Annotated in this window: 46 protein-coding genes, 4 tRNA genes, 2 pseudogenes and 1 riboswitch (2 of these 53 only partly in view); of the genes and pseudogenes, 26 read left to right on the top strand and 26 right to left on the bottom strand. The window is 64.4% G+C overall.

Going from position 1 to position 57,671, the window contains the following annotated elements; genetic code table 11:
- On the bottom strand, nt 1-1,006 hold the 5' portion of the coding sequence (locus NX773_RS22155) for an EAL domain-containing protein (RefSeq protein ID WP_258858405.1). Its footprint begins 2,237 nt before the window's first position; 1,006 of the gene's 3,243 nt are visible here — the first part of the coding sequence; its start codon is at nt 1,004-1,006; the stop codon falls past the left edge of the window.
- Between the two features lie 208 nt (nt 1,007-1,214).
- Here NX773_RS22155 and NX773_RS22150 point away from each other — a divergent pair.
- The 13 genes from NX773_RS22150 (at nt 1,215) to rpoC (ending at nt 15,419) form a co-directional block, all read left to right on the top strand.
- Nucleotides 1,215-1,300 (top strand) — tRNA-Tyr (locus NX773_RS22150).
- A gap of 44 nt (nt 1,301-1,344) precedes the next feature.
- A tRNA-Gly gene (locus tag NX773_RS22145) sits at nt 1,345-1,418 on the top strand.
- 27 nt (nt 1,419-1,445) lie between these two features.
- Nucleotides 1,446-1,520 (top strand) — tRNA-Thr (locus NX773_RS22140).
- Nucleotides 1,521-1,598: 78 nt separating this feature from the next.
- A complete protein-coding gene (gene tuf / locus NX773_RS22135) occupies nt 1,599-2,789 on the top strand; it encodes an elongation factor Tu (protein ID WP_258858404.1) in 1,191 nt (396 codons plus the stop codon).
- 113 nt (nt 2,790-2,902) lie between these two features.
- Nucleotides 2,903-2,978 (top strand) — tRNA-Trp (locus tag NX773_RS22130).
- Nucleotides 2,979-3,013: 35 nt separating this feature from the next.
- Nucleotides 3,014-3,403, top strand: coding sequence for a preprotein translocase subunit SecE (gene secE / locus NX773_RS22125; protein ID WP_258858403.1), 390 nt, complete (start codon nt 3,014-3,016; stop codon nt 3,401-3,403).
- Complete coding sequence (gene nusG, locus NX773_RS22120; protein ID WP_258858402.1) at nt 3,403-4,044, top strand: transcription termination/antitermination protein NusG; 642 nt, start codon at nt 3,403-3,405, stop codon at nt 4,042-4,044. The genes secE and nusG overlap by 1 nt, the downstream gene beginning before the upstream one ends.
- 161 nt (nt 4,045-4,205) lie before the next feature.
- Nucleotides 4,206-4,637 (top strand): 50S ribosomal protein L11, encoded by a 432-nt coding sequence (gene rplK / locus NX773_RS22115; protein WP_258858401.1) that lies wholly within the window; start codon nt 4,206-4,208, stop codon nt 4,635-4,637.
- Complete coding sequence (gene rplA, locus NX773_RS22110; protein ID WP_258858400.1) at nt 4,637-5,344, top strand: 50S ribosomal protein L1; 708 nt, start codon at nt 4,637-4,639, stop codon at nt 5,342-5,344. The genes rplK and rplA overlap by 1 nt, the downstream gene beginning before the upstream one ends.
- A 263-nt stretch (nt 5,345-5,607) precedes the next feature.
- Entirely contained in the window at nt 5,608-6,108 is a 501-nt protein-coding gene (gene rplJ / locus NX773_RS22105) for a 50S ribosomal protein L10 (protein WP_258823089.1), read from the top strand.
- A 61-nt stretch (nt 6,109-6,169) separates the two neighbouring features.
- A complete protein-coding gene (gene rplL / locus NX773_RS22100; RefSeq protein ID WP_258823090.1) occupies nt 6,170-6,550 on the top strand; it encodes a 50S ribosomal protein L7/L12 in 381 nt (126 codons plus the stop codon).
- A gap of 346 nt (nt 6,551-6,896) precedes the next feature.
- Entirely contained in the window at nt 6,897-11,006 is a 4,110-nt protein-coding gene (gene rpoB / locus NX773_RS22095; protein WP_258858399.1) for a DNA-directed RNA polymerase subunit beta, read from the top strand.
- 162 nt (nt 11,007-11,168) lie between these two features.
- On the top strand, nt 11,169-15,419 hold the full coding sequence (gene rpoC, locus NX773_RS22090; protein WP_258858398.1) for a DNA-directed RNA polymerase subunit beta': 4,251 nt from the start codon (nt 11,169-11,171) through the stop codon (nt 15,417-15,419).
- 115 nt (nt 15,420-15,534) lie between these two features.
- Here rpoC and NX773_RS22085 read toward each other — a convergent pair whose 3' ends face one another.
- Entirely contained in the window at nt 15,535-17,415 is a 1,881-nt protein-coding gene (locus NX773_RS22085; protein ID WP_258858397.1) for a hypothetical protein, read from the bottom strand.
- A gap of 162 nt (nt 17,416-17,577) precedes the next feature.
- Between NX773_RS22085 and NX773_RS23665 the strand changes: the two are divergent.
- Nucleotides 17,578-17,768, top strand: a pseudogene (locus NX773_RS23665) (hypothetical protein); the annotation flags it as partial.
- Nucleotides 17,769-18,329: 561 nt separating this feature from the next.
- Here the strand turns inward: NX773_RS23665 and NX773_RS22080 are convergent.
- The 15 genes from NX773_RS22080 to NX773_RS22010 form a co-directional block, all read right to left on the bottom strand.
- The gene (locus tag NX773_RS22080) at nt 18,330-18,698 is read right to left on the bottom strand and encodes a hypothetical protein (protein ID WP_258858396.1); all 369 of its coding nucleotides are present in this window, start codon (nt 18,696-18,698) and stop codon (nt 18,330-18,332) included.
- Nucleotides 18,695-19,177 carry a penicillin-insensitive murein endopeptidase gene (locus tag NX773_RS22075; protein ID WP_258858395.1) on the bottom strand — a complete coding sequence of 161 codons (483 nt, stop codon included), beginning with the start codon at nt 19,175-19,177 and terminating at the stop codon, nt 18,695-18,697. The genes NX773_RS22080 and NX773_RS22075 overlap by 4 nt, the downstream gene beginning before the upstream one ends.
- Before the next feature lie 9 nt (nt 19,178-19,186).
- Nucleotides 19,187-19,678, bottom strand: coding sequence for an Hcp family type VI secretion system effector (locus tag NX773_RS22070; protein ID WP_258858394.1), 492 nt, complete (start codon nt 19,676-19,678; stop codon nt 19,187-19,189).
- Nucleotides 19,679-19,742: 64 nt separating this feature from the next.
- The gene (locus tag NX773_RS23660; protein ID WP_370662277.1) at nt 19,743-19,877 is read right to left on the bottom strand and encodes a DUF433 domain-containing protein; all 135 of its coding nucleotides are present in this window, start codon (nt 19,875-19,877) and stop codon (nt 19,743-19,745) included.
- A gap of 18 nt (nt 19,878-19,895) precedes the next feature.
- On the bottom strand, nt 19,896-20,387 hold the full coding sequence (locus NX773_RS22065) for a chemotaxis protein CheD (protein WP_258858393.1): 492 nt from the start codon (nt 20,385-20,387) through the stop codon (nt 19,896-19,898).
- 2 nt (nt 20,388-20,389) lie between these two features.
- Nucleotides 20,390-21,217 (bottom strand): CheR family methyltransferase, encoded by an 828-nt coding sequence (locus NX773_RS22060; protein WP_258858392.1) that lies wholly within the window; start codon nt 21,215-21,217, stop codon nt 20,390-20,392.
- Nucleotides 21,210-22,709 (bottom strand): chemotaxis protein CheW, encoded by a 1,500-nt coding sequence (locus tag NX773_RS22055; protein ID WP_258858391.1) that lies wholly within the window; start codon nt 22,707-22,709, stop codon nt 21,210-21,212. The genes NX773_RS22060 and NX773_RS22055 overlap by 8 nt, the downstream gene beginning before the upstream one ends.
- 24 nt (nt 22,710-22,733) lie before the next feature.
- The gene (locus tag NX773_RS23585; protein WP_307728757.1) at nt 22,734-24,395 is read right to left on the bottom strand and encodes a methyl-accepting chemotaxis protein; all 1,662 of its coding nucleotides are present in this window, start codon (nt 24,393-24,395) and stop codon (nt 22,734-22,736) included.
- 242 nt (nt 24,396-24,637) lie between these two features.
- On the bottom strand, nt 24,638-25,987 hold the full coding sequence (locus NX773_RS22040; RefSeq protein ID WP_258858390.1) for an ATP-binding protein: 1,350 nt from the start codon (nt 25,985-25,987) through the stop codon (nt 24,638-24,640).
- Nucleotides 25,984-26,652, bottom strand: coding sequence for a response regulator transcription factor (locus tag NX773_RS22035; RefSeq protein WP_258858389.1), 669 nt, complete (start codon nt 26,650-26,652; stop codon nt 25,984-25,986). Before NX773_RS22035 ends, NX773_RS22040 begins: the two co-directional genes overlap by 4 nt.
- A gap of 26 nt (nt 26,653-26,678) precedes the next feature.
- Nucleotides 26,679-27,407, bottom strand: coding sequence for a cytochrome b/b6 domain-containing protein (locus tag NX773_RS22030; protein ID WP_258858388.1), 729 nt, complete (start codon nt 27,405-27,407; stop codon nt 26,679-26,681).
- A 103-nt stretch (nt 27,408-27,510) separates the two neighbouring features.
- Nucleotides 27,511-28,023 (bottom strand): GNAT family N-acetyltransferase, encoded by a 513-nt coding sequence (locus NX773_RS22025; RefSeq protein ID WP_258858387.1) that lies wholly within the window; start codon nt 28,021-28,023, stop codon nt 27,511-27,513.
- Entirely contained in the window at nt 28,020-28,523 is a 504-nt protein-coding gene (gene rnk, locus NX773_RS22020; protein WP_307728756.1) for a nucleoside diphosphate kinase regulator, read from the bottom strand. Before rnk ends, NX773_RS22025 begins: the two co-directional genes overlap by 4 nt.
- A 308-nt stretch (nt 28,524-28,831) precedes the next feature.
- Entirely contained in the window at nt 28,832-29,989 is a 1,158-nt protein-coding gene (locus NX773_RS22015) for a catalase family peroxidase (protein WP_258858386.1), read from the bottom strand.
- The gene (locus NX773_RS22010) at nt 29,926-30,852 is read right to left on the bottom strand and encodes a hypothetical protein (RefSeq protein WP_258858385.1); all 927 of its coding nucleotides are present in this window, start codon (nt 30,850-30,852) and stop codon (nt 29,926-29,928) included. The genes NX773_RS22015 and NX773_RS22010 overlap by 64 nt, the downstream gene beginning before the upstream one ends.
- 366 nt (nt 30,853-31,218) lie before the next feature.
- Between NX773_RS22010 and NX773_RS22005 the strand changes: the two genes are divergently transcribed.
- Together NX773_RS22005 and sodC are read left to right on the top strand one after the other, a co-directional pair.
- The gene (locus tag NX773_RS22005; RefSeq protein WP_258858384.1) at nt 31,219-32,160 is read left to right on the top strand and encodes a hypothetical protein; all 942 of its coding nucleotides are present in this window, start codon (nt 31,219-31,221) and stop codon (nt 32,158-32,160) included.
- 99 nt (nt 32,161-32,259) lie between these two features.
- Complete coding sequence (sodC, locus tag NX773_RS22000) at nt 32,260-32,784, top strand: superoxide dismutase [Cu-Zn] SodC (protein ID WP_258858383.1); 525 nt, start codon at nt 32,260-32,262, stop codon at nt 32,782-32,784.
- 81 nt (nt 32,785-32,865) lie between these two features.
- Here sodC and NX773_RS21995 read toward each other — a convergent pair whose 3' ends face one another.
- The 4 genes from NX773_RS21995 to NX773_RS21980 all read right to left on the bottom strand — a co-directional run bounded on the left by NX773_RS21995 (nt 32,866) and on the right by NX773_RS21980 (nt 38,136).
- The gene (locus tag NX773_RS21995; protein ID WP_258858382.1) at nt 32,866-33,189 is read right to left on the bottom strand and encodes a hypothetical protein; all 324 of its coding nucleotides are present in this window, start codon (nt 33,187-33,189) and stop codon (nt 32,866-32,868) included.
- Nucleotides 33,190-33,298: 109 nt separating this feature from the next.
- The gene (locus tag NX773_RS21990) at nt 33,299-34,921 is read right to left on the bottom strand and encodes a M28 family peptidase (RefSeq protein ID WP_258858417.1); all 1,623 of its coding nucleotides are present in this window, start codon (nt 34,919-34,921) and stop codon (nt 33,299-33,301) included.
- A 70-nt stretch (nt 34,922-34,991) separates the two neighbouring features.
- A complete protein-coding gene (locus NX773_RS21985; protein WP_258858381.1) occupies nt 34,992-37,277 on the bottom strand; it encodes a M28 family peptidase in 2,286 nt (761 codons plus the stop codon).
- 202 nt (nt 37,278-37,479) lie between these two features.
- Nucleotides 37,480-38,136 (bottom strand): energy transducer TonB, encoded by a 657-nt coding sequence (locus NX773_RS21980; RefSeq protein ID WP_258858380.1) that lies wholly within the window; start codon nt 38,134-38,136, stop codon nt 37,480-37,482.
- 333 nt (nt 38,137-38,469) lie between these two features.
- Between NX773_RS21980 and NX773_RS21975 the strand changes: the two genes are divergently transcribed.
- The 6 genes and pseudogenes from NX773_RS21975 to NX773_RS21950 all read left to right on the top strand — a co-directional run bounded on the left by NX773_RS21975 (nt 38,470) and on the right by NX773_RS21950 (nt 46,347).
- Nucleotides 38,470-39,120: a response regulator transcription factor gene (locus NX773_RS21975; protein ID WP_258858379.1), complete on the top strand. Its 651-nt coding sequence runs from the start codon at nt 38,470-38,472 to the stop codon at nt 39,118-39,120.
- Between the two features lie 6 nt (nt 39,121-39,126).
- A complete protein-coding gene (locus tag NX773_RS21970; protein WP_258858378.1) occupies nt 39,127-40,029 on the top strand; it encodes a hypothetical protein in 903 nt (300 codons plus the stop codon).
- Nucleotides 40,026-41,522: a sensor histidine kinase gene (locus NX773_RS21965; RefSeq protein ID WP_258858377.1), complete on the top strand. Its 1,497-nt coding sequence runs from the start codon at nt 40,026-40,028 to the stop codon at nt 41,520-41,522. The genes NX773_RS21970 and NX773_RS21965 overlap by 4 nt, the downstream gene beginning before the upstream one ends.
- A gap of 31 nt (nt 41,523-41,553) precedes the next feature.
- Nucleotides 41,554-43,242, top strand: coding sequence for a M14 family zinc carboxypeptidase (locus tag NX773_RS21960; RefSeq protein WP_258858376.1), 1,689 nt, complete (start codon nt 41,554-41,556; stop codon nt 43,240-43,242).
- 111 nt (nt 43,243-43,353) lie between these two features.
- Nucleotides 43,354-43,555: riboswitch (cobalamin riboswitch) on the top strand.
- A 109-nt stretch (nt 43,556-43,664) separates the two neighbouring features.
- Nucleotides 43,665-45,671: pseudogene (locus tag NX773_RS21955) on the top strand (ribonucleoside triphosphate reductase).
- Nucleotides 45,664-46,347 (top strand): anaerobic ribonucleoside-triphosphate reductase activating protein, encoded by a 684-nt coding sequence (locus NX773_RS21950; protein ID WP_258858375.1) that lies wholly within the window; start codon nt 45,664-45,666, stop codon nt 46,345-46,347. The pseudogene NX773_RS21955 and the gene NX773_RS21950 overlap by 8 nt, the downstream one beginning before the upstream one ends.
- A gap of 68 nt (nt 46,348-46,415) precedes the next feature.
- Here the strand turns inward: NX773_RS21950 and NX773_RS21945 are convergent, their stop codons facing one another.
- The 3 genes from NX773_RS21945 to NX773_RS21935 all read right to left on the bottom strand — a co-directional run bounded on the left by NX773_RS21945 (nt 46,416) and on the right by NX773_RS21935 (nt 49,999).
- Nucleotides 46,416-48,230: a DUF885 domain-containing protein gene (locus NX773_RS21945; RefSeq protein ID WP_258858374.1), complete on the bottom strand. Its 1,815-nt coding sequence runs from the start codon at nt 48,228-48,230 to the stop codon at nt 46,416-46,418.
- An 82-nt stretch (nt 48,231-48,312) separates the two neighbouring features.
- Complete coding sequence (locus tag NX773_RS21940) at nt 48,313-49,446, bottom strand: branched-chain amino acid ABC transporter substrate-binding protein (protein WP_258858373.1); 1,134 nt, start codon at nt 49,444-49,446, stop codon at nt 48,313-48,315.
- A gap of 67 nt (nt 49,447-49,513) precedes the next feature.
- Nucleotides 49,514-49,999, bottom strand: a complete 486-nt coding sequence (locus NX773_RS21935; protein ID WP_258823114.1) for an Lrp/AsnC family transcriptional regulator — start codon at nt 49,997-49,999, stop codon at nt 49,514-49,516.
- A 149-nt stretch (nt 50,000-50,148) separates the two neighbouring features.
- Between NX773_RS21935 and NX773_RS21930 the strand changes: the two genes are divergently transcribed.
- From NX773_RS21930 to NX773_RS21920, 3 genes are all read left to right on the top strand, one after another.
- Entirely contained in the window at nt 50,149-52,311 is a 2,163-nt protein-coding gene (locus tag NX773_RS21930; protein WP_258858372.1) for an aminotransferase class V-fold PLP-dependent enzyme, read from the top strand.
- Between the two features lie 185 nt (nt 52,312-52,496).
- Complete coding sequence (locus NX773_RS21925; RefSeq protein ID WP_258858371.1) at nt 52,497-53,348, top strand: outer envelope protein; 852 nt, start codon at nt 52,497-52,499, stop codon at nt 53,346-53,348.
- A gap of 137 nt (nt 53,349-53,485) precedes the next feature.
- On the top strand, nt 53,486-55,144 hold the full coding sequence (locus NX773_RS21920) for a CehA/McbA family metallohydrolase (protein WP_258858370.1): 1,659 nt from the start codon (nt 53,486-53,488) through the stop codon (nt 55,142-55,144).
- On the opposite strand, the gene NX773_RS21915 is transcribed toward NX773_RS21920, so the two are convergent.
- Nucleotides 55,141-55,695, bottom strand: a complete 555-nt coding sequence (locus NX773_RS21915; RefSeq protein WP_258858369.1) for a hypothetical protein — start codon at nt 55,693-55,695, stop codon at nt 55,141-55,143. The two genes, NX773_RS21920 and NX773_RS21915, sit on opposite strands and share 4 nt — an antisense overlap.
- 17 nt (nt 55,696-55,712) lie before the next feature.
- The gene (locus NX773_RS21910) at nt 55,713-56,288 is read right to left on the bottom strand and encodes a TMEM165/GDT1 family protein (protein WP_258858368.1); all 576 of its coding nucleotides are present in this window, start codon (nt 56,286-56,288) and stop codon (nt 55,713-55,715) included.
- 167 nt (nt 56,289-56,455) lie between these two features.
- Here NX773_RS21910 and NX773_RS21905 point away from each other — a divergent pair, with 167 nt between their 5' ends.
- Nucleotides 56,456-57,671, top strand: partial view of a serine hydrolase gene (locus NX773_RS21905; protein ID WP_258858367.1) — the 5' portion only. It continues 389 nt past the right edge of the window; only the first 1,216 of its 1,605 coding nucleotides appear in the window; the start codon lies at nt 56,456-56,458; its stop codon lies beyond the right edge, outside the window.

Genomic DNA, 57,671 nt, shown 5'->3' with positions numbered 1-57,671 from the left:
GGAAATACACGGGCCGGATGCCGGCCGGCCGGGTCGCGGTGCCGGGCCCGAGGTCGAGGATCGAGAAGCGCGGATCGGCATTGTTGCGGGCCCAGTCCTCGAACACGGCGCGCTCGGACAGCGGCACCCGCACCGCCCAGTCGATCGCCTGCAGCTCGGGGCGGCCGTCCACGTAGTTGCGGGCGATCACCAGGAACTTGTCGCGTGACAGCATGCGGCGCACGTCGCCGAGCGCCAGCGCGAAGGTCTGCACGAAGCGCACGTGCTCGTTGAACTCGGCCTGCAACAGGTCGGCCGTCTGCTGCGCGCGCAGGCGGAACGCGTGCTGGGCCTGGTCGTGCTCCCAGCGCACCGCCTGCTCGTAGGTGACCAGCACGGCGCAAGCGGCAACCACCAGCGGGAGCGCCACCACGCCCGCGCGGCGCCGCCACAGCGGACGCGGCAACGCACAGACGATCCACGTCAGCGGCGCGGCCAGCAGCACGCCCAGCGTGTCGCCGGCCCACCAGTTGACCCAGGTGGCCAGCCGGTCGTGCGAACCGAGCAGGCCGATGGCGGCCAGCACGCCGACATTGACGGTGGCGCTGACGACGCACGAGACCGGCGCCAGCAGCAGGAAGCGCAGCACGTCGCGCCCGGAATCGATCGCCGGATCGACCCAGTGCCGGAACGCGCGCGCCCCGGCCCACGCCTGCAGCGTGGCCCCGGCCATGGTGCCGCCCACCGCCAGCGCGGCGCCGGCCCCGGCGGTGGCGCTGCCGGGCCAGCCGTCGGCCAGGTAGTAGGCCAGCAGCGGCCCCAGCGCCACCCCGGGCAGCACCCGCCAGCCGGCCAGCACCGTCAGCGCCAGGCTGACCCCGGCCGGCGGGAATACCGGGCTCGGATAGCTCGGCGCCAGCGCGATCAGCCCGCCGAGCAGGGCCGTGGCAAGGTAGATCGCCGCCGCCGCGGCATTGGCCAGCAGCAGCTGCGGCCAGCGCCACTGCGGGTATTGCGCAGGGGTCATCCACGCCCTCCGATTGTTGCTAAATCGTTACACCCCGCGGTGGCCGTGAAAAAGCGTGAAAAATTCGCGGGCAAACAGCCCTTGCACTCTTGCAGGACGAGCGGTTACAATCACGCCCCGAAGCGCAGCAGCTGTTTGAGTTGGATCAGCACCGGCGAAAATAGTTGACAGCATTTTGTGCTTGCTTCATACTCTGCGGTTCTTCGCGGGTGGGGTGGCCGAGTGGTTAAAGGCAGCAGACTGTAAATCTGCCCTCTTACGAGTACGCTGGTTCGAATCCAGCCCCCACCACCAAGTTGATTGCGGAATTTGCAGTTGCGGTTGCAGGAGTTGGCCTCGCGGGTGTAGCTCAATGGTAGAGCAGAAGCCTTCCAAGCTTACGACGAGGGTTCGATTCCCTTCACCCGCTCCAGTTGATTCAGGCAATGCAAGAATAAAAGCCCTTGTAGCTCAGTGGTAGAGCACTCCCTTGGTAAGGGAGAGGCCACGTGTTCAATCCACGTCAAGGGCACCAGAATTTTAGTAGTAACAAAAAACCGACGGCAGGGCGCGTGCCCGGCTTCTTCAAAATCGTTAGGATCAGGAGTCTAAAATGGCAAAGGAAAAATTCGAACGGACCAAGCCGCACGTGAACGTCGGCACCATCGGCCACGTTGACCACGGCAAGACCACCCTGACGGCGGCGATTGCAACCGTTCTGTCGAAGAAGTTCGGCGGCGAAGCAAAAGCGTACGACCAGATCGACGCTGCTCCGGAAGAGAAGGCCCGCGGCATCACCATCAACACCGCGCACGTCGAGTACGAAACCGCAAACCGTCACTACGCCCACGTTGACTGCCCGGGCCACGCTGACTACATCAAGAACATGATCACCGGTGCCGCCCAGATGGACGGCGCGATCCTGGTCTGCTCCGCTGCTGACGGCCCGATGCCGCAGACCCGCGAGCACATCCTGTTGGCTCGCCAGGTGGGTGTTCCGTACATCATCGTGTTCCTGAACAAGTGCGACCTGGTCGACGACGCAGAACTGCTGGAACTGGTCGAAATGGAAGTGCGCGAGCTGCTGTCGAAGTACGAGTTCCCGGGCGACGACCTGCCGATCATCAAGGGTTCGGCACGTATGGCGCTGGAAGGCGACACCGGCGAGCTGGGCGAGCAGGCCATCATGAAGCTGGCCGATGCACTGGACAGCTACATCCCGACCCCGGAACGTGCTGTTGACGGCACCTTCCTGATGCCGGTGGAAGACGTGTTCTCGATCTCGGGCCGCGGTACCGTGGTGACCGGTCGTGTCGAGCGCGGCATCATCAAAGTCGGCGAAGAGATCGAAATCGTCGGTATCAAGGACACCGTGAAGACCACCGTGACCGGCGTCGAAATGTTCCGCAAGCTGCTGGACCAGGGTCAAGCTGGCGACAACGTCGGCCTGCTGCTGCGCGGCACCAAGCGTGAAGAAGTCGAGCGTGGCCAAGTGCTGGCCAAGCCGGGTTCGATCAAGCCGCACACCAACTTCACCGGCGAAGTATACGTGCTGTCGAAGGAAGAGGGCGGCCGTCACACCCCGTTCTTCAACAACTACCGTCCGCAGTTCTACTTCCGTACCACTGACGTGACCGGCTCGATCGAGCTGCCGGCCGACAAGGAAATGGTCATGCCGGGCGACAACGTGTCGATCACCGTCAAGCTGATCGCTCCGATCGCGATGGAAGAAGGCCTGCGCTTCGCAATCCGCGAAGGTGGCCGCACCGTCGGCGCCGGCGTGGTTGCCAAGATCCTCGCCTAAGACGGTCTGCAATACCGAGGCAGGACTCCAACCGGTCCTGCCTCGTCAACAAAGGCTTGCCACGAAGCGCGCGCTTGGTGGTAGAATTGCCGGTTCAACTGAGAAGTTTTCGTAGGGGCGTAGCTCAATTGGCAGAGCGTCGGTCTCCAAAACCGAAGGTTGGGGGTTCGATGCCCTCCGCCCCTGCCACCGAATCTGGTGCGGGGCACCGAAAGTAAACTAGTATGTCTAATCAATCCGTGCAAACCGTCGGCAACCCGGGCGACAAGCTGAAGGTTGTGCTGGCGGTGGTTGCTACGATTGCAGGGCTCGTCGGGTTCTTTTACCTGAAAGGCCAAAACAAACCAGCCCTGGTCGCCGCAGGCGCCCTCGTGGCTGGTTTGGCTTTTGCCGTCCTGCTTTTGTGGACCTCCACCTCCGGCCGCGACTTCCTGGGCTTTGCCAAGGAAGCGGTCCGCGAGACCAAGAAGGTTGTTTGGCCGACCCGCAAGGAAGCCACCCAGATCACTGGCATCGTGTTTGCCTTCGTGCTGGTGATGGCGATTTTCCTGTGGGGCACGGATAAGATTCTCGAATTCACGCTGTACGACGTCATACTGGGCTGGAAACAATAATGAGCGAAAACGTGCAAGATAGCGTGCCGGGCGAAGTCCCGGCGGCCGGCGCTCCGGCATCTGACGCTGGCGCCACGCCGGCGGGCGCTCCTGTGAGTGTCCCGGTCAGCAACAAGCGCTGGTACGTCGTTCACGTCTATTCCGGCATGGAAAAGAGCGTGATGCGCGCGCTGAACGAGCGCATCGCCCGCGCCGGCATGACCGAACAGTTCGGCCAGATCCTGGTCCCGACCGAAGAAGTGGTCGAAGTCAAGAACGGCCAAAAATCCGTGTCCGAGCGCCGCTTCTTCCCTGGCTACGTGCTGGTCGAGATGGACATGACCGACGAGACCTGGCACCTGGTGAAGAACACCCCCAAGGTCACCGGCTTCATCGGCGGCAAGAGCAACAAGCCGACCCCGATCCCGGCGCGCGAAATCGACAAGATCATGCAGCAGGTGCAGGAGGGCGTCGAGAAGCCCCGGCCCAAGGTGCTGTACGAAGTGGGCGAGCAGGTCCGCATCAAGGATGGCCCGTTCACCGACTTCAACGGCAACGTCGAGGAAGTCAACTACGAGAAATCGAAAGTGCGCGTCTCGGTCACCATCTTCGGTCGCGCCACCCCTGTCGAGCTCGAGTTCGGGCAGGTCGAAAAAGTGTAATCGGCATTGCCGATGACATCCCCGCGAAGGCGGGGATCCAGGTTGTTACTATCGCCAATCGGAGCGTCGCAGCAGGCAGGCGGAATCCGACAAGAGGAGCCCCGCCTGAGAGGCAGTAGCACGGCGGGGCGCTACTACTCAAATCCAACATAGGAGCCATCATGGCCAAGAAAATCGTTGGTTTTATCAAGCTGCAAGTGCCGGCTGGTAAAGCAAACCCGTCCCCCCCGATCGGCCCGGCGCTGGGTCAGCGCGGTCTGAACATCATGGAATTCTGCAAGGCGTTCAACGCCAAGACCCAGGGCATGGAACCTGGCATGCCGATTCCGGTGGTGATCACCGCCTTCGCGGACAAGTCGTTCACCTTCGAGATGAAGACCCCGCCGGCGACCTACCTGATCAAGAAATACGCTGGCATCACCAAGGGCTCGGCCAAGCCGCACACCGACAAGGTGGGCTCGCTGACCCGCGCGCAAGCGGAAGAAATCGCCAAGCTCAAACAGCCTGACCTGACCGCCGCCGACATGGACGCTGCTGTGCGCGTCGTGGCTGGCTCGGCTCGTTCGATGGGCATCACGGTGGAGGGTATCTAATGGCTAAGCTGTCCAAACGCGTCAAGGCCATGAAGGCCGCTGTTGACCGCAACAAAGTGCACGGCTTCGAAGAAGCAGTTGCCCTGATCAAGAAGTTTGCCACCGCCAAGTTCAACGAGTCGATCGACGTCGCCGTGCAACTGGGCGTGGATCCGAAGAAATCGGACCAGGTGGTGCGTGGTTCCGTGGTGCTGCCGGCTGGTACCGGCAAGACCGTGCGCGTGGCTGTGTTCGCCCAGGGCGAAAAAGCCGAGCAGGCGAAAGCCGCCGGCGCCGACATCGTCGGCATGGAAGACCTGGCAGAGCGCGTGAAGGCCGGCGACATGCCGTTCGACATCGTGATCGCTTCGCCGGACACCATGCGTATCGTCGGTACCCTGGGCCAGATCCTGGGCCCGCGCGGCCTGATGCCGAACCCGAAGGTTGGCACCGTGACCCCGGACGTGGCTGGCGCCGTCAAGAACGCCAAGGCCGGTCAGGTCCAGTACCGCACCGACAAGGCAGGTATCGTGCACGCGACCATCGGCCGCAAGTCGTTCAGCGACGAAGATCTGAAGAGCAACCTGGTTGCCCTGATCGACGCCCTGAACCGCGCCAAGCCGGCAACGTCGAAAGGCGTGTACCTGCGCAAAGTGGCAATCTCGTCGACCATGGGCGCTGGCGTGCGCGTTGACCACGCCACCCTGTCGACCGGCGCCGCTGCCTGAGTAAGGAATTAAGTCCCCGTCCGTAAGGCCGGGGCGCATCTTTGGGCTGGCGGGATTTCCCGCCAGGTTATCAAAGACCGTTGGGCCGAATGCAGCAGGCAGGCAGGAGGTTAATAGACCACCCAACGCAGATGGCGAACCCGAACAAGTTTTGTAGTTCATGCCGCGTGAGTTCATCCGCGTCGGTTTGACTTCTTAACTTCGGACGCCGTGTTCGAACCGATGGAAGGCGCCAAGCCATCCATCATTTAAGGAGGTTGACCGTGGGTCTTAATCTGAATGACAAAAAGGCCGTCGTCGCCGAAGTTTCCGCAAAAGTAGCAACTGCGCAAACGATCGTCGTGGCCGAGTACCGTGGCATTCAGGTGTCTCACTTGACGCAACTCCGTGCAAAAGCGCGTGCCCAAGGCGTGTACCTGCGTGTTCTGAAGAACACCCTGGCGCGCCGTGCTGTCGAAGGTACGCAGTTTGCCCCGCTGGCTGACGCCATGACCGGCCCGCTGATCTACTCGATCTCGGACGACGCCGTTGCAGCAGCAAAAGTCATCAGTGACTTTGCTAAAACCAACGACAAGCTGGTCCTGAAAGCCGGTAACTACGCAGGCAAGCAACTTGACGTTGCTGGCGTGACTGCGTTGGCAAGCATCCCGAGCCGTGAAGTCCTCATCGCCCAGCTGCTGGGCGTCATGCAGGCACCGGTGTCGGGCTTTGCACGTGTTCTGGCTGCGGTTGCAGCGAAAAAAGGCGAAACCGAAGCCGCTTAAGGCTCGCGTCTTTTTCTCAAGTACACATCTGAACTACATTCAATAAAATCTGGAGTTACAAATGGCAATTAGCAAAGAAGAGTTCCTGGACGCAGTTGGCGCAATGTCGGTCATGGAACTGAACGACCTGGTCAAGGCATTCGAAGAGAAATTCGGCGTGTCGGCCGCTGCAATGGCAGCTCCGGCAGCTGGCGGCGCCGCTGCTGGTGGCGCAGCTGCTGCTGAAGAGCAGACCGAGTTCAACGTCGTGCTGGCTGAAGTCGGCGCGAACAAGGTCGGCGTCATCAAGGCCGTCCGCGAAATCACCGGCCTGGGCCTGAAAGAAGCCAAAGACCTGGTCGATGGCGCACCGAAGACCGTCAAGGAAGCCCTGCCGAAAGCCGACGCTGAAGCCGCTAAGAAGAAGCTGGAAGAAGCTGGCGCGAAAGCCGAGCTCAAGTAATAAAAATAAGCAATGGGTGCCAACCGGCACCCTGCGCCGGAGTCAAAGCCCGAAACCCCGCCGTGAAGGTGGGGTATGCGGCTTTGGCTCTTTTGTCGTCTCTGCTACCGCAACAAGGGCAGGGCCGGCAGCAGCAGGCGTAGCGTGGGCAGATTCTGCCCATGCGTTCAGCCAGCCGCCGAGCAGTAGCAGAAGTACCAAAAGTACCAGAGTCACCGGCAGTACGTAGCACGGTTGTCTAATTTACCTGGCGGGCAGTTCGAGACTTGAGGACTTGGTTGTGGGCCGCAAGGCCAGCACTGGCAAATCCTGAATTCTCATCCTTTCTGTCACTCACGGAGTGTCCATGCACTACTCATTCACTGAGAAGAAACGCATTCGCAAGTCGTTCGCGAAGCGCGCCAACGTTCACAACGTTCCCTATCTTCTGGCAACCCAGCTCGAGTCCTACGAGCAGTTCTTGCAAGCCGATACTCCTGTCACCGATCGCAAGAACGAAGGCCTGCAGTCGGCTTTTTCGTCGATTTTCCCGATCGTGTCGCACAACGGTTTCGCGCGCCTCGAGTTCCTGTCCTACGTGCTGGGCGACCCCGCCTTCGACGTCAAGGAATGCCAGCAGCGCGGCCTGACCTTTGCCTCGCCGCTGCGCGCCAAGGTGCGCCTGGTGATCCTGGACAAGGAATCGCCGACCAAGCCGGTCGTGAAAGAGATGAAAGAACAGGAAGTGTACATGGGCGAACTGCCGCTCATGACCGCCAACGGCTCGTTCGTCATCAACGGCACCGAGCGCGTGATCGTCTCGCAGCTGCACCGTTCGCCGGGCGTGTTCTTCGAGCACGACCGCGGCAAGACCCACTCGTCGGGCAAGCTGCTGTTCTCGGCACGCATCATTCCGTATCGCGGCTCGTGGCTGGACTTCGAGTTCGATCCGAAGGACATCCTGTTCTTCCGCGTCGACCGCCGCCGCAAGATGCCGGTGACGATCCTGCTGAAGGCGATCGGCATGACGCCGGAGCAGATTCTGGCGAACTTCTTTGTGTTCGACAACTTCATCCTGCGCCAGGAAGGCGGCGAGATGGAATTCGTGCCGGAGCGCCTGCGCGGTGAAGTCGCGCGCTTCGACATCGTCGATCCGAAGTCGGGCAAGACCATCGTGACGAAGGACAAGCGCATCAATGCCAAGCATGTGCGCGACATCGAAAACGCCGGCATCAAGCACATCTCGGTCCCCGAGGACTACCTGGTGGGCCGCGTGCTGGCCAAGAACATCGTTGACCAGGAAACCGGCGAGATCATCGCCAACGCCAACGACGAGCTGACCGACGAGCTGCTGGGCAAGCTGCGCGACGCCAACGTCAGCGAAATCCAGACCCTGTACACCAACGACCTGGACCAGGGCGCCTACATCTCGCAGACCCTGCGCACCGACGACACCGCCGACCAGATGGCCGCGCGCATCGCGATCTACCGCATGATGCGTCCGGGCGAACCGCCGACCGAAGAGTCGGTGGAAGCGCTGTTCAACGGCCTGTTCTACAGCCCCGAGCGCTACGACCTGTCGGCCGTGGGCCGCATGAAGTTCAACCGCCGCATTGGCCGCGACGAGCTGACCGGCGCGATGACGCTGTCGAACGAAGACATCCTGGCCGTGATCAAGATCCTGGTCGAACTGCGTAACGGCCGTGGCGAAGTGGACGACATCGACCACCTCGGCAACCGCCGCGTGCGCTGCGTGGGCGAGCTGGCCGAAAACCAGTTCCGCGCCGGCCTCGTGCGCGTCGAGCGCGCCGTCAAGGAACGCCTCGGCCAGGCCGAAGCGGACAACCTGATGCCGCATGACCTGATCAACAGCAAGCCGATCTCGGCCGCGATCCGTGAATTCTTCGGTTCGTCGCAGCTGTCGCAGTTCATGGACCAGACCAACCCGCTGTCGGAAATCACCCACAAGCGCCGCGTCTCGGCCCTTGGCCCGGGCGGCCTGACCCGCGAACGCGCCGGCTTCGAGGTGCGCGACGTGCACCCGACCCACTACGGCCGCGTGTGCCCGATCGAAACGCCTGAAGGCCCGAACATCGGCCTGATCAACTCGCTGGCACTGCACGCCCGCCTGAACGAGTACGGCTTCCTCGAGACTCCGTACCGCCGCGTGGAAGACGGCATTGCGACCGACAAGATCGACTACCTGTCGGCCATCGAAGAAGGCCGCTACATCATCGCCCAGGCGAACGCGACCCTGGACGAGAACGGCAAGCTGATCGACGAGCTGGTGTCGGCCCGCGAAGCCGGCGACCCGATCCTGGTCTCGCCGGAACGCATCCAGTACATGGACGTGGCCCCGGGCCAGATCGTGTCGGTGGCGGCATCGCTGATTCCGTTCCTCGAGCACGACGACGCGAACCGCGCGCTGATGGGCGCCAACATGCAGCGCCAGGCCGTGCCTTGCCTGCGTCCGGAAAAGCCGTTCGTCGGCACCGGCATCGAGCGCACCGTGGCGGTTGACTCGGGCACCACCGTGCAGGCTTCGCGCGGCGGCGTGGTGGACTACGTCGACGCCGGCCGTGTGGTGATTCGCGTCAACGACGACGAGGCACAAGCGGGCGAGATCGGTGTGGACATCTACAACCTGATCAAGTACACCCGTTCGAACCAGAACACCAACATCAACCAGCGTCCGATCGTCAAAGTGGGCGACCGAGTTGCCCGTGGCGACGTGATCGCCGACGGCGCATCGACCGACCTGGGCGAACTGGCTCTGGGCCAGAACATGCTGGTGGCGTTCATGCCGTGGAACGGCCTGAACTTCGAGGACTCGATCCTGATCTCGGAAAACGTCGTGAAAGACGACCGCTACACCTCGATCCACATCGAGGAACTGTCGGTGGTCGCGCGCGACACCAAGCTCGGGCCTGAGGAAATCACCCGCGACATCTCGAACCTCGCCGAGAACCAACTGGCTCGCCTGGACGAATCGGGCATCGTGTACATCGGCGCCGAAGTGCAAGCCGGCGACGTGCTGGTCGGTAAGGTGACCCCGAAGGGCGAGACCCAGCTGACCCCGGAAGAGAAGCTGCTGCGCGCGATCTTCGGCGAAAAAGCGTCGGACGTGAAGGACACCTCGCTGCGCGTGCCGTCGGGCATGGTCGGTACTGTGATCGACGTGCAAGTGTTCACCCGCGAAGGCATCCAGCGCGACAAGCGCGCCCAGCAGATCATCGACGATGAGCTCAAGCGCTTCCGCCTGGACCTGAACGACCAGCTGCGTATCGTGGAAGGCGACGCCTTCCAGCGTCTGGAGCGTATGCTCGTTGGCAAGCTTGTCAATGGCGGTCCGAAGAAGCTGGCCAAGGGCGCCGCGATCACCAAGGAATACCTGGCCGACCTGGACAAGTTCCACTGGTTCGACATTCGTCCGGCCGACGACGAGACCGCCAACGCACTGGAAGCGATCAAGGAGTCGATCAACGAGAAGCGCCACCAGTTCGACCTGGCCTTCGAAGAGAAGCGCAAGAAGCTCACCCAGGGCGACGAGCTGCAGCCGGGCGTGCAGAAGATGGTCAAGGTCTACCTGGCCGTCAAGCGCCGCCTGCAGTCGGGCGACAAGATGGCAGGCCGCCACGGTAACAAGGGTGTGGTCTCGCGCATCGTGCCGGTGGAAGACATGCCGTTCATGGCGGACGGCACCCCGGCCGACGTCGTGCTGAACCCGCTGGGCGTGCCGTCGCGTATGAACGTCGGCCAGATCCTCGAAACCCACCTCGGTTGGGCGGCGAAGGGCCTGGGCCTGCGGATCGGCGAGATGCTGCGTGCCAAGGCGCAAGCCGACGAAGTGCGTGCCTTCCTGCAGAAGATCTACAACGAAACCGGCAAGTCGGAAGACCTGGACAGCTTCAGCGACAACGAGATCCTCGACCTGGCGAACAACCTGAAGAACGGCGTGCCGTTCGCGACCCCGGTGTTCGACGGTGCGCACGAAGAGGAAATCCGCCGCATGCTGGACCTGGCGTTCCCGGACAACATCGCCAAGCACCTGGGCATGACCCCGTCGAAGAACCAGGTGACGATGTTCGACGGCCGCACCGGCGAAGCGTTCGAGCGCAAGGTGACCGTGGGCTTCATGCACATGCTCAAGCTGCACCACCTGGTGGACGACAAGATGCACGCCCGCTCGACCGGCCCGTACTCGCTGGTGACGCAGCAGCCGCTGGGCGGTAAAGCCCAGTTCGGTGGCCAGCGCTTCGGTGAGATGGAGGTGTGGGCACTGGAAGCATACGGCGCCTCGTACGTGCTGCAGGAAATGCTGACCGTGAAGTCGGACGACGTGAATGGCCGTACCAAGGTGTACGAAAACCTGGTCAAGGGCGACCACGTGATCGACGCAGGCATGCCGGAATCGTTCAACGTGCTGGTGAAGGAAATCCGTTCGCTGGGTATCGATATCGACCTGGAACGCGGTTAAGCCCGGCGCGTACCGCTAACGTATGCGCCGTCATCCCGGCGAAGGCCGGGATCCATGCTGAGTCAGCTACTTCGGACACTCAGCATGGGCTCCGGCTTCCGCCGGAGCGACGGGGTTAGCGGTGAAGTAGTAAGTAAAGAATTCAATCACCTGGAGTGATCAATGAAAGCACTGCTCGATCTATTCAAGCAAGTTCAGCAAAACGAGAGCTTCGACGCCATCAAGATTGGCCTGGCGTCGCCTGAAAAAATCCGTTCGTGGTCGTACGGCGAAGTCAAGAAGCCCGAAACCATCAACTACCGCACCTTCAAGCCGGAGCGTGACGGCCTGTTCTGCGCCAAGATCTTCGGCCCGATCAAGGACTACGAGTGCCTGTGCGGCAAGTACAAGCGCCTGAAGCACCGCGGCGTGATCTGCGAGAAGTGCGGCGTGGAAGTGACCCTGGCCAAGGTGCGCCGCGAGCGCATGGGCCACATCGAGCTGGCTTCGCCGGTCGCCCACATCTGGTTCCTCAAATCGCTGCCGTCGCGCCTGGGCATGGTCCTGGACATGACGCTGCGCGACATCGAGCGCGTGCTGTACTTCGAAGCATACGTCGTGACCGATCCGGGCATGACCCCGCTGAAGAAGTGCCAGATCATGTCGGAAGACGACTACGCCGCCAAGTACGAAGAGTACGGCGACGACTTCACCGCATTCATGGGCGCCGAGGGCATCCGTGAACTGCTGCGCTCGATCGACATCAACCGCGAAGCCGAAGCGCTGCGCGTGGAGCTGAAAGAGTCGAAGTCGGAAGCGAAGATCAAGAAATACGCCAAGCGCCTCAAGGTGCTCGAGGCGTTCCAGCGTTCGGGCATCAAGCCGGAGTGGATGATCATGGAAGTGCTGCCGGTGCTGCCGCCGGAGCTGCGTCCGCTGGTCCCGCTGGACGGCGGCCGCTTTGCGACCTCCGACCTGAACGACCTGTATCGCCGCGTCATCAACCGTAACAACCGCCTGAAGCGCCTGATGGAACTGCGCGCTCCGGAAATCATCACGCGCAACGAAAAGCGCATGCTGCAAGAAGCAGTGGACTCGCTGCTGGACAACGGCCGTCGCGGCAAGGCGATGACCGGCGCCAACAAGCGTCCGCTGAAGTCGCTGGCAGAGATGATCAAAGGTAAAGGCGGCCGCTTCCGTCAGAACCTGCTGGGCAAGCGCGTGGACTACTCGGGCCGTTCGGTCATCGTGGTGGGCCCGCAGCTGAAACTGCACCAGTGCGGCCTGCCGAAGCTGATGGCGCTGGAACTGTTCAAGCCGTTCATCTTCAACAAGCTCGAACTGATGGGCCTGGCGACCACGATCAAGGCCGCCAAGAAACTGGTCGAGCAGCAAGAGCCGGTGGTGTGGGACATCCTGGAAGATGTGATCCGCGAACACCCGGTCATGCTGAACCGTGCGCCGACCCTGCACCGCCTTGGTATCCAGGCGTTCGAGCCGGTCCTGATCGAAGGCAAGGCCATCCAGCTGCACCCGCTGGTCTGCGCCGCGTTCAACGCCGACTTCGACGGTGACCAGATGGCAGTGCACGTCCCGCTGTCGATCGAGGCACAGATGGAAGCCCGCACCCTGATGCTGGCTTCGAACAACATCCTGTTCCCGTCGAACGGCGAGCCGTCGATCGTGCCGTCGCAGGACATCGTGCTGGGCCTGTACTACGCCACCCGTGAGGCGATCAACGCCAAGGGCGAGGGCATGATGTTCCCGGACGTGTCGGAAGTGATCCGCGCCTACGACAACAAGGAAGTCGAGCTGGCGACCCGCATCACCGTGCGTATCGTCGAGCATCCGAAGAATGCCGAAGGCGGCTTCGACCGTACCCTGACCCGCTACGAGACCACCGTCGGCCGCGCGATCCTGTCCGAGATCCTGCCGAACGGCCTGCCGTTCTCGGTGCTGAACCGCCCGCTGAAAAAGAAAGAGATCAGCAAGCTGATCAACACCTCCTTCCGCAAGTGCGGCCTGCGTGCCACCGTCGTGTTTGCCGACAAGCTGATGCAGTCGGGCTTCCGCCTGGCAACGCGCGCCGGTATCTCGATCGCCGTGGACGACATGCTGATCCCGGACGTGAAGAAGATCCTGATCTCGACCGCCGAATCGGAAGTCAAGCAGATCGAGCAGCAGTACGCATCGGGTCTGGTCACCGCCGGCGAGCGCTACAACAAGGTGGTGGACATCTGGGGCAAGACCTCGGACGAAGTCGGCAAGGCGATGATGGACCAGCTCAAGGTCGAGCCGGTCGTCAAGCGTGACGGCACCAACGGCACTCAGGAATCGTTCAACGCGATTTACATGATGGCCGACTCGGGCGCGCGTGGTTCGGCAGCCCAGATCCGCCAGCTGGCCGGCATGCGCGGCCTGATGGCGAAACCGGACGGCTCGATCATCGAAACGCCGATTACCGCGAACTTCCGCGAAGGCCTGAACGTGCTGCAGTACTTCATCTCGACGCACGGCGCCCGTAAGGGTCTGGCCGACACCGCGCTGAAGACCGCGAACTCGGGTTACCTGACCCGCCGCCTGGTCGACGTGACCCAGGACCTGGTGGTGACGGAAGACGATTGCGGCACCAGCAACGGCACGCAGATGAAGGCGATGGTCGAGGGTGGTGAAGTGATCGAAGCCCTGCGCGACCGTATCCTGGGCCGCGTGGCAGGCACCGACATCGTCAACCCGGAAACCCAGGCGACGCTGTACGAAGCCGGCACGCTGCTCGACGAAGACATGGTCGAAGAAATCGAGCGCCTTGGCATCGACGAAGTGAAGGTCCGCACCCCGCTGAACTGCGAAACCCGCTACGGCCTGTGCGCCAAGTGCTACGGCCGTGACCTTGGCCGCGGCATGCTGGTGAACGCCGGCGAAGCAGTCGGCGTGGTGGCAGCGCAGTCGATCGGTGAGCCGGGTACCCAGCTGACCATGCGTACCTTCCACATCGGTGGTGCGGCATCGCGTGCGGCAGTGGCATCGTCGGTGGAAGCCAAGTCGAACGGCACCATCCGCTTTACCGCGACCATGCGTTACGTCACCAACGGCAAGGGCGCCCAGATCGTCATTTCGCGTTCCGGCGAAGTGCTGATCACGGACGACCACGGCCGCGAGCGCGAGCGCCACAAGGTGCCGTACGGTGCGACCCTGAGCGTCAAGGACGGCATGGCTGTGAAGGCCGGCACCGCCCTGGCAACCTGGGACCCGCTGACCCGTCCGATCATTACCGAGTACGCAGGTACGATCAAGTTCGAAAACGTGGAAGAGGGCGTGACCGTCGCTCGCCAGGTGGACGAAGTGACCGGCCTGTCGACCCTGGTGGCGATCGACGCCAAGCGCCGCGGTTCGGGCAAGGCCATGCGTCCGCAGGTCAAGCTGCTGAACGAAGCGAACGAAGAAGTGAAGATCGCCGGCACCGAGCACAGCGTGACCATCGGCTTCCAGGTCGGCGCGCTGATCATGGTGAAGGACGGCCAGCAAGTGTCGGTGGGTGAAGTGCTTGCACGTATCCCGACCGAGTCGCAGAAGACCCGTGACATTACCGGTGGTCTGCCGCGCGTTGCCGAGCTGTTCGAAGCCCGTTCGCCGAAAGACGCCGGCATGCTGGCGGAAGTCACTGGTACGGTCGCCTTCGGTAAAGAAACCAAGGGCAAGCAGCGCCTGGAAATCACCGACATGGACGGCAACAAGCACGAGTTCCTGATCACCAAGGACAAGCAAGTGCTGGTGCACGACGGCCAGGTGGTGAACAAGGGCGAGATGATCGTGGACGGCCCGGCCGATCCGCAGGACATCCTGCGCCTGTTGGGTATCGAAGCGCTGGCCCGCTACATCGTGGACGAAGTGCAGGACGTGTACCGTCTGCAGGGTGTGAAGATCAACGACAAGCACATCGAGGTGATCGTTCGCCAGATGCTGCGTCGTGTGCAGATCACCGATGCCGGCGACACCGACTACATCGTTGGCGAGCAGGTGGAGCGTTCGGAGCTGCTGGAAGAGAACGACCGCGTCAACGCCGTTGGCAAGCTGCCGGCGCAGTACGAAAACGTGCTGCTCGGTATCACCAAGGCATCGCTGTCGACCGACTCGTTCATCTCGGCCGCATCGTTCCAGGAAACCACCCGCGTGCTGACCGAAGCTGCGATCATGGGCAAGCGCGATGGTCTGCGCGGCCTGAAGGAAAACGTGATCGTCGGCCGCCTGATCCCAGGCGGTACGGGTCTGGCGTTCCACCGCGCCCGCAAGGAGAAGGAGCAGTGGGAGGCGGAAGAGCGCGCCCAGCTGCTGCAGCAGGAAAAGGCCAACATGGCCGCCGAGCTGCAAGCGATGGAAGACCAGGCCAACGCCGCCCAGCAGGAAGCGGAAACGCATCCGGGCGAAGGGGAGTAAGCTTAGTCAGCCTCAGCAAAAACGGCACCCCTCGGGTGCCGTTTTTTCTTCTTAGATATCACGTCGGGATATGACGGGGGAGCTCAACCTAATGGCTGAGCTCCAGCTCGGCAAACTACACTGTCCCGGCTATGAACTTGACGGAGAAAGTGGCCTCTATCAATTTTTTGAGGTTTATAACTTTGACCGTCGAGCTATATACCGACCCTTCTTCACTTTCAATGTCATAGATCTCCCATTCGAAATCATTCCCGGTTACTTTTCTGACCGAACCAAAGCAAGTAAAGGTGTCACGGATTTGTTTTGTTGGGTCTAGGTTAACCTCCCATGCCACAATGAAATCAACTACGGCGAGGGCATGATTAAAAGGTCCGGAATTGTTGAAGTCGTACTTGTATTCGACGGAGACGACGTTCTTATCCGCAAGGGGCGGCTTGACCGATTCATCATTAATCCCAAGGCTATCGATTCCCTGAGTCGAAAACGTTAGGATTTTTTTCCAATATTCTCTAAACGGTGAGCCTGGCGGCAGCAGGTTTTGAAGTGTGGCGTAGAGCACGCCGACCAGGTATTCCTCGCCCGGCATGGGTGAAAGGAAAAGATGTTCTTTAGAGTCCTCGCTTAGGCGGAAGCGCTCCCTTTTCTTAAGCAATTGACGGGATGCTTCCAAGATCTCCATCTGCTCGTTTAGCTTATTCTCTGTACTTTCTTTTTTGAGTCGGGAAAGAAGTTCGGCGAAGATAGAATCCGACTTTCGCTGCGCGTCGAGGAATTTCTTTACTTCTTTGATGAATTCAGGATCCAGTAGGGTATCAAAGGCCTTCTTGCTCAGCGAGTTGCGGTTAGTTACGAGATCGAATTCGCCATCTATAATTATGCAAAAGTGCGTCGAACTGTCACCGTCCGCCAATACTCGGTACTCGTCGATCGATTCCAGAAGTTCGAGGTATTTGCAAATCTTAATGCCGTTGACCGAAATGAAAAGACCTCGCTGGTCGCCCAGTCGTATGCCGGATCGTCCTTTCCCCTTCCTATCCAGATGAAGATACTCTTCGTGCGCACGTCGATTTCCGTCAATGGCCATAATAATCGAATACGTCGCGCCGCCCACCTGAAAACACTTTGCAGCTCTACTAAAGAATCGGCCGTCCCTTAGCCGGGAAACTTGAGCTGGCGTTTTAACGTCAACTTCGTTCGATTTCTCCAGGTACGGGAATCCGTGGGGGATCTGAAAGGCCTTCTTGTTGGCGAAGCACGTTAGCGATGCTTCACCGATCTTGGAACTGACTTGCGTGATCTGGTTTTGCGTGAAACCGTGTGCTTTGTCGAGCCTCCTGACATCACCGTGTCGACTGAAGAACCTGATATAGTTATAGACGTAAGACTCTTCTGGCCGCTTTTTCAGGGCGAAATACTTTCCGAAGTTTTCGGTGTCAAGTGTATCGATGAGGACCACGGTGCCGGTCACGAGCGCGGATTTCTGAATATAATCATAAAGGCCTTTGATGGCTAAATCCGACTCGTTCGAGAGACTTGGGAAAAACTTATCGATGATTTCGGTAAGTTTGTTCGGTTTGGCCTCAGGCAAAATGCTAAAGCTGGTGTCAAGATTCGCCCGTGGGTTGTCGATGACCTTATAGTACCATTCGTCTTTCTTTGGATTGATTTTTGTCGCGACGAGAATTCGCGAGCACGCGAAACAGAGCTTGGATCCTTGGCACTTATAGCCGATTGAGCTACCTTTCTTCTTGGTCGACTTCCCAATTGAGAAGAACGCCTCCCAAGGAGTGATCCCGTTTGTCTTTTTGCTGCTTGATAGTCCTGTGCCATCGTCAGCAAAAATGAGACCGCTCTCGGTGACTAGGGGCGCATAGAAGAGGTTTTTTGCCCCTGCGTCATACGAGTTCGAGATTAACTCTCGGAGTATTTCGCACGGATCGTTCCGATTGACCGATAACTCGCCTAAAACGTGTCTAAATTCGATTTGTGGTTTCACATTTTCCCTTGGCAATGATTTCGTGGTGAAAATATAGCACGTTCAATAACGCTCGCGAATGTAGGCTGTTAAGACGCAACGACCAAGCGGGCTAGGGCAAAGAACTGTGGCAGAAGCTGGGGTCAGGTCTCGAAGCCACCATCAGAGTTCGGCATCAGGCCGGAAGCTGCGAGCATGGGCAAGCGCGATGGCCTGCGCGGCCTGAAGCAAAAAGGTGATCGTCGGCCGCCTCATCTCGGGCCATACGGGTCTCGTGTTCTACCGCGCTCCGCAAGGAGAAAGAGCAGTGGGAAGCGGAAGAGCGCGCCCAGCTGCTGCAGAAGGCAAAGGCCAACATGGCCGCCGAGCTGTAAGATCGAAGACCAAGCCAACGCTGCTCATCAGGAAGCGGAAACGCATCCGCGCGACGGCGAGTACGCGTAGTCAGCTTCAACAAAAACCGCACCTGCGGGTTCGTTTTTTTGAGGTGTAGACGACGTGGCGGCCGATGGGGGCCGCTAGCCGGTCTCCTTAACCTTCGCAGATGCGCCCGCCAGTAATCCCCCATATGCTCAAGCCCGTCGAGAGATCAAACCCGAAAGTGCACCAGTAGCCGCGTGGAGAATGGCGGCAGATCAGAGCGTCTCGTTCTCGCACTTTAATCTCGGGATGGCCCGTGCATGCTCGTTCCGGTGGGGCCCCACGTGCTGGACCTGCACCAATCGCATCATAGATTTCCTTTGCCGCGGTCCCGCGTAGGCTGAAAGCAACCTTGGCGTCCCCGGGCGTTGGCGCATGTGCTTCCGCCTGGGTGGGATAGCCGCCGTAGATGACGTAATCACCAGAGAGCTCCCCAGAGGTGTAGTCCCATACGGCGACTGCAGTCTTTGCGGTGAGTACTCCGCAAAGCGCAGCCGCCATGATAAGTGGTGGCCTCAGCATATCGCTCCACTGATGCTGCGTCCGCTCACCAAATCAACCCCGAAGGTGCATTCGTAGCCGTACTTGGGGTCATACCAGCAGACCAGCTCGGCGCGTTGACGCATGCGTTTTCCATCTTCGGCGCCGCAGGCATCTTTCAGGTCAGGAGCCATCGTGTCGAACATTTTCCTGGCAACCTGGCCGGTCACGGAGAATGCAATGTTCTTGCTGTGCTCGCTTGGCGGCAGTGGGTCGCCTAAGTCGCCGCCATAGATCGAATAGGTTCCGCTGAACGGCTGGAAGGCGAAGCGCCACGGGCGCACCTCAGTTGCCAATGTCACCCCACAGGCAAGAAACGCGATAGCGGCGGCTGCTTTCTTCACTTTGATTGCTTGGCGGCGTTGATGGTTACATGAAAATGGTCATCGTGATGTTTGGCTGGCTTTACTCGGGGGATCATCGGGTCATTGAAATAGACGACTTGTACGATGCCGGACTCAAAAAACATTGCGATCAAGCTCGCCGTTGCCGCTTGGTCGTATTGTTCGTCGAAGCGTGAGATTGGCGCGTGTTTGCCGTCTTTGCGAAACAACCTGATGTCCACGTCGCGGCCGCTTCGATGACTGCTATGTGGCGGAAATTTGGTGCCATCGGCCAAGCTGATGTTCCCAATGCCGATCTGTCGATCATCTATCCCTTGCCAACGGTGCTCGATCGAGAGCAGCAGCGATAGCAGTCTTGGGTCCGCGTATTGGCCGGCGCCGCCCGCGGGAGTGCCGTAGGTGTAGTACCCGACGTCCTCCGGCTTTAGCGGCAGCATGAAGAAGCCACGGTTATCTTTGGGTTGTACCTGGACCATCATCCCGCCTCGCTACGCGATGCGATTTGTCGCGAGGTTCCAGCCGCCCATAGTATTGCCGCCGGCGCCGCCTCCGATCTTCTGCTGGGTGTATTTCCAACGCACCTTCGCGAACCTCAGTCCGATCGAATCGTGCAGAATGCCGCCCTCGTGCGCAGCTTGATTCATGCTATCGATGAGAACGTTCTCCAGCTCGACCTCGTAGTACTTCACCGGCGTGCCTTGGCCGTCTGCGCGCATGAATTCGAGTTTCGCTTTCGGGATGGTCCTGCCAGAAGAGCAGGTCTGCATCAGGATCGGTGAAGATAGGTCAGCCATCTTTGTGATGGTGATGCTTGAGTGCTCGCAGCGCTCCGCTGTGTGGCCGCCGGACGTGGAGGCCGTGGCACTTTTCGGCTGCTTGACTCCCCACTGCGCGGACGTCAGTTCAATCCAACCGTCATGTCCATGGTCGGACGATTCGCCCTTGATGCCGTCGATCTGCAAGTACACGTCGATCGCCATAGAATTCCCCTGTCATTTCGTCACCCAGCCATTCTGTGACATACGGGAACCGGAACAATTGCGACTACTCAATGCCGTGCGCTTCTTGGCGGACTTTATGGGAGGCGCCGGCCGCGAGAAACGAAATAATATCTGCCACCCGGGGCCGCACACCGCGGATGCACGGTCTCTCGCCACACTTGTCGGGCTCGGAGGTAATGCGTGGACACCAAGTCGGCTACCGAGCTCCATCCGGTGCCGGCACCCGCGTCACCTTCACACTTCCGCTGGCGCAGTCGACCTGGATTTGGCGCGCGTGAAACCCGGCCAGATCAGCCGAATGCACCTTGATGCCGTGTGCCTCCAGTACCCGCTGCGCCGCCTCGATATTGAGCTGCCCCACCGGCAACACGCGCCCGGCCGCGGGCGTTCGCTGCATCATGTTTCCGCCGCCGGCAAGATGCGCTTCGATCTCGGCGTGGTGTTCCGCCATCGCGCCCATCGCGTCGAGCAGCGAGATCACGGCCTGGTCCACGTAGCGCGCGCGGCCGTGTCCAATCGAAGCGTCAGGCGCCAGCGGCAGCAGGCAGTGTGCCAGCCCGTACACGCCGCGCGCGCGCCACAGCAGGGCCACGCCGATGCACGAGCCCAGCGTGGCCTTCAGGATGGTGGGGCTGTGCCCGATCGCCAGCTGGCCGATGCGCACGTGAACCAGATCCGGTTCATTCATTGTCAGGTGGCGCGCCGGTAGATTTGCGGTTGCTCGAACTGGAACGGCACGTCCAGCGACGTGAGCGATTCGGCCTCGCCAATCATCAGCACGCCGCGCGCGTGCAGCGCCGGCGCGACCTTGCGCACGATGGCGACCACGTCCTCCGGCTTGAAGTAAATGAGCACGTTGCGCAGAAAAACCACATCGAAGGCGTCCTCCCACGGGCTCGCTTGCAGCAGGTTGTGGACCGAGAACGAGATGCGTTCCCGCACCGCGTTGCCGAGCATGAACCGGTCCCGCGTCTCCAGCGCGTTGTAGCGCGCGAACAGTTCCGGCTGGGCCGCCTGGAACGCGGTGACGGCGGAGCCAGCGTACTCGCCGCGCCGCGCCCGTTCCAGCACCTCGGCTGCGATGTCGGTGGCCGTGATCTGGTAGCGGAAGCCCGGGTGGTGCCGGCGGAACTCTTCGCAGCAGATCGCAATCGTGCACGCTTCTTCGCCCGTCGAGGCCGCCGCCGACCACACCTGCAATGGCCGCTCAGGATGCTGCTCCCACCACGCCGGCAGGAACACATCGCTCAGGTACTGCCAGATCCTGGGCGTGCGGAAAAACGCGGTGTGGTGCGTGGTCACCGCGTCGATGAACGGCTGGCGCTCGCGTTCGTCATTCGCCAGCAGTTGCAGGTAGCTCTCGTACGAGGCGAGCTTGAGCTGGCGCATGCGCGGGCGCAGGCGCGACTGCAGCATCGAGCGCTTGGCCATGCTCATGCTGATGCCGGTGTGCCGGCGAACCAGGTCGAGCGCGCTCTGCAAGGTGCTCGCGTCCATGTCGTCGAACGATTCAGGCATCGGCCGTTTCGACCTGCCGCTCCGCGATTGCGGCAAAGACCCGTGTCGAGCTCAGGACCTGCAAATGCAGCTGGCGCTCATCGACTGCATAGCGGATGACTTCCGTGATGTCGTCACGTACGGCCGCCGCCATGGCGTGGCGCAGCAGCGCGGGTACCGGGATCTTGTCCGAGGAATCGACGCGCACGATGCTTTCGACCGCATCCACGAGCAAACCCAGCAAGGCGTCGCCGTTGTCGAGCACGACGATCTTGCGGTCCGGCTGCTGGTTGGATTCCTCCGCGCCCAACTGGTAGAACGAACGCACATCGACCACCGTCACCAATTGCCCGCGCAGGTTGAACATGCCGGCCACGAAGTCCGGCGCGCCGGGCATGACGATGAGCCGGTCCGCGTGATCGATAATCTCGCGCACCTGTTGCATCGGCAGCGCGAATGCGTCGCGCGCGCGGAACCACAGGTAGGGCAGGCGATGTTCGACTCTGCGCCGGGCGGTGCGCGCCGACTGCTCGCTGGCGCCAAACAGCTGGCTGAAGTTGCCGGTCACGCGCTGGATTTCGCCATGATCGAGGACGTTTTGGCTGTCGAGCAGGAACACGTGGCCGCGTTCGCCGAAGTCGATGCAGCCGGCGAACATGGCGGCCTTGTGCCGCCCGAGCACGGGCACGCGCATCAGCTCATCCTCGAAATAGGCATCGATGGATTCCACCGCATCGACCAGCAGCCCGACCTGCGCCGTGCCGAGGTCGAGCACGATCACGCGCGACTCGGCGGCGTTGGCATCGGTTTGCGTATCGGCCTGCAGCAGCGCGCTGAAGCGAACCACCGGCACAATCTGCTCGCGAATATGCATCACGCCCGCGCACAGGTCTTCCTGCACGGGCGAGCGCTCGATGCCGGAAGCCAGCACGATTTCGCTGATGCCGCCAATGGCAAAGGCGAGCCGCATTGCGCCGACCCGGAAGATGATGCAGCGCTTGCGCTGCGCCCGTGCGCGCGCGCCGTTGGCCGCGCCCATCCCGTCCTGCGGGTGCGGCACGTCTTCCAGTGCGATCAGGCGGGGAAGGGCCAGCACCCGCACCAGCGCGCCCGCGATCTTGAGCACGCCGGCCACGAGGCGGCGCGTGGATGCGTCCTCGTACTCGAACAGCGTCTGCTCATCGCCACGTGGCCGCAGCACGCGCCCGGTGTCGTCCACGATCAGCCCGAGGCGGACGCCATTGAGCTCGACCACCACCACCTTGGTCGCGGCCGCCCCGCTGCGCGGGCTCGCCTGCAGCAGGCGCCTGGCATCGAGCGCGGGGACAATGGTGCCGCGCAGGTTGAAGACGCCGGCCACGAAGTCGGGTGCGAGCGGCATCGGCGTGATCTCGGACGGCAGGTTCACCACCTCCCGCACGTGCCGCACGTCCACTGCATACTCATCGCCATCCACCGTGAACGAGGCGTAGATGGCTTGTCCCGGGCCGCCCCGGGTTGTTGTCGTGCTCAAGTCAGCTCTCCGTGTGCGCCTGGATCAGCCCTTGGCCTTGAACTGCTGGAATGCCGTGTTCAGGTTCTGGGCGACGGCGTCCAGGTCGCGGCAGCTGCCGTCGATGCCTTCCGCCGCGGCCGCAGCCTTCTCGGTTTCCTCGGCCACTTGCTGCACTGCTTCGCCGATCATCTTCACGCTTTCGAGCTGCTCCTGAGCGGCGCTCGACACCTCGGCAATCGCCTGGCCGGTCTGGCGCACGCCGTTGACGATCTTGGTGAACGCTTCGCCGGCCTGGTTGGATACCTCGCTGCCTTGCACGATCAGCTTGATCGAGCTGTTGATGAGTTTGGAGATTTCCTTGGTGGCCTGGGCCGAGCGTTCGGCCAGCTTGCGCACTTCGTCAGCCACCACCGAAAAGCCCAGGCCATGCTCGCCGGCGCGCGCTGCCTCGATCGCGGCGTTAAACGCCAGCAGGTTGGTCTGTCCGGCGATTTCGCTGATGACCTTGACGATCTCGGACATATCCTCGGACGACTGGCGCAGCACGTCCATCGCCTCGATTGCCTTGCCGATGGCCTTGGCGCCCACTTCGGCCTCGTCCTGCGTGGTGCGGGCCACCGCGTCGGTGCTGCGTGTGCTTTGTGCGATCGAATGAATGGAGGCGGTCAGTTCTTCCACCGAGGCGTTCATCTCTTCGGTGGTGGCGGACAGCGACTGGCTGCCCGCGGCGACCGAGCCGGACTTGGCGAGGATGTCGGCGGTCTGCTCCGACAGGCGCTGCACGAGCGCGCCGATCGACTGGTCCAGGTTCTCGGCGCGGCGCTTCTCGTCGTCGATGTCCTTGAGCGAGCCGGCCACACGCAGCGGGTTGCCTTCGGCGTCGCGCAAGGTGGTGCCGATGGCGCTGAACCAGCGGTATTCGCCCGACTTCAGCTTGAGCTTGTACTCGCGGTTGAACGGGGTCTTGCCGGTCTTGTCGCCCAGGTGCGCGCCAAACGCGTCCAGCGTGACCTGCTTGTCTTCCGGGTGCAGCAGCGAGGCCCAGCTATCGAGCACGTTGGGGAAATCGGTCTCGTCGCTGTAGCCGAGCAGCTTGCGGAACTGGTCGGACCACCAGAACGGCGTCTGCGGGCCAATGTTGCCGTCCCCCGGGTACACCATGTCCCACAGGCCTTCGCTGGCACTGTCGTTGACCAGCTTGAAGCGGGTCACCGCCGCATCCAGCTCGGCTGCGCGGCGCTTCTCGTCCGTGATGTCGCGCATGGAACCAGCCACCCGCAGCGGATTGCCATCGGCGTCGCGCAGCGTGTTGCCGCGGGCGTGGAACAAGCGGTATTCGCCCGAGCGCGTCCTGACGCGGTATTCCAGGTCGTACGGGGTCTTGTCCGTTTTGTCGGACAGGTGCGCGGTGAACGCGGCCATTGCGGCGTCCGCGTCTTCGGGGTGCAGCAGCGAGGCCCAGCTGTCGAGCACGTTCGGAAAGTCGGTCTCGTCCTTGAAGCCGAGCAGGCTGCGCATCTGGTCCGAGACCCAGATCGGCGTCTGGGGGCCAACATTGCCGTCCGCCGGGTAGGCCATGTCCCACAGGCCTTCGCTGGCGCTGCGGTTCACCAGTTCGAAACGTGCCAGGGCCTCGGCCAGTTGGGCGTTGACGTCATGTTGATTGGTTTCGGCAACTGCAGGCCGGGCGGACGAAGCGGGCATCTGAATCTCCATATCTGAAATGTTCTTGGCTGCTCTCACAGTCGAGGGAGCCGTACGGGAAGACGGCGTTCTTGCTGTGAAGCAAAACGTGGTGCGAATAGTAGATGAACATTTCCAAACGGAAAATCAGGAATGCCTTACATTGCTGTAAGGAAATGCGAAGTATGTTATTTGCAACATTTCGCGCACTGCCGGAAGGAGGGGGAATAAACGCGGCGGCCGGGTGACTGCAATGGAAACACCTAGGCCTTACTTTGGCCTGACACTTCAGCACGGAAACCGCCGAGATCGGTCGAGCGCATCGCTTGCAGCGTATAGCCGTGGACCCGGCAAATTCGCTCGCAGATCGACCAGCCCAGCCCGCTGCCGCTCTCGGCCGTGCCACTCTTCCTCGAGAAGCGCACGCCCAGTTGGCCCAGCTCTTCGATGCCAAGTCCCGGACCGCTGTCGTCGACGGATAAGGTAAAGCGGCCATTTGTTGCAGCCAGCCGGCAGGCGATGCGTGCCCCGTCCCCCGCATAGCGGACCGCGTTATCGACGAGGTTGCGCACCAGCGCTCGCAGCAAGGTTTCGTTCCCCGATACCTGGCACTGTCCGGCGCCGTCGAATTCCAGTTGCTGATGCCGGCTGATCGCTGCCGGCGCCAGTTCGCCCACGACGTCGCGGCAGACGGCTGCAAGATCAGTCGGGCCGAGTTGCGGCGCGGTGCCTGATTCCAGGCGCGACAAGGTGAGGAGCTGATTGACCAGATGCGTGGCGCGATCGCAGCCTGCCAGCGTCTGGAGCAGCGCCTGTTGCCGGACCATGCTGTCCGGCTCGCCCAGCGCAACCTGGGCCTGTGCCCGGATCGCTGCGATTGGGGTGCGCAATTCGTGTGCGGCATCCGACGTGAATCGACGCTCACTGTCGATGAGCGCGGCGATCCTGTCGAACAGGCTGTTCAGCGCGGTCACCATCGGCATCATTTCTTTCGGCAGGCCTTGCACGGACAAGGGCTCGAGCACCGCGGGACGCCGCTGCGCCAGTACGTCACCCAGCCGCTGCAAGGGCATCAGGCCGGTACGAATAGCCCACCATAGCGCCAGCGCCAATACCGGCAGCACGACAGCAAGCGGCCATAGCGCGCTGCGCAATACTGCCAGCGAGATGGCATAACGTGAATCGAGCTGTTCGCCCACGTACACCTGCACGTCGTTTTCCGCGCCGTGCGCTGCAAACACGCGCCACGTGGCGCCCGATAGGCGCACGGTCGAGAAGCCGCCCTGTCGATGCTCCCGCGCGTCGACCATGGGCTGTGCGGGAGCGTTGGCCGAACGCGCCGCCAGGCGTCCCTCATGAAAGACCTGGAAGGCCACCTTGGGTGCATAGCGGTGCAGCAGCGGCGCGTCGGCCTGACGCCCTTCGTCGCCAAAGCTGGTGGACTGCTGCACCACCAGCAGCGCCGCTGCCTGCGCAAGGTGGCTGTCCAACAGCTCATCGAGTTCGTGCTGCGCGTCGCGCCAGGTCGCGGCCAATGCGACCAGCCACGCGACTGCAACCACGCCGAGAACCAGCCGCAGCAGCCGGCCCTGGAGCGAGCCCTTTGCGTTCATGCCGCGCCGTCCTTGGCAAGCATGTAGCCCACGCCCCGCACGGTGTGAATGAGCGTTGGCCCCAGCTTGCGGCGCAGGTTATGCACGTGCACCTCGACGGCATTGCTGTCCACTTCCTGGCCCCAGCTGTACAGGTGCTGCTCCAGCTGGTCGCGCGTGAGCACGCGGCCGGCATTGAGCAGGAAGGTCTGGAGCAGGTCGAACTCCCTGCCGGACAGCGCGACCGGGGTGCCGCCTTTGGTGACCGTGCGGGCGGCCGGGTCGAGCACGATGTCCTGCGCGGCCAGGCACTCCTGCGTCTGGCCATGCGCGCGTCGCACGAGTGCGCGCAGGCGTGCCGCCAGTTCGTCCAGGTCGATGGGCTTGACCACGTAGTCGTCGGCGCCGCTATCGAGGCCGCGAATCCGGTCCGGCACCGCGTCGCGCGCGGTGAGCACCAGCACCGGCAGCGTGACCCCGGCGCGCCGGATGGCCGCGAGCACGTCCATGCCATCCTTGCCGGGCAGGCCCAGGTCCAGCACGGCGGCCGCGTATGGTTCGGCGCGCAATTCCTGTTCGGCGAGATCCCCGCTGCGCACCCAGTCCACTTGGAAGCCGCGCTGGCGAAGGCCCGCGCGCAGGCCGTCGCCGAGGAGTGCATCGTCTTCTGCAAGCAGTATTCGCATCAGATCATTGTCGCACGAAGCGTGGTTCAGTCGTCATCGTCCTTGGCGCCGTGGTGCTGGGCCGCGACCGCGTGCACCCCGATCTGCGCGGCAGGTTCGGCCTGCCACTGCCACCACCAGAATCCGAGCACCGCCGCCAGCACGACCGCGGCAAGACCGCGCCATGCCCTGCGGATGCCTTCGCCCGGCGTGCGCGGCTTGGTCCCGCTGATCATGCTGGCGACGAGGTTTTCGCGGTGCAGTACGCTGCTGAGCAGGACTGCGCCAACGTGCACGCCAACGAGGGCCAGCATGGCGCCCGCAATCGCTTCGTGCACTTCTTCGGTCCAGTGGCCGGCGATGTCGTTATAGTTGGCCCATCCGCTCGCGACCAGCAACACCGTGGTGCCGAGCAGGGCGATGATCGCCAGTGCGCCGGCCGGGTTGTGGCCGACGTGGTGCTCGGGCTGGCGCGAGAACAGTGAGCGCAGGTAGCGCAGCGCCGCGCCAGGCCCGCGCACGAATTGCGAAAAGCGCGCGTAGCGGGTGCCCGCCAGGCCCCAGATCAGGCGAAAGCCGACCAGGCCGGCCATGGTGTAGCCCAACGTGACGTGCACCACGCGCAGCGAGTCGTTTTCCGCGGTGAGGTAAGCGCCGGCGAAGCTCAGCGCCATCAGCCAGTGGACAACCCTGACCGGGGCGTCCCAGACCAGCATGCGGCTTTGCGCCGCATCGCTGGCGGGAGCGTCGGCGTGGGAAACAGATGTCGTGTTCATCGAAGACTCCTTGGTTGATTCGACAGAGAGCCAGCACTGCGTTGGCTCTTCTTGTCCACCATGCTCGGTTGGCGAGCTTAAGGAGTTCTTAACGATGGCTGCGTTACTTGTTCGATCTGAGCTGGCGCCGCATGTACACCGCGGTGCCGGGATAGGTTTGCAGATTGGCCGCTTGCGTGGTGTCCGCCGCCTCGTGCAGGACGAAGCCGTGCTGTTCCCAGAAGGGCCGCGAGCCCTGCACCGCGACCAGGGCCGCGTGCGTAAAGCCGCGCGCCAGCGCGCTGGCGACGGCAAGCTCGACCAGGTTGGAACCCGCGCCGGACCGGGCGGCGCGCCGCGAGACGGCCAGGTCGTGCAGGTAGAGCGTATCGCCACCGGGCTGCACGTGGAACAGGCCGCCGAGCGGGGTGACCCGCCCGAGCGTGGACGGGTACGCGAACAGGTAGGCGAAGAGCCCCTGTTCGTCATGCGCGACCCAGCAGAAATCGCGCGCTGCGGCAATGCGCTGCTCGACGGTCTGCCGGTCTTCGCGCAAGGCGGCGGGATAGCACTCACGCTGGACACCAAGGATTGCGGACACGTCTGCCGGGCCGGGGCTGCGATACGCGCGCGTCATTGCGCTGCCCTTCCCGTTTGCGTGTCGGCCAAGCCTGAGCCGGGCGGTGCGCATACCTCGAGCACGCGCACACGCAGGGTGTTGCCGTCGGGGCCGGGCCAATCGATCATGGCACCGGCTGAAAGTCCGAGCATGGCCGCGCCGACCGGCGAAAGGATGGAGATGCGGTCCGGTCCATCATGCATGTTGGCAGGGTAGGACAGGGTCAGGGAGAACGTTTCCCCAGACGGCTCCACTGCAAAGCGCACGCGCGAGTTCATTGTCACGACGGTCGGCGCAATTTCGTGCGGTTCGCGGATGTCCGCACGCTGCAGTTCGGCCAGTAACGCATCGCGGCTCGATGCCAGCGACGCAGGCAGCGTCTCCAGCAGTGCTTCCAGGCGGTCGAGGTCTTGCGAAGAAATGATGATGTCTGGTGTCATTTGGCAAAATGCTCCCCATGGCTGCGCGTGGCAACCATTGAATTCGTCAGAAGGCCAGATGCCGGGCTTGGCCGGCATGATCGGTCGTAGGTGGGAGGGGGCTCGGGAGTGTCGCGGAACCCGAAGGTTCTGGCTCAGGCACTCGCCGAGCCTAGAAAAGCCAGGCGAAGCCTCGCGTGGACGAAGGCGCCCGGTGCAGGTTTGCTACGCGGTTGCGGCACTGCGGACGAGCAGGGTGGACAGGTGCAATTGCACGCACGCCAAGGGGCGGCCAGGTGCTGTGCGCAAAATTGTCGGACTCGTTCACTGGAAATAGGCAGGGCTTCGTATCACCGGTTCGAGTATATGCCCTTCTGGCGAAGTGTCAACTTGCTACCCTGATTGGATCACTTGCCTTGCAGGCGGCGCGAAAACGAAACCGCGTAAGCCGGCGAGCGGAAGGTCAGGATCGGGTCGCTGGTCGCGGCGATGCCCTCGGCCATCACCAACGGGTCGTAGTTGATCTTCTCGCAGGCGCCGCCTTTTTGCGGCGTGGCGGATGACAAGGTCAACGTGCCTGCCTTGAATTCCTTGCGATCTTCCGGCCAGAGAACCGTGGGATCGGTTTCGGTGTCCCCGGGTTGGCCGATGGTCACCAGCATGTCCCAGCGCACCGGGCCCTTTTTGGCCCGATCGATCAGCGCTTGCCCCAGGAAGTCGCGCGGCATGGACGTGAGCTGCGCGTCGGTCAGCCGCTTTTCACCGTCCTGCGGCACAAAACGCCAGCGCACCAGGGTCGTCCTGTTGTTCTTGTCGATGTACTTGAAGGTGTGAATGCCGAAGTAGGCGCTATTGGCAAAGCTGACCGGCGGGTTGTGCGTCTTGAGGAACTCGGACTGCGCGCGCGCGTCGGGATGGCTGTCGAGAAAGGCTTTCACCTTTTTCGGATCGGGCTTGCCCGTTGATGGATCGGGCTTGGTGGCAACCAGGTTGTCGAAGAAGGTCTTGGGCTGCGCCGCGCCGAACATCGGCGTGTTGATCATCGTGATGTGCTGCAGCTTGTTGTCCGGCAGTCGGAATTCGAGCGCCATGCCGCGCGCGTTCAGCGTTGTGTCCGGCGCATTGGGGTTGCCGCCCGCGATGGAGAAGCGCGCGACCACCGGTACCGGCTTGCCTGAAAAGAGGGCGGACTTTGAGTAGCTGGCGGCCTGCTTGGTGCCGACAAATTCGCCGGCGGCGCACACGCCTTTGATGTGGTTGCGCCGCTCCCCGGCGTGCACGCCAAAAGTGCTTTCCAGCTGGTCCACCACTTGCGTTGCGTTCACCGCGGTTTGGGCGGACGCGCCTGTTGCCCATGCCAACAGGCTCAGCGCAAGCAGGACCAAATGCCAGACCGATCTTGATTGAAAGCGCTGCATGAAGCCTCCTTGTGGTGCGATGGCGCGGCGCCAGAATGCCACACGGTCGCGCGGCCCGTATGAGCGCACGCAAAGGAAGCTTGCTACTGCGCTTTCGTGCGCAGCGTGTGCACGGTGTTGTGCACCAGTTCGCGCACCGGCGCGCATCCCAGCTTGGCCAGCTCCTGCACGCTGCGTGTCTTGCCCGCCTCCTGCGCGACCAGGTAGCCGAGATAGTAGCCGCGCCGTGCCGGCAGAGAGGTCTTGTCGCCCGCACGCAGGAACAGGCCGGAATAGCTTTCGCTGTCCTTGTTGTCGAGCACCTGTTCAAGCTGCGCCAGCGCGGCGGGCAGCACGGCCGCGGTGCGGTCGGCCATGTGGTCCGGGATCTCGAGCAGCAGCTGGTCGTTGTCCGCCCCCGGGTTCAGCACCTTCGAAACGTACACCGCCAGCCCTTCGCGCCACAGCGACACCCAGTTCGCCTCGTCGCATTCGTTCATCGCGCTGTGATAGGTGTGGAACAGCTCGTGGTGGAAGAACGGGCTGTCGCTACCTGCGCCGTGATACTTGACCATGCCGTCGATGCCAAAGATCAGGTAGTCCTTGCCGCCGATCCGGCGAATGCCGCCATCCATTTCGCCCAGGGAGTGCACCACATAGATTTCGTGGTTGGAGACGAAATCGGGAAAGGTGGCCTTGAAGCTGGCGATATTCTTCGGTAGCTCGGTCTCGAAATTGCGGGCCTTGACCAGGTAGCCCTCGCGAATTGCCGGGAAGTCGTCGATGGCGCGCTGGATTTTGGCGTCCTGCTTTTCCTGCGTGACGGAGCCGTTGAAACGCGCGATCTCGTAAAAGCCGGGAAAGCCGGGCGCGACACGGGCCTTGAATTGCGCCAGCTGCTCGGCTTTGGGCTTGTCCCTGACGACGTCCCAGAACTGGACGAAATCCATCGACACGTTGTGCACGACCGGCTCGGCGGCGTGGACAAGGGGGGACAGGGTAGCAGCAAGAGCCAGCAAGGTACGGCGCATCGATTTCTCCGCGGTGGTAAGGCTGGCAATGTTGCCATGCGCGAAGCGCGCGCCGCAAATGCGTGTGGCATGCATATTTGCTAATACGCCACACCGGTGCTTGCCCTGGTGCGTGGGGCAAGCGGGCCGTTGGCCAGATATCGCCGCCGGTGGCGAGTTTCAGCGCAGAAAAGTCGGCGAAATGTTTATTTAGCGGAAGAATGTGAATCGATTTTGAGCGTGCAGGCGGAAATGTTGACATTTCTACCGCTACCGATCAGTATGCCTCACTAACGTCGTTCAACTTCCCTACAAGTCGTGTCACGCAAAAAGAACAGTCGTCAATGGGCCAGGCTCCGGATCCTCTGCTCCACGGGACTGCCGTTGATGACCATCGTGCCGGATGCGTTTGCGCTGGTGCGCGAGCTCATTCCCAACGCGGCCGCAACTTTGTTCCTGCGTGCCGAGGCGGGTGACGCGACCAGCGCGGAGCCGCCGCTCGACGACGCGCCGACGACGGTCCTGCCGCCGCCCAACGGCTACTACTTCAGCGATGCCGTGAACTTTGGCCCGGTGCGGCGCCACGACTACGAGTTCGTGCTCGAACGCGCACTCGACCGTGGCGGCGAGTCGCTGGGATCGGTCACCCTGCTGCGCAACGTGGGGCCGGATTTCGACGCGCACGACGACGAGGACCTGGGGCGCGTGGCCACCTATTTCGAGCATGCCCAACGCAATGCGCTGGCGCCTGCGACCGGCCTGTCCGGGGTCATCGAGGATGAGGCGATGCTGCTGGCCACGACCAGCGGCCAGATCCTGTTCCTGAGCGATTCCGCGGGCGCGCTGCTGGACCAACTGGCGTCGCAGGAGCAGCAGGTCTTCGACCGCCGCATGCTGCCGCCGTTCTGCCAGCGGCTGGTGGAGTCGGTGGTGTACGGCGACCGCTACCCGTGGCGCCTGCCGTCGTGCACGCTGGCGCTGGCCGGCGGCGCGCTCGAGGCGCGGGCGCAGTGGATGGGGGCGGGCGGGGTGCCGCTGGCTACCGCGCTTGACCCGGCCCACAGCCGGACGGTCGGCATCTTCCTCAAATTTGTCGTTCCCATGTCGCTGCGCATCTGGCGCGCCCTCAATACGGTCGAGCTGTCCCCGCAGCAGATGGAGGTCGCGTACTGGATGGGCGTAGGCGGCGGCCGCGAAGCCGCACGCGCGCGCATGGATGTGAGTGATGCCGTGCTGCGTGACTGTGTGAAAGCGGTCTACGAGAAATTCGGCTGCACATCGGAGGCAGGCTTGCTCGCCATCCTGCGCCCGGCCGTCTCGCGAATGTAAAACAAAGTCCCATTACTATCCCCCATTGATGGGGATAGATTACACAAAGTTAGAAAATTACTATTTCCTCTTCAATTGTGCGATGGAGGGGGATCAGAGATGAAGAAGCAATGGATTGCTGCTGCTACGGCATGGGTGTCGGCGCTGGCGGTGGCTGCGTCGCCTGAGCTGCACGTGCCGATGTCGGTGCTGACCGACAGCGGCACCGGCGCCTCGGCCGGCAGCGTGACGATCACCGAAACGCCGCATGGCGTCGTGTTCACCCCGGCGCTGACCGGGCTGCCGCCGGGCATGCACGGCTTTCACGTGCACGAAGTCGGCAACTGCAATGCGGGGGTGAAAGATGGCAAGTCGGTAGCAGGCCTGGCTGCGGGCGGCCACTACGACCCGGCAGGCAGCAAGCACCACGGGCTGCCGTGGGGCGATGGCCACCTGGGTGACCTGCCGGCGCTGTACGTGGATGTGTCGGGCAACGCCAACATGCCGGTGCTGGCGCCGCGCCTGAAGCTGGCGGACGTGAAGGGCCGCGCGCTGATGGTGCACGTGGGCGGCGACAACCACTCGGATCATCCGGCGGCGCTGGGCGGTGGCGGTGCGCGCCTGGTGTGCGGCGTGATCCAGTAGGCCGTACTACAGACCTGAAACACATCGTCCCGGCTTGCGCCGGGACGACGGTTTTTTGGGGAGCCACCGATGCGAGGGGGCTTATTTGCCCTTGCACTCTTCCACGATGGCTTGCTTGATTTCCTTGAGCATCACCGCCCGCTCCTCCGGCCCGCCGGCCGGCTGTCCCGACACGTAGGCCATCGGGCAGCCCATCTTGTCGGCATCGGCCACGTACTTTTCCAGCATCTTGATGGTCTGGCGCCACCCCGCGCATGCTTGCGGCGTGGCCTTGTCCGCCTTTTGCAGCTCGGCGGTCTTGGCCTCGATCGGCTTGGACAAGGCTTCGCACTGCGCCTGCTTGGGGGTTGCGGCGGCATAGGTCGAAGCGGTCATCATCAAGAGTGAAGCAATCAGCAGGCGCATCGGGAAACTCCAGTTCGGGTTGAAACCGCCGATTTTCCCAGCCGGGAGTGGCTGAAAACAGCCCTCCCGAGGGGGGAATAACAAGCCCGGCGCGGGGCCGGGCCGTGGATCAGTTCGAACCGGCGCGCGCCTTCCCGAACGGGTCACCCGCCTTCCAGGCCGGCATCTTCGGCGCATTGGCGACCGCCTGCCCCAGGTTCAGCGTGAACTGGGCCTGCTGCACCATGCCCGACAGGTCCCAGCTCGGGTCATACTCGTCGGTCACCTGGTGGTAGCGCGCGGCATAGGCCTTGGCCTTGGCGTTGTTCGCCTCCACGTCCTTCACCCAGGCGTGGCCGCCGCCCACCGAGAACGCCGGAATGCCCGCCTTGGCAAAGCTGAAGTGGTCGCTGCGGAAGTAGCCGCCCGACAGGTCCGGCTTGGCCGGCGCCGGCACCAGGCCCATCGCCTTGGCGGTGGCGGCCGCCATCGCGCCCAGGTCGGTACGCTCGCTGCCCTGCACGCCGATGTCCTTGGTCGTGCCCACGAAATTCAGGCTGTCCAGGTTCAGGTTCGCCGCCGTTTTCGCCGCAGGCCAGAGCGGGTTGGCAGCGTAGGCCGCGCTGCCCAGCAGGCCCTGTTCCTCGGCCGCCACCCACAGGAACATCTGGCTGCGCTTGGCCGGCGTGCGCACGGCTTCCTGCGCCATCGCCAGCAGGCCCGCGGTGCCCGATGCGTTGTCCACGGCGCCGTTCCAGATGTTATCCTTGGCGTCGCCGTATTTGCCCATGTGGTCCCAGTGTGCGCTGTAGATCACGACTTCGCTCTTGAGCTTGGGATCGGTGCCCGGCACGATCCCGGCCACGTTGTACTCGTTTAGCTTGCGCACCTCGGCGCGGGTCTCGCCCTTCACGCGCGCGCCCAGCGGCACCGGCTTGAACGACTTGTCCTCGGCTTGCGCGCGCAGCTTGTCCAGGTCAAAGCCGGAAGCGGCGAACAGCTTGCGCGCCGTGTCCTCGGTCATCCAGCCCTCCATGCCGGGCTCCATCTCGCCCTCGGCCAGCTGGAAGCGTTCCGTCATCCAGCTGTTCTGCACCACGCTCCAGCCATACGAGGCCGATGCGGTGGTGTGGATCAGCAGCACGCCGGCGCACTTGTGGCGCGCCGCTTCCTCGAACTTGTAGGTCCAGCGGCCGTAATAGGTCAGGCCCTTGCCATTGAAGCGGTTCGGCTCGGCGTCGGTCGGCTGCGGGTCGTTGACCATCACCACCAGCACCTTGTTGCTGCAGTCCAGTCCCTTGAAATCGTCCCAGCCTTCTTCTGGCGCGGTGATGCCGTAGCCGGCGAAGACCAGCTCGTGGTCCATCTGATGCACCGGCTGCGTGTCGCCCGGCGCCCATACCCAGTCGGTGCCGAAGGTGAGCGGCAGCGCCTGGCCACCAGCGACGATCGACACGTTGCTCTGCGCCGGCGCCGACTTCACGCCGGCGATCTTCACCGGCTGGCGGTAGCTGCTGCCGTTGGCCGGTTGCAGCCCGATCGCCATCGCCTGCGCTTCGAGGTAGTTGACGGTCAGTTCGCCGCCGCGCTGGCCGGTGCCGCGGCCTTCGAGCGCGTCGGAGGCCAGGAAGGCGAGATGGGCGCGCAGCGGCGCTTCGTGGACGACCGGGCCGGCCGCGACCTTGGCGGCATGTGCCGGGAACGCCATCGCCAGGCTGGTGGCCAGGACGGCGGAGGTGAGCATCTTCTGCATGGGATCCTGCGGTAGTTGATGGTTGGTCTGGCGCACGGATGAGTGCGCCGGATCATTGTATTTCATTTCCCTATCGAAACCACAGGATGTCGGACGTGACGGTCTGGCCCGTCATCGGGATGTAGGCTTTCTTCGGGCGCGCCGCCGGCAGCGCCTGTTCCGGCACGCCGGGGATGCGCTCTTCCACGTGCACGCGCAGCAGCGGGTCGCCCACCAGGTCGAATGCGAAGTGCAGGGTCTGGCCGCCCATGCCGTACATCGACAGTGACCAGCCGCGGATCTGGTCGTCGTTGGAGAGCTCGCGCCCGTTGACCAACGCCCGCCACGGTTTGCCGCCCTGTAGCCGCATCTCGATATTGGGCGCGCTGTTCTTCGAGGTGAGGTCGAATGCAATGTGCCGGGGACTGGCTTCGTTCTTGAGCAGCAGCGCGTACGGGAACTCGACGCCGGTGCGTGCCGCACGCGCATACCACAGGTCGTCGCTGTCCCAGCCGAACACGTCGATCAGGCGCCGCCGTTTTGGCTGGCCCGCGAACATCCGGCGCGACCAGTCGTCGAGCTCGGGCTCGGGCGAGAGCCACCATTCGCTCCACGTCGGCATGTCCTTGTAATAGACCAGCGGGTTGGGGCGCAGCGGGTCGGGCGGCGGCGTGCTGGCGCTGCCCGGCAGCGCGAGCGCGGCCGCACCCGCGAGCACGATCGCGCGCGCGGGCAGGCGCCGTGCGGCGACCGCAAGTAGCGGCAGGGCCAGACCCAGGAAGATGGCGAACAGCCACAGCGGAATGTGGACCCGGAAAGGGGTAGGCATCGAATACGCGTCGCGCGCGGCAGGAACCAGCAGGGCCACCGCCGGCACCAGGCCGGCCAGCAGCAGCGCCACGCGCGCCGAAGAGGGCAGGGCACGCACCCACGGCGCGTGCAGTGCGGCCAGCGCGAGTGCCGCGCCGATGATCGGCCACGCCAGCAGGCAAGTGGCGCCTGGCGCGGCCCAGCTGGCGACCGCCAGCACGACGGCCAGCCACGCGAGCGCGCCGAGCGAGGCAGCCATGGCGCCGATGCGTGCGCGCAGCCTGCGCTGCAGCGCAATGAACACGGCCGCTGTCAGCGCAGCGGCAGCGCCCATGTAACGCAGCCCGCCGTCGCCAGGTCCCGCCAGCGCAACCATCTGGGCAAGCGCGCCGTGCAGCCCGTCCAGGTAGAACAGCGCGAGCGGGACACCGGCGCTGAACGCATAGCCGAAGGCGCCCTTGGCGATGTCCACCGCCTCCACCTGCGACTGCTGCATCGCCAGCAGGCACACGCCGAACACCAGCAGGCAGGTGATGCGCGTGACCGGCCAGATGCTGTCTGCCGGGTAGTGCAGCATGCCCAGCAGGGGCAGCGCAAACCAGACCTGGTCCGGTTCGGCCGTGGTGCTGGCCGCCGGGCTGCCTGCCAAGGTGCGGACCAGTGCCAGCATGGTCTCGCCCTCGTGCTGCAGGGTGGCGCGGTCGAACAATTGCGGCGTGTCGAAAATGCCGAGTCGTCCCGCCACAGCCGCGAACTGCAGGAGCGGTGCGGCGAGCGAGGCCAGCGGACCCGTGGCGGGCGCCATCGGCATCAGGTTGGATACCTCGCGCATGAACGACGATCCACGCGGATTCGGGCCGGCCGACCATGCCGCGATGGCCATGCCGGCGTTGCCATGCACGTGCTGCAGGATCGCCGGGCCGCGGTTGCCGAGGTCGCGAAACCGCAGCGTCTGGCCCACCTGCCGCGCCAGCGGATGCTGTTCGGCGAACGCCTGCTCGCCCAGCGCGCCGATATTGTCGCCGTCGGCGAACAGGAACACGGTGTCGCCTGCCAGCGGCGGGCCTGCACGCAGCGCGCGCAAGGTCTCGAGCATGGCGGCACTCGCTACCGCATCGGACGCGCCGAAGGTATCGGCGGCGCTGTCGTAGTGCGAAGCGACCAGCAGCGGCGCACGGCCGCGCGCCGCACCGGGCAGGCGCGCGATGACGTTGTGGACGGTGGCAAGCGTGACATGGACGTTGTGGTGGTTGTCCATGCTTTGCCGCTGGACAGTCGCGGTCTGCACTTGCGGGTCCAGGCCCATCGAGCGCAGTGCAGCGACGAGATAGGCGCGGGCACTGGCGTTCATGGGCGAGGCGACGGGGCGCGGGGTGCGCGCCAGTTCGCGCACGTGGGTGAACGCGCGCGCCGCCGAAAAGCGTTCGGGTGGCGCGCTGGCGCTGGCGGGCGGTGGCAGGGCGGCCGTGGCCAGGCAAGCCCAGGCCAGGGCGCATACGGCTGCCACGGCCGCAACGCACCCCGCCACGCCGGGGCATTCCGGCAGGGCTGAGTCAGTGGTCTCCAATTGTTTTTCTCTCTCTCTTTTTGTCGTAGTTCGGCTGGGACAGCGGGTGTTGGGTGTGCACCTCCTTCACGCAGGATTGGCTGCGCTATCACTGGTTGGACGCGTGGGCAGGAAGACCTGCCCATCCTGCGGGGCAAACAAAAAAATGCCCGCCAGGCTGAGGGAGGGCGGGCAAAGAGGGGAAAGGTCAGGCGTTACGCAGTTATTCGAGCTTCCAGTCGTAGGCGATCTGGGCCCAGCCGGCTTCGGCCTGGCCGCTGTTCATGGCCGGCTTGAATTTGCACAGGCTCAGCGCGTTCACCGCGGCGCGGTCCAGTTCACGGTGGCCGCTCGAATGCTCGATGCGCGATTGCTGCACCCGGCCGTCCGCGCCGATCAGCAGGGCCAGCGTGGTGGTGCCGGTGTCGCCGTTGCGCAGCGAGGTAACGGGATACTGCGGGGTGGCGCAGCCCTCGGCCATCACCGCGGTGCGCATCGCGCCGGTGTTCTGCGACGGCTGGGCCGGCGGCGCTTCTGCCTGCTGGGCCGGGGCCGGTTCGGCGGGCGCCGGGTCCGCCTGGGTGGTCGCCTGCATCGGCGGCGGGTCCTGCGGCGGCGGTGTCTCCACTTCCACGCGCGGCACCACCAGCTCCGGCGGCGCGACGCGCGGCATCGGCCGGGGCGGCTCGGGCGGCGGCGGCGGAGCTGGCACCTCCGGCTGCAGCATCACCATGATGTCTTCGGGGACGGTCGGCATCTTGATGTGCCGGGTGTTGATGCTGTGGATGAAGACGGTCGCCACGAGGACGTGGAGGCCGGCGACAACGGCCATCTTGGTTGCCTTGCTGCCGGTACCGTTGTTCAGGTGCGAGAAGTGCATGGCGTTCTCCTTTTCTTGTTGTGCTCGGTGGCGGGCCTGGTGGGGCTTGAGCGTCTTTTTGTCGTCGGATCGGAGTTGCTTTTCTTTTCGATGGAATCAATGTATTCCATGTGCTAGCAATTTGCAACTCCAATTCTTAGCAAAATTTGTTTCTAATCGTAGTCGCTGTACGAGGGATTAAGGGCGGGGAAGCCTTGGCCGGGCTACTCGCGCGCCAGCTCGTTGTATGAAATAATCACCCCAGGGCCGCCCGGGTTTCGGTGTGATGGCACACATAGCTTCCAGAGATTGGTAAGCGGATGTAACGGGCGGCGCGCGCCACAGGAGAGAAAAGTGCAAGCAGAGCAAAAACCGATCCGCGTGATGCTGGCGGACGACCATCCCATCGTCATGACCGGCTTTGCCATGTCGCTTTCCGGGCACGGCATGGACGTGGTTGGGCAGGCCAAAACGCCGGACGAGGCGGTGGCCATGTACGGCGAGCTCCAGCCGGACGTGCTGGTGCTCGACATTCGCTTTGGCACCGAGCTGACCGGCCTGGACGCGGCCCAGCAGATCCTGAAGGCGCACCCGGGCGCAAGGATCGTGTTCCTGTCCCAGTTCGATCAGGACAGCCTGATCAAGGAGACCTATCGCCTCGGCGCGCACGCGTTCGTGACCAAGGATTGCGACCCGGCCGACCTGGCAACGGCGGTGCGCCACGCGCATGAGGGCAAGCTGTACTTCCTGCCGCAGATCGCCGAACGGCTGGCCAGCCTGGCAGTGCGTGGCGACGTGTCGCCGCAGTCGCAGCTGGACGAGCGCGGGCTCGAGATCTTCAAGCTGATGGCCGAGGGCCTGACCAACGCCGAGATCGCGGAAAAGCTGAACCTGTCGACCAAGACCATCAGCAACATCAGCCAGGCGGTCAAGGAAAAGCTGGGCGTGCACCGGCCGGCCTACATCACCAAGCTGGCCGTCAAGCACGGCCTGATCGAGCCGTAAGCGCCGATGGCCGGGGCGGCAGCCAGCGTTCGCAGCATCCTTGCCGCCTTTGCGCTGGCGCTTGCCGCCGGCGCGCAGGCCGCGCCGCGCGATGAAGCCGTCAGCGGCTACCGCTTCCAGATCGTCACTGCCGACAACGGTACGGTCACGCGGCGCATCGTGGATGACCTCTACAAGCGGCTGGCGCCGATCTTCGCCGTGTTTCGCACCGAGCTGGCGCAGCGGCGCCGCATGCTGGTCGTCACCGTGGGCCCGGCGGCGCTGCACGACATCGTCAAGCGCGACTGCGACTGCGCGGTGATCTCGGCGTTCACGTCGAGCCAGGTGTACCGCTCGGTGCTGTCCAGCGTGCCGCCCGCGCGCGCCGCCGCCATGACCGCCGTGTATGCCGAGCCGGCGCCGGCCGACCAGTTGCGCCTGGTCTCGCTGTTGTATGGCCGCCCGGTGCGCGTGTCCGCGATCCTCGGGCGCGACACCGGCTTTCTCAAGCCCGTTCTGGAAGGGCAGGCCGAGGTGCAGGACTTTGCGCCCGGAGACGACATCAATCGCATCCTGTCGCGCATCGCGCAAACCGAGGTGCTGCTGGCGCTGCCCGACAGCGAGGTGTACAACACCGAGAGCATCCGCAACATCCTGCTGTCGACCTATCGTCACAAGCAGGCGGTGATCGGTTTTTCGGCCGACATGGTCAAGGCCGGCGCGCTGGCCACCACGTATTCGGAGGTCGAGGACGTGAACGCGCAGGTGGCCGAAATGGCGGCGGCCTATGTGGCCACCGGCGTGCTGCCGCCGCCGCAGTTCCCGCGTTACTTCCGCACCGTCGTCAACGAGGGTGTGGCGCGCTCGCTCGACGTGCGCGTGTCCAGCGACGTGCGCAACTTCGCGCGCGCGGCGCCGCGCCAGCCATGAAGCTGATGTTCTGGCGCAGCTGGAGCATCGGCCGCCGCATGGCCGTCATCACCATGCTGCCGGTGGCGCTGCTGTTCACGTCGTTCGTGTGGTATTCGTGGTATTCGCACCGCGCCCAGGTGGCGGAGGAACTGGCCGAGCGCGGGCGCATCCTGGCCACGGCGCTGGCCGAAACCAGCGAGTACAACCTCATCTCGGGCAACCTGTCCGACCTGCGCCTGACCATCAACGGTCTGGTCCAGTCGGACAAGAGCATCTACCGCATCGACGTGGTGGACGCCAGCGGCAAGCGCGCTGTGGGCGTGGTTTCGGAATCTGCCGCCGAGGCGGAGCCGCGCTACTTCGAGGCGCCGATCAAGAAGCAGATCGTGTGGATCAACCTGTTCTCGGACAACGGCACGCCGCACGTCAGCGCGTCCAGCGACTCGCGCCCGCCCACGCTCACCACCGAAGTCGTCGGCTGGGTGCGGGTGACCATGTCGCCGTCGCTGATGATGGCCAAGCAGGCGCACCGCTTCCGCATCGAGCTGGCGATGGCGGCGCTCGGCCTGGCCGCGGCCGGTGCGCTCGCGTTCTTCCTGGCGCGCAGCCTGACCGTGCCGCTCAAGGAGGCGATCGGCACACTGCGCCAGATCCGCGGCGGGAATTACCGCGTCAACCTGCCCGTCACCACCGGCGGGGAGGTAGGCGAGCTGCAGGCGTCGATCGGCGAGATGTCGGTGGCGCTGGACGAATCGAAGAAGGACCTGGAAAACAAGGTGGCCGAGCGCACGCGCGACCTGGTCGCCTCGCGCAACGAGGCGCTGCGCGCCAACGACGAAAAGCGCAAGCTGATCCAGAAGGTCAATGCCATCATCGAGGAAGAGCGCAAGGGCATCGCGGTCGAGATCCACGACGAGCTCAATGCCTCGCTGATCGCCGTGCGGCTGGAAGCGCAGGCCATCGCAGCGGTGGCGTCGAGGGCGCCGGCCGGGCCCGAGGTGGAGCAGATCAGGCAGAAGGCGCAGGCGATCACCAAGCTGGCGCTGGACCTGTATGCCAACGGCCGGCGCATCGTGCGCCGCCTGCGGCCCGAGGTGCTGGACATGCTGGGCCTGCACGGCGCGGTGGAAGAGATGCTGCGTCATTACGACAGCTCGCGCACCAGCTTCTCGTTCCACTCCGAAGGCGACTTTTCCAAACTGGGCAACGAACTGGCGATCTCGGCCTACCGCATCGTGCAGGAGGCGCTGTCGAACGTGATGAAGCACTCCGGCGCGACCTCGGCGCAGGTGTCGCTGATCCTGTCCGAACCGAAGCGCGAGCTGCACATCGAAGTGGCCGACAACGGCGCCGGGTTCGACACGAAGAGCGCGTCCGAGGGCATCGGCATCATCGGCATGCGCGAGCGCGTCGATGCGCTGGGCGGCAGCATCGTGGTGCATTCGAGCCCAGGCAAGGGCACCGTTGTTGCGATCTCGCTGCCACTGCAGGGCGCAACTGCGGTATCGTAGAGCCCTCGAAAAATTTACACCACCATCGACCATGTCCAACGCATTGACGACGCCTTTCGAGAAGGGCAACCAGAACCAGACCACCACCTGGGCCGATTGCATCGCCTGGTACGAACAGCTGGCGCGCGACTACCCGCGCGTGCTGCGCTTTGGCGTGATCGGCACCTCGGACGCGGGCGTGCCGATCCACGCCGGCGTGGTGAGCAGCGACGGCGTGTTCGACCGCGAGCAGATCAAGCAGGCCGGCCGCACGGTCTTCTTCAACAATAACGGCATCCACCCCGGCGAGCCGGAAGGCGTGGATGCCTGCATGGCGCTGGTGCGCGACTTCTGTACGCAGCCCGAGCGCCTGGCTGCGCTGGGCGAGACCGTGTTCCTGTTCGTCCCGCTGTACAACGTGGACGGCAGCCTGAATCGCAGCGACACCTCGCGCGTGAACCAGGACGGACCGGAGCAGTTCGGCTTTCGCGGCAACAGCCGCCACCTGGACCTGAACCGCGACTTCATCAAATGCGACACGCTGACCGCGCAGGTCTTCAACAAGTTCTTCACCTCGTGGGACCCGGACGTGATGGTCGACACCCACACCTCGAACGGCGCCGACTATTCGTACACGATGACCCTGATCCACACCCAGGCCGACAAGCTGGGCGGGGAGCTGGGCGGCTTTTTGCGCGACACCATGCTGCCCTTCATGTTCGGCGAAATGGCGCGCCGCGGCTGGCCGACCTGCCCGTACGTCAATCCGGTCAAGGACAGCCCCGACCACGGCATTGCCGAGTTCCTGGAGACGCCGCGCTTTTCGACCGGCTACGCGGCGCTGCACCACACGATCGGTTTCATGCCCGAGACGCACATGCTCAAGCCGTTCGCCGACCGCTACCACTCGATGCGCGCGCTGGTCGAGACCGCGCTCGACTTCACCATCGAGCACGGCGCGCAGATCAAGGCGCTGCGCCGCGCAGCCAGACAGGCGGACCGCATGCGCGCCGAGTGGCCGGTGCATTGGTCGATGGACGAAGCCAATCCGTCCAGCTTCCGCTTCAAGGGGTACGAGGCGATGTACAAGCCCAGCGTGCTCGGTGACTACACGCGCCTGTACTACGACCGCAGCAGCGCGTGGGAACGCGACATCGCCTACTTCAACCGATTCCCGGCCGACGTGACGGTGAAAGCGCCGCGCGCCTACGTGGTGCCGCAGGCGTGGCGCGAGGCGATCGAGCGCCTGCAGTGGAATGGCGTGCGGATGGAGCGTGTGGACAGCGACCGGACCGTGGAAGCGTCGTACTACCACGTCGTATCGGTGAGCTCGCGCCCGACTGCGTATGAAGGCCACATGTTCCACGACGACGTGCAGCTCGAAAAGCGGCGCGGCACCGTCGCGCTGCGCGCGGGCGACTACATCGTTCCGCTCGACCAGGACAACGCGCGCTATGCGGTCGAGACGCTCGAGCCGCTGGCACATGACAGCTTCTTCCGCTGGGGCTTCTTCAACAGCGTGCTGGAGAAGAAGGAAGCGTACTCGGACTATGTGTTCGAAGACCACGCCGAAGAGCTGCTGCGCGACGAGCCTGAACTGGCTGCCAGCTTCGCAAAGTGGAAGGCGGCCAATCCGTCGCTGCTCAAGGACCAGTCGGCGGTGCTCGACTTTATCTTTGCGAACTGCGCGCGTTACCGCGAGCCGGAATGGCGCCGTTATCCGGTGTTCATGGTGGAATGAGCAGTATCGTCCCGGCCGCCTGATCACCGGCCGGGCTACTAGATCTAGTGTGTTTTTGTCCTAGGTTAATATATTTAGTAGAAAAGCTTGATTTGGCCCAACCCCGCCTTCTATACTCGGTTCCGTTGTCGGTTCCTTTTTCTTGAGGGATTAAAAGGGAATCCGGTGCCGAGCCTGGCTCGAAATCCGGGGCTGCCCCCGCAACTGTCATCGGCGAGCGCTTCGCCGCCACATGCCACTGAACGTGTTCGGGAAGGCAGGTGAAGCGCGTTGATCCGAGAGCCAGGAGACCTGCCGCAACGCGATTTTTTCCTTTGAACGGGGCGGGGTGTCCCGGCGAGAAGTCGCGCTTGTTTTCCAGCTGGTTCGCGTGCCGATTGGCCGGCTTTGCCGCCGCTCGACCGTGCGCCCCCGCTGGCGGCATGGCGCAGCGCCGACGCTCCACCCCCCAACGCGGAGCACGGCCCATGCTGCACCTTCAGGTTTTGCCACCAACGCCCGCCAGTCCGGCGGCCGACAACAGCCGTACCCTGGTCGACGTCGCCGCCAGCGTCGACGAATACCTCGAGCGCGCCGACTGGCGCGTGCGCGCCAACGCCAACCAGGGCTATTCGCTCGGTGGCCTGATCCTGAACGTATCGGGCAAGGTGATCGCCAACTATTGGCTGTCGCAGGTGTACCCGCCCGAGATCGGCCAGGCCCACCGCGAAGCCGATTTCCACATTCATGACCTCGATATGCTGTCCGGCTACTGCGCGGGCTGGTCTTTGCGCCAGGTGCTGTACGAGGGCTTCAACGGCGTGCCGGGCAAGCCCGAGGCCGACCCGCCCAGGCACTTCTCCACCGCGCTGGGCCAGATGGTCAACTTCCTCGGCACCCTGCAGAACGAGTGGGCGGGGGCGCAGGCGTTCAGTTCGTTCGACACCTACCTGGCGCCGTTCGTGCGCAAGGACGCGCTTGGATACGAACAGGTGCGGCAGGGGATGCAGGAGTTCATCTACAACCTCAACGTGCCATCGCGCTGGGGCACGCAGACACCGTTCACCAACCTCACCTTCGACTGGGTGTGCCCGGAAGACCTGCGCGAGCAGGTGCCGGTCATCGGCGGCGCCGAGATGCCGTTCGCGTACGGCGACCTGCAAGAAGAGATGGACCTGATCAATCGCGCCTACATCGAGGTGATGAGCGCGGGCGACCGGCGAGGCCGCGCGTTCACCTTCCCGATCCCGACCTACAACATCACCAGCGATTTCCCGTGGGAGTCGCCCAACGCCGAGCGCCTGTTCGCGATGACGGCCAAGTACGGCCTCCCGTACTTCCAGAACTTCCTGAACTCGGACATGAAGCCGAACCAGATTCGTTCGATGTGCTGCCGCCTGCAACTGGACCTGCGCGAGCTGCTCAAGCGCGGCAACGGGCTGTTCGGTTCGGCCGAGCAGACCGGCTCGATCGGAGTGGTGACGCTGAACTGCGCGCGCCTTGGCTACCTGTACGCGGGCGACGAGCGGGCCTTGATGGCGCAGGTGGACCGCCTGGCCGACCTTGCGCGCGACAGCCTCGAGATCAAGCGGCGCCTGGTGCAGCGCCTGATGGACGAGGGCCTGTTCCCGTACTCCAAGCGCTACCTCGGCACGCTGCGCAACCACTTCTCGACCATCGGCGTGAACGGCGTGAACGAGATGGTGCGCAACTTCAGCGGCGGCACGGCGGACATCAGCAGCGAACAGGGGCACGCGCTGGCGCTGCGCCTGCTGGAGCGCCTGCGCGAGCGCATGCGTGCCTACCAGGAGGAGACGGGCAACCTGTACAACCTGGAAGCGACACCGGCCGAAGGCACCACCTACCGCTTCGCCAAGGAAGACCGCAAACGCTGGCCCGGCATCCTGCAGGCCGGCAGCGAGCAGCGCCCGTACTACACCAACTCGACCCAGCTGCCGGTCGGTTTTACCGACGATCCGTTCGAAGCGCTCGCGCGGCAGGACCAACTGCAGACCCGCTACACGGGCGGCACGGTGCTGCACCTGTACATGCGCGAGCGCATCTCATCGGCCGAGGCGTGCCGCAACCTGGTGCGCACCGCGCTGTCGCGTTTCCGTCTTCCGTACATCACGGTGACGCCGACGTTTTCGATTTGCCCGGTCCACGGCTACCTGGCCGGGGAACACGAGTTCTGCCCGCGCTGCGACGAGGAACTGCTCGCGCGCCGCGCTTCCTGATCACCCACCCGAACCAAGAAAGGAAATCCCATGTCCGACAAACACCAACAACACCAGCTCGCCGACCACGAACGCCAGCGCTGCGAGGTCTGGACCCGCGTGATGGGCTACCACCGCCCGGTATCGGAGTTCAACCCCGGCAAGCAGGGCGAGCACCACGAGCGCCGCCATTTCACCGAAGCGCGCGCGCTGCCGGCGATGGCGCATGCGTGAACACAGGGAGGTGGCGGTCGGCGGACTGGCGCCGTTCACCACCATCGACTTCCCGGGACGGCTGGCCGCAGTCGTTTTCACGCAGGGCTGCCCGTGGCGCTGCGGCTACTGCCACAATCCGCACCTGCTGCCGCGCGAGCCGGCCGCGCCCGGCGCCACGTCGTGGCAGCAGGTGCTGGCGTGGCTGCACTCAAGGCGCGGGCTGCTGGACGGTGTGGTGTTCAGCGGCGGCGAGCCGCTGCTGCAGCGCGGCCTGCCGGATGCGCTGGCCCAGGTGCGAGCGCTCGGTTTTGCCACCGCCCTGCACACGGGCGGCGCCTATCCTGAACGGCTGCAGGCCGCGCTGCCGCTGCTGGACTGGGTGGGTTTTGATGTGAAGGCGCCATTCGACGCTTACGAACGCATCACCGGCGCGGACAGCGGAGACGCCGCGCGCGAATCGCTGCGGCGGTTGTTGGCCTCAAGTGTGGCGCATGAGGTGCGCTGCACGGTCGATCCGTCGATGTTGGACCCGGACGATGTGGAGAGGATGTCCCGGCAGGTGGCCGGGATGGGAGTGCGAAACCTGGTATTGCAGCCGGTCCGGCGCGACGGCCAGCGGATCAGCTTTCCCGCACGGCCCATGACCGGGGCGGTGCAGGCTGCGGGGTTACAGGTGGAACTGCGGGTCGGGTAGCCGTTGCTGCGGTCACGCATGCGTTGGCTGGACGCGTGGGCGGGAAACCCGCCCACCCTACATTGCGACTAGCGCGAAGCCGCGATCCAGCGGTCCACCTTCGTCTCCAGCAGCGACAGCGGCAGCGTGCCCTCGTCCAGCACGATCTCGTGGAACCTGGGCAGGCTGAACTTCGGCCCCAGCGCCTTCTCCGCGCGCTGGCGCAGTTCCTGGATCTTGAGCGCGCCCACCTTGTAGCCCAGCGCTTGCGCCGGCCATGCCATGTAGCGTTCGGTCTCGCTGCGCGCCAGCGATTCCGGATAGCCCAGCGTCTCGCGCATGTACTGGATCGACTGCTCGCGCGTCCAGCCCTTGGCGTGCATGCCGGTGTCCACCACCAGCCGCACGGCGCGCAGCATCTCGTCGTTCAGGTGGCCGAACCAGTCCTCGGGCTTGTTGTACAGGCCCATCTCGGTGCCCAGCGTCTCGGCATACAGCGCCCAGCCTTCGGTGAACGCGTTGTTGCCGCCGAACTTGCGGAAGTTGGGCAGGTTCAGCTCCTGCATCAGCGCGATGTGGAAGTGGTGGCCCGGCTGGCCCTCGTGCAGGAACAGCGTCACCATGCCGGTGCTGCCGTACTGTTTAGGATCGTTCACCACCGACCAGAACACGCCGGGGCGTGTGCCGTCCACCGCCGGCGGCGTGTAGTGGTCCGAGGCGGTGGCGCGCGACAGCTCGGGCTCGAGGCGCAGGTCGAGCGGCGTCTTTGGCCGCAGCGAAAACAGCTTGGGCAGCTTCTGGCGCAGCTCGGCGTCGAGCTTGCGGTACACGTCGATCACTTCCTTGTCGGTCTTGAACGGCTTGAACCTGGCTTGCTCCGATACCCACGCCGGCAGGCCGCCGGCCGGGCCGTTGTAGCCCATCTTCGGCCCGATGCGCGCGTATTCGCCCTGGATGCGCGCCACTTCGCGCAGGCCGGTCTGGTGGATCTGCTCTGGCGTGAGCGCGGTGGTGGTCTGGCTGGCAACGCGCGCCAGGTACCACGCCTTCCCGTTCGGCAGGGCGCTCCAGCCGGTGCTGGTGCGGCAGTGCGGCAGGTATTCCTTTTCGATGAAGGTCGCAAGGCGCGCCAGCGCGGGGTTGAGCGTCTTGTCGATGGTGCCGCGATAGGCCTCGGTGAGCTCGCGTTTTTCCGCGTCCGTGAACCTGGCCGGGAAGTGCTTCACCGGCGTGTAGTAGATGTTTTCGTCAAGCTTGTTCGACACCAGCTGCTTGAACTGCGGCAGGGCCGACTTCATCAGCGCTTGCGGCTGCACGACCCCTAGCCTGACCCCTTCGCGCATGTTGGCGATCGCCTGGTCGATCCACGGACCGAGCTGGCGCAGGCGGTTCAGGTAGGCCTTGTAGTCGCGCACCGTGACCAGCGGCTGCGCGCCTTCGCCGCTGGCGTAGTTCGCGAGCATGACGGGCACGCTGTCCATCTGGTTAATCGGCAGCAGGTGCTCGGGGAAGGGCTCGAAGCGCAGCGCCGTCTTGAGCTCGTAATCGAGGATGTCGTAGCTGGTCCGGTCGGTGGGCGTCAGCTGCTCGCGGGGGATCGCGTGCAGGCGCTTGAGGTAGCCCTTGTACAGGCCGAACTGCTTTGCGCGCTCGGCCGGCGAGATCGACATGCCGATCTGGTCGTAGAAGCGGTTGTCGCCGCTTTCGCCCGCGGCCACAGGGTCGAAGCGCGCCAGCGCGTCATAGTATTCGTCGGCGAGCGCGCCAAGCTGCTTGCCCGCTACGCTCACCTGGGCAGGATGCGCGGCGCTGGATACGGCCGGTGCGGCCGTGTCGGCAGATGCGCCGGCGCATGCCAGTGCGGCGGCGATGGCGAGCGCGCCGAGTGCGGATTTGTTGTTCATGAATGGAGTCCTGGAGTGGTGTTGGCGTCAAGCGGCGACAAGGATACCCCTTGCGCCGCCGAGCCGCCGGAACGCTTGCTGTTCAATAGCTCGCCAGTGGCGAAAGCGCGCCGTTCTTGAAGGTGTACACCGTGACGGTGGTCTTTTTCAGGTTGCCCGCCGGGTCGTAGGCATAGGTGCCCACCACGCCCTGGTAGCTGCCCGAGCGCAGTGCGGCATTCACCTTGGCCGGTTCGACCGAGTTGGCGGTCTTCATGGACTGGGCGATGAACATCGTCTGGTCGTAGAACGAGGGGGCGTACACGTCCGGGTCGCGCTTGAAGCGCGCCTTGAACTTGGCGATGAAGGCCGGGCCGGCCGCCTGCTTTTCGAGGATTGCGCCGGCCTGCGCGCAGCGCACGTTGTCGCCCACGGCGTCGCCGCCCAGCTTGGCCATCTCGGGGCTGCACAGCGTGTCGCCGCCCAGGAGTTTGGCGGTCATGCCGAACTGCTTCATCTGGCGCGCCATGGGCGCGGCTTGCGGGGCGTAGCCGCCAAAGAAAATCGCATCCACGCGCTTGGCCTTGAGCGCCGTGAGGATGGCCGAGAAGTCGCTGGCCTTGTCGTTGGTGAACTCGCGGCCCACCACGTTCATGCCGGCGGCCTTGGCGCGGCGCGTGAATTCGTCCGCGATGCCCTGGCCGAATGCGGTGCGGTCGTCGATCACGCCGATGTTCTTGATCTTCAGGTCCTTGGCCGCGTAGTTCGCCACCGAGCCTCCCACCTGAGTGTCGCTGGCGACGATGCGAAACACGGTGCCGTAGCCGCCCTGCGTGATCTTGGGGTTGGTGCCGACCGTGGACATGAGCACGCCGGCGTCGTTGTAGATGCGCGAAGCGGGAATGGCCACGCCCGAGTTGTATGGCCCCAGCACGTACTTGACGCCCGCGTCCACGAACTTCTGCGCCACGTTCACGCCGGCCTTGGGGTCGCCCTGGTCGTCCTCGGACACGAGCTCGAAGCGGACCGTCTTGCCGCCCACCTTGATTTTCTGCGCGTTGAGCTCCTCGACCGCGAGGCGCACGCCGTTTTCGTCGTCCTTGCCGGCGAAGGCGTTCGGGCCGGACAGCGGTCCGGACACGCCGATTTTCACTACCTGTTCATCCGCCGCCGCGGCGTGCGATGCGAGCAGCAGCGCGGCAAGCGCGAGCGGCGCCGCTTTCATGGTCGATGGCATTGAGTTGTCTCCGTTGTTATCGAACGGCCGACATCATCGCAGATTTTTCGCCGATGCGGGTAGGCGCTCAGGCCGGCAAGCCGTGCGAGATCAGTTCCAGCGGCAGCGCGGTGGTGGACTTGATCTGCTCCATCGAGAACGCCGACGACACCCCGGTCAGCTGGGCGGTCTTGATCAGCTTCTTGTAGAAACGGTCGTAGCCGTCGATGTCGGTGGTGACCACCTTGAGCAGGTAGTCCACGTCGCCGCTCATGCGGTGGAACTCGAGCACCTCGGGCAGCGCCGTGACGGCCGAGGCGAAGCGCTCCAGCCATTTTTCGTCGTGCTCGCTGGTGCGCACGCTGACGAACACGGTCACCGGCAGCCCGACCTTCTGGCGGTTGACGATGCTGACGCGGCTTTCGATATAGCCCTCTTCCTCCAGCCGCTTGACCCTTTTCCAGCAGGGGGTGCTGGACAGGCCGACCTTTTCGGACAGGCCGGAAATGGAAAGGGTGGCGTCGGCCTGGAGCGCAGCCAAAATCGCGCAATCAAACTTATCGAGTGAATTCATTTTCAATTTTTGTGATTATGAGAACACTTCTGCTTTATTTTGACCACAAATCAGAGATTTTGGAACGTCTTCTTCTGCGCAACTTTGTAACATATTACCCAACAATAACACGAACCGAGCCACTATTTTAGGTTTTTGGCAATTTTTTTATGAACAACGAGATTTATCTGGACGCGAACGCCACCTGTGCCACCCTGCCTGTCGCCGTCGAGGCGGCGGTGGACGTGATGGCGGAGCGCTTCGGCAACCCGAGCAGCAGCCATGCAACCGGCATACGCGCCAAGCGGGTGCTGGACGAGGCGCGCGCCTGTGCCCGGCGCGTGATTGGCGCGGGCGGCGGCCGGCTGATGTTCACGAGCGGCGCAACCGAAGGCATCCAGACGGCGGTGGTGTCGGCCCTGGCGCAGGTGCGCGAACGGCAGCTGGCGGGCCAGCCCTGCGGCACGCTGCTGGTGTACGGCGCGACCGACCACAAGGCGGTGCCCGAGAGCCTGGCGCACTGGAACCGGCTGCTCGGGACCAAGCTGGAACTGGCCTGCCTGCCGGTCGATGGCAAGGGCCGCCACCGGCTGGACGTGCTGCGCGCGCTGGCGCCGGAGGCCGCGCTGGTGTGCACCATGGCGGCGAACAACGAGACCGGCGTGGTCTCCGACCTGGCGGGCATCGAAGCGGTGATGCGCGAAGAGGGCCGCGAGGCGCTGTGGATGGTGGACTGCGTGCAGGCGCTCGGCAAGCTGCCGCTCGCGCTGGCGGACACCCGCATCGACTACGCGCCGTTTTCGGGCCACAAGCTGTCGGCCCCGAAGGGCATCGGCATGCTGTACGTGCGCGAAGGCGCGCCGTTCACGCCGCTGATCGCGGGCGGCGGGCAGGAAGGGGCGCAGCGCTCGGGTACCGAGAACATGGCCGGCATCGCGGCCTTCGGCGCGGTGCTCAAGGCGCTGGAGCAGGGCGGCGTGTTCCGCAGCCACGGCGAGCTCGCGGCATACCGCGAGCGGATCGTGCTGGCGCTGCGCGAGGCTTTTCCCGGCATCGTATTCAACGCGCCGTTCGACCTGGCGCTGCCGACCACGATCAACTTTTCGGTGCCGGGCCTGGCCAGCCGCGAAGTGCTGGACCTGTTCGACGCGACGGGCGTGCGCGTGAGCGCGGGATCGGCCTGTTCGGCATCCAAGGCTCAGCCGAGCTATGTGCTGCAGGCGATGCAGCTGCCGGCGTGGCGCGCGACCTCCGCCGTGCGGCTGTCGTTTGGCCCGCAGGTGGACGCTGCGTTCATCGACGCTGCCTGCCAGCGCATCGTCCGCTGTGGCGCTGCGCTGCGTGCCGACCCGCTTGCCTTGTCCGGCCAGGCGCGCGGCGCCGGCGTGCTGCAAATGAGCTGCGAGGGCCGCGCCGGCTGGCTGGTGTTCGAGCAGCGTGAGGAGCTGTGCGTGGCGATCGACCCGCCCGCGGCGCTGGCGGCGCGCATCGCGGCGCTGGCACGCTCGCACGGCTATGCAGTACGCGCGGTGCTGACGACGGAAGACGACGCGCAGGCGCGTGCCGGCTGCGACGCGCTGTGCAGCGCACTGGCCGAAAGCGGTGTGCTGTTCGAGGCCGGCTGGCCGCGCCAGGGTGCCAGCGTGCGGCTGGGCGACGCCAGCGTCGTGCCGGCGATCAGGATCGGCGACCAGTGGCTGGCGCGCGTGGCGCAGGGCGAGGACGCGTTCTACCTGCTCGGCGCCGCCAACGGCCCGGACCTTCCGGCATCCGATGTGCGCTTTGCCTTTATCGGCGGCGCCCAGGCGCCCGGTTGCGCCGAAGGTGTGCCGCTGGCGCGCATGCGCGGCGCGACCGAACGGCTTGCCTCGCTGGTGAATGCGGACACGGCGCTGTGCCGCAGCGTCGAATCGGACACGCCGCCGTGGAGCACGCCGGCAGCACTGGCGCACGGCGGCGGCGTGCTTGGTTCGCTGCTGGCGGTGCAGCCGCTGCTGTGCCGTCCGGCGCTCGCTGGCGTGGCCAACGTCCTGCAGGTCGAGCAGCAGTCGCTGGAGCGCTTCCTGGCCACGCATCCGGACGCGGTGCTGGTCGACGTGCGCGAACCCGCCGAGCACGCGGCGGGCCCGGCAACGCTGCACGGCCGCGCGGCACTGAACGTGCCCATGTCGCGGCTGGCCGAGCAGGCCGGGCGCTGGCTGCGCGACGAATCGCGGCCGCTGGTGTTCGTCTGCCGCAGCGGCAACCGCAGCGCGCGCGCGGCCCTGCAGCTGCAGCGGATCGGCTATGCGCAGGCATGGCATCTGTCCGGCGGGATGGCGCTGGCGACGTAGCCGCACCCGGGTTGGCGCAAGCCGGCCAGGGCGGCGAACTATGGCGTAGATGAGACAGGGATGGGACGGATGGCACTGCTTGCGGCTACACTACGCGCGGGCACGCCGTCCAGCCAGGCTGGCGTGCGACAGGCCGCTTGCAGCGGGACATTACAAACAGCACCAACCCATCCATGAAAAAAACCATGAAACTCGCGGCTTGCGCCGCCCTCGCGCTGGTTTCCGGCATCAGCCAGGCCGCTGACTGGAGCGACACCGCCATCAGCTGGCGCCACGGCGAGACCTTCCGCGAACCCTTCAATCCCACCAACATCAGCAAGAACATCTTCGCGCTGACGCATTCGAGCGGCTACAAGTACGGCGTCAACTACTTCAACCTCGACCTGCTGCAGTCGGACCACAACGACCCGGGCTCGCTGACGCAGAAATCGGGCGCGCAGGAAGCCTACGTGGTGTACCGCCACACGCTCGACATCGGCAAGGTGATGGGCCAGGAGCTGGCGTACGGCGCGGTCAAGGGCGTGGGCGCGACCGTCGGCTTCGACTGGAACACCAAGAACGACGTCGGCTACAACTCGCGCAAGCGCATGCTGGTGCTGGGCCCGACGCTGATGTGGGACGTGCCGGGCTACCTGAACACGAGCGTGCTGCTGCTTCGCGAAAGCAACGCCCCGTCCGGCGCCTTCCCGCCGATCTCGCAAGTGACCGACCGCTACACGTACGAGACCCACCCGATGCTGTCGGCCAACTGGGGCATCCCGGTGGCCGCGGTGGAGGGCCTGTCGTTCGAAGGCTACCTGAACTGGATCGCCGCCAAGGGCCGCGACGAAGTGGGCAACGGCACCGGCGCCGAAACCCACCTGGACATGCAACTGATGTACGACGTGGGCCGCCACTTCAACCAGCCGAAGAACCGCTTCCGCGTGGGCTTCGAGTACGAACTGTGGAACAACAAGTTCGGCAATACCGAGCGGACCACCGGCGGCAAGGGCCAGCGTGCCACCACCCCGATGGTGCGTGCCGAGTACCACTTCTGATCGCGGCAACTTAGTAATTTCCGGCGGGAACCCCAATTCCCGCCGGCTTGGCCTTTTGTCAATTTCAGTGATTGAAATGGCAACTTCGGCCCATGTCAGCGCAAGGTCTTCACTGATGCAATTGCAACAATTGCATCATGAAAACCTCAATCTTTTCCCCCATTCCCTTCGTCCTGTTCGCCGCCTGCGCCTGTGCCGTTGCAGCGCCCGCGCCGGTCGAGCACGGCGAGTTCGAAGCCACGCTGTACGCGCCGTTCGCAGGCGACCCGGCCGCTCCGCCCGGCCATCGCGATGCCCGCAACTTCACGCTCACCTTCGACTTTCCCGGCCTGTCGCAGCCGAAGCAGGTGGACTGGCGGCTCGACCTGCTGGCGCCCGGCGGCAAGCCGGTCAAGACCTGGCGCGGCATGCGCGCGATGCGGCAGGTCCCGGTGAACATCGACGTGCACTGGGACGGCACGGTGGCCGGCACGCGCGCCCGCGCCGGCGTGTACACGGCGCGCATGCGCGCCAGCGTGCGCGGCGCGCCGCCCGAGGAGGCGGTGGAACAAGCCTGGCCGGTGGAAGTGGGCCCGGTGGCGCCGCTGACGATGCCGCGTTTCGACGCGCTGCCCACGGCGCGCACCGTGCGCCAGCCGCAGGCCGCGCCATCGACCGCTTCGCTGCCGTACACCGTTTACCTGGGCAACCTGCACAGCCAGACCAACCACAGCGACGGCGGCGCCGAGCTTGCGGCTTGCGACGGCGCCCAGCAGCCGCAGGCCGGGCGCTACGGCCCGACGGATGCCTACGCCTACGCGCGCGGCCGCGGGCTCGACCTGTTGATGACGTCGGAGCACAACCACATGTACGACGGCTCCGATGGCAGCAACCCAAACGCCGACGCGGCCAAGGCCAAGGCGCTGTTCCACGGCGGTCTCGATGCGGCCAGCGCGTTCTCGGGCGCGCATCCCGGCTTCCTCGCCATCTACGGGCTGGAGTGGGGTGTGATCAGCAACGGCGGCCACCTGAACATCTTCAATGCGACCGAGCTCCTGGGCTGGGAGAAGAACGCCGGCGGTGAACTGGTGGCCGATACATTCACCGCGCGCAGCGACTACGGCGCGCTGTACACGCTGATGAAGCAGCGTGGCTGGGTCGGCCAGTTCAACCACCCGTCCGTGAGCGGTCAGTTCGTCGTCAACGGCGTGGCGCTGGGCTACACGCCAGACGGCGACCAGGCGATGGCGTTGTGCGAGGTGTTGAACAGCACCGCGTTTTCGAACAACGACAGTGAAACCGAGACGCGCCGCAGCAGCTTCGAAATGGCCTGCAACAAGCTGCTGGAAGCGGGCTACCACGTCGCCTTCAGCAGCGACCAGGACAACCACTGTGCCAACTGGGGCGTCTCTTACACCAACCGCACCGGCGTGCTGGTGCCGGCGGGTACGCCGCTAACGCTGGGCAGCTTTCTGGATGCAGTGCGCGCGCGGCGCGTGTTTGCGACGATGGACAAGGGCTCGCAGCTGGTGCTGACCGCGAACGGGCACCTGATGGGCGAGCGCTTCGCGAGCAGCGGGCCGCTGACGCTGGTCGCCAATTTCGCGAACGACGCCGGCAAGACAGTGGCGGCGGTGGCCATCATGGAAGGCGTCCCGGGGCGCAATGGCACGGTCACGCAGCTGTCCGCAACCGCCACCACCACGTTCACGCCAACCCCGGGCGAGCACTTCTACTACGCCAAGGTGACGCAGTCCGACGGCAACGTGCTGTGGTCCGCGCCGGTGTGGGTGACGCAAGCGGGTTCGAAGCCCTAGCGCCCGGCTGGCGCCACCCGGTCGAACACCAGCTGGTCGATCATGCGCCACGGCTTGTCGTCCGCGCGCACTTCAAAAACCATGCCAAAGCTGTTGTCCGACAGGCGGCTGAAGGTAAAGCGCTCTTCGCGCAGAGGTTCGCGCGACACGGTGCGCGCGAAGGCCAGCGCGCCACCGGCCCAGCCGTCGCTGGTGAAGGTGCGTGCCGTGCCGCTGCTGTCGTTGAGCGTCATGACCAGCTTGTGCGAGGCGGTCTCGATGCCCCACATGCCCAGCGCCTTGTACTTGTTGGGCGCGCGGTCGGTGTGGCGGTACTGCAGCCACTGGCCGTCCAGCTCGGGGTGAAAGCTCACGTCGGCCTCGATCGGCCTGCCCGACGCGAACTGGCCGCGCCCGGACCACTCGCCGGTAAAGAAGCTTGCGATGTCGGCCGGTACGCGCACCGGCGGCTCGAACCTGGGCTGGGTGGCCGGGGCGGCGGCAGCCTGCGCAAGACAGGCGCTCGTGGCGCCGGCCAGCAGGGCGGCCAGCAGCAGACGGGGAAGGATCATGGGTCGCTCCCGAGTGATCAGAAACCGAACTGGGCGCCGGCCCCCAGCAGGGTAAGCACGCCCAGCACCGCGAAGATCAGCGCGGCCAGGCCGTGCACGAGCTTGAGCGGCACCTTGCCTGCGATGCGCTCGCCGAAGTACACGGCGGGCACGTTCGCCAGCAGCATGCCGACGGTGGTGCCGGCCACCACCGCCGCCATGGACTGGAAGCGCGCCGCCAGCGCCACCGTCGCAATCTGGGTCTTGTCGCCCATCTCGGCCAGGAAGAACGCGATCAACGTGGTCAGGAACACGCCGTAGCGCGCCAGCTTGGATTCTTCTTCGTCGATCTCGTCCGGCACCAGAATCCACGCCGCCATGGCAAGGAAGGACAGGCCCAGCACCCAGCGCATCACGTTCGGCCCGAGCAGCTGGCTGACCAGCGCGCCCACGGCCGCGGCGAACGCATGGTTGGCGATGGTCGCCACGAAGATGCCGGCCACGATCGGCAGCGGGCGGCGAAAGCGGGCGGCCAGCAGGAAGGCCAGCAGCTGGGTTTTGTCGCCGATTTCGGCAAGCGCGACGATGCCGGTCGAGATGAGGAACGCTTCCATGGAAGGTGGGGGCTGGAAAAGCCGCGATGATAGCAGAGGCTCCACCTGCGCGCTCGTCAATACCCGCGGCGGCTCGCTTTCGCGGGAAGGTTGAAAGTGCTATCCTGCCCGCGCCCGGCCGACTCAGCCATGCAGCCAACAACGCCAACAACGATAAGGAAGACCGCATGAAACGCCTCTCAGCAGCACTCCTCCTCGCCTTTTCCGCCGCCGGCGTGTTCGCACATGATGCGGCAGCGCCGGTCGCCGCGCCCGTTGTCGCCAGCGCATCGAGCCTGGAGGCCGACGTCAACCGCGTGATGAAAGCGTTCGACGTGCCCGGCATCGCCATCGCGGTGGTGAAGGACGGGCAGGTGGTGGCGGCCCAGGGCTTTGGCGTGCGCAAGCTGGGCGCGCCGGACAAGGTCGATGGCAAGACGCTGTTCGAAATCGCATCCAACTCCAAGGCATTCACCGCCGCCGCGCTGGCGATGCTGGTGGATGAGGGCAAGCTGGCCTGGGACGATCCGGTGACCAGGCACCTGCCGGACTTCCAGATGTACGACGCCTACGTCACGCACGAGATGACGGTGCGCGACCTGCTCACGCACCGCAGCGGCCTTGGCCTGGGCGCGGGCGACCTGCTGTGGTGGCCGACCACCAACTTCAGCACCGACGAGATCATCCAGAAGCTGCGCTACATCCGTCCCGCGACGAGCTTTCGCAGCAGCTATGCGTATGACAACCTGCTGTACATCGTGGCCGGCAAGATCATCGCCGCCAAGTCGGGCAAGACCTGGGGCGAGACGGTGCGCGAGCGCATCCTCAACCCTGTGGGCATGACCGGCACCACCACCAGCCTGGCCGAGAACGAAGGCAATCCTGACCTGGCCAACGCGCACAGCAAGATCGACGGCAAGATCGCCGCGGTGAAGTCGATGCCGGTGCCCAATGCGATCGGCGCGGTGGGCATCAACACCAACGCCGAGGATATCGCCAAGTGGATGAAGGTACTGCTCGACGGCGGCCGCATCGGCGTGGACGCGAGCGGCAAGGAAGTGCGCCTGTTCTCTGCCCGTCAGGCGCGCGAACTGTGGACCGCGCAGACGCCGATCCGCATTGGCGAGGCGCCGACTGCGATGGCGACCATCAAGCCGAACTTCTCGGCCTACGGCCTGGGCTTCCAGCTGCGCGACTACCGCGGCAAGCTGCTGGCCATGCACGGCGGCGCGCTGCAGGGCTTCTATTCCAAGGTGCTGCTGGTGCCGGAATCAAAGCTGGGCATTGCGATCCTGACCAACGCCGAAAGCGGCGGCTCGCTCAACGCGCTCACCTATGCGCTGCTGGACCGCTACCTCGGCGTGCAGGGTGGCCCGGACTGGATCAAGGTGGTGGCCGATCTTG

It is taken from the genome of Massilia solisilvae, assembly GCF_024753215.1.
GTDB lineage: Bacteria > Pseudomonadota > Gammaproteobacteria > Burkholderiales > Burkholderiaceae_D > Telluria > Telluria solisilvae.
This window is presented reverse-complemented; position numbering and strand designations above follow the sequence as displayed.

Bases quoted from the DNA above. Each gene is read 5' to 3' on its own strand.
- NX773_RS21920 (WP_258858370.1), top strand. From the start codon at position 53,486: ATGAAAACCTCAATCTTTTCCCCCATTCCCTTCGTCCTGTTCGCCGCC.
- NX773_RS22010 (WP_258858385.1), bottom strand. From the start codon at position 30,852: ATGCGCCGTACCTTGCTGGCTCTTGCTGCTACCCTGTCCCCCCTTGTC.
- secE (WP_258858403.1), top strand. From the start codon at position 3,014: ATGTCTAATCAATCCGTGCAAACCGTCGGCAACCCGGGCGACAAGCTG.
- NX773_RS21910 (WP_258858368.1), bottom strand. From the start codon at position 56,288: ATGGAAGCGTTCCTCATCTCGACCGGCATCGTCGCGCTTGCCGAAATC.
- NX773_RS21990 (WP_258858417.1), bottom strand. From the start codon at position 34,921: ATGCAGAAGATGCTCACCTCCGCCGTCCTGGCCACCAGCCTGGCGATG.
- NX773_RS21930 (WP_258858372.1), top strand. From the start codon at position 50,149: ATGAACAACGAGATTTATCTGGACGCGAACGCCACCTGTGCCACCCTG.
- NX773_RS22075 (WP_258858395.1), bottom strand. From the start codon at position 19,177: ATGATGGTCCAGGTACAACCCAAAGATAACCGTGGCTTCTTCATGCTG.
- NX773_RS22040 (WP_258858390.1), bottom strand. From the start codon at position 25,987: ATGAACGCAAAGGGCTCGCTCCAGGGCCGGCTGCTGCGGCTGGTTCTC.
- NX773_RS23585 (WP_307728757.1), bottom strand. From the start codon at position 24,395: ATGCCCGCTTCGTCCGCCCGGCCTGCAGTTGCCGAAACCAATCAACAT.
- nusG (WP_258858402.1), top strand. From the start codon at position 3,403: ATGAGCGAAAACGTGCAAGATAGCGTGCCGGGCGAAGTCCCGGCGGCC.
- NX773_RS21935 (WP_258823114.1), bottom strand. From the start codon at position 49,999: ATGAATTCACTCGATAAGTTTGATTGCGCGATTTTGGCTGCGCTCCAG.
- rpoB (WP_258858399.1), top strand. From the start codon at position 6,897: ATGCACTACTCATTCACTGAGAAGAAACGCATTCGCAAGTCGTTCGCG.
- rpoC (WP_258858398.1), top strand. From the start codon at position 11,169: ATGAAAGCACTGCTCGATCTATTCAAGCAAGTTCAGCAAAACGAGAGC.
- NX773_RS21915 (WP_258858369.1), bottom strand. From the start codon at position 55,695: ATGATCCTTCCCCGTCTGCTGCTGGCCGCCCTGCTGGCCGGCGCCACG.
- NX773_RS22005 (WP_258858384.1), top strand. From the start codon at position 31,219: ATGACCATCGTGCCGGATGCGTTTGCGCTGGTGCGCGAGCTCATTCCC.
- tuf (WP_258858404.1), top strand. From the start codon at position 1,599: ATGGCAAAGGAAAAATTCGAACGGACCAAGCCGCACGTGAACGTCGGC.
- NX773_RS22030 (WP_258858388.1), bottom strand. From the start codon at position 27,407: ATGAACACGACATCTGTTTCCCACGCCGACGCTCCCGCCAGCGATGCG.
- rplL (WP_258823090.1), top strand. From the start codon at position 6,170: ATGGCAATTAGCAAAGAAGAGTTCCTGGACGCAGTTGGCGCAATGTCG.
- NX773_RS21980 (WP_258858380.1), bottom strand. From the start codon at position 38,136: ATGCACTTCTCGCACCTGAACAACGGTACCGGCAGCAAGGCAACCAAG.
- NX773_RS22025 (WP_258858387.1), bottom strand. From the start codon at position 28,023: ATGACGCGCGCGTATCGCAGCCCCGGCCCGGCAGACGTGTCCGCAATC.
- NX773_RS22060 (WP_258858392.1), bottom strand. From the start codon at position 21,217: ATGCCTGAATCGTTCGACGACATGGACGCGAGCACCTTGCAGAGCGCG.
- NX773_RS22035 (WP_258858389.1), bottom strand. From the start codon at position 26,652: ATGCGAATACTGCTTGCAGAAGACGATGCACTCCTCGGCGACGGCCTG.
- NX773_RS21995 (WP_258858382.1), bottom strand. From the start codon at position 33,189: ATGCGCCTGCTGATTGCTTCACTCTTGATGATGACCGCTTCGACCTAT.
- sodC (WP_258858383.1), top strand. From the start codon at position 32,260: ATGAAGAAGCAATGGATTGCTGCTGCTACGGCATGGGTGTCGGCGCTG.
- rplA (WP_258858400.1), top strand. From the start codon at position 4,637: ATGGCTAAGCTGTCCAAACGCGTCAAGGCCATGAAGGCCGCTGTTGAC.
- rplK (WP_258858401.1), top strand. From the start codon at position 4,206: ATGGCCAAGAAAATCGTTGGTTTTATCAAGCTGCAAGTGCCGGCTGGT.
- NX773_RS22015 (WP_258858386.1), bottom strand. From the start codon at position 29,989: ATGCGCGCCGGTGCGCGAACTGGTGCACAACACCGTGCACACGCTGCG.
- NX773_RS21960 (WP_258858376.1), top strand. From the start codon at position 41,554: ATGTCCAACGCATTGACGACGCCTTTCGAGAAGGGCAACCAGAACCAG.
- NX773_RS22070 (WP_258858394.1), bottom strand. From the start codon at position 19,678: ATGGCGATCGACGTGTACTTGCAGATCGACGGCATCAAGGGCGAATCG.
- rnk (WP_307728756.1), bottom strand. From the start codon at position 28,523: ATGCCGGCCAAGCCCGGCATCTGGCCTTCTGACGAATTCAATGGTTGC.
- NX773_RS21950 (WP_258858375.1), top strand. From the start codon at position 45,664: ATGCGTGAACACAGGGAGGTGGCGGTCGGCGGACTGGCGCCGTTCACC.
- NX773_RS21965 (WP_258858377.1), top strand. From the start codon at position 40,026: ATGAAGCTGATGTTCTGGCGCAGCTGGAGCATCGGCCGCCGCATGGCC.
- NX773_RS21970 (WP_258858378.1), top strand. From the start codon at position 39,127: ATGGCCGGGGCGGCAGCCAGCGTTCGCAGCATCCTTGCCGCCTTTGCG.
- NX773_RS21945 (WP_258858374.1), bottom strand. From the start codon at position 48,230: ATGAACAACAAATCCGCACTCGGCGCGCTCGCCATCGCCGCCGCACTG.
- NX773_RS21940 (WP_258858373.1), bottom strand. From the start codon at position 49,446: ATGCCATCGACCATGAAAGCGGCGCCGCTCGCGCTTGCCGCGCTGCTG.
- NX773_RS22065 (WP_258858393.1), bottom strand. From the start codon at position 20,387: ATGAATGAACCGGATCTGGTTCACGTGCGCATCGGCCAGCTGGCGATC.
- NX773_RS21925 (WP_258858371.1), top strand. From the start codon at position 52,497: ATGAAACTCGCGGCTTGCGCCGCCCTCGCGCTGGTTTCCGGCATCAGC.